The sequence below is a fragment of the [Muricauda] lutisoli (nom. illeg.) genome, assembly GCF_017313105.1.
Taxonomy (GTDB): Bacteria; Bacteroidota; Bacteroidia; order Flavobacteriales; family Flavobacteriaceae; genus Flagellimonas; species Flagellimonas lutisoli.
The window spans coordinates 288,357-345,577 of sequence record NZ_JAFLND010000002.1; the positions used below are offsets into that span (position 1 = coordinate 288,357).

60 protein-coding genes (2 of these 60 cut by a window edge) are annotated in these 57,221 nt (G+C 41.3%); 28 read left to right on the forward strand and 32 right to left on the reverse strand.

Features of this window, described 5'->3' with window-relative positions; genetic code table 11:
• The 3 genes in view from J0X13_RS08580 to J0X13_RS08590 are tightly spaced (at most 6 nt apart) and all read left to right on the forward strand, a layout consistent with a single transcriptional unit that may run on beyond the window.
• Positions 1–1,082, forward strand: the 3' portion of a protein-coding gene (locus J0X13_RS08580; RefSeq protein ID WP_207071040.1) for a glycosyltransferase family 39 protein. Its footprint begins 574 nt before the window's first position; only the last 1,082 of its 1,656 coding nucleotides appear in the window; the start codon falls outside the window, past its left edge; the stop codon is at positions 1,080–1,082.
• Positions 1,082–1,738, forward strand: coding sequence for a DUF4271 domain-containing protein (locus J0X13_RS08585; RefSeq protein WP_207071041.1), 657 nt, complete (start codon positions 1,082–1,084; stop codon positions 1,736–1,738). The genes J0X13_RS08580 and J0X13_RS08585 overlap by 1 nt, the downstream gene beginning before the upstream one ends.
• A gap of 6 nt (positions 1,739–1,744) precedes the next feature.
• Positions 1,745–2,488, forward strand: coding sequence for a uroporphyrinogen-III synthase (locus J0X13_RS08590; RefSeq protein WP_207030223.1), 744 nt, complete (start codon positions 1,745–1,747; stop codon positions 2,486–2,488).
• A gap of 51 nt (positions 2,489–2,539) precedes the next feature.
• Here the strand turns inward: J0X13_RS08590 and pckA are convergent, their stop codons facing one another.
• Complete coding sequence (gene pckA, locus J0X13_RS08595; RefSeq protein ID WP_207071042.1) at positions 2,540–4,156, reverse strand: phosphoenolpyruvate carboxykinase (ATP); 1,617 nt, start codon at positions 4,154–4,156, stop codon at positions 2,540–2,542.
• Positions 4,157–4,219: 63 nt separating this feature from the next.
• Entirely contained in the window at positions 4,220–4,612 is a 393-nt protein-coding gene (locus J0X13_RS08600; protein WP_207071043.1) for a DUF423 domain-containing protein, read from the reverse strand.
• Positions 4,613–4,691: 79 nt separating this feature from the next.
• On the opposite strand from J0X13_RS08600, the gene J0X13_RS08605 reads away from it, so the two are divergent.
• The 4 genes from J0X13_RS08605 to J0X13_RS08620 all read left to right on the forward strand — a co-directional run bounded on the left by J0X13_RS08605 (position 4,692) and on the right by J0X13_RS08620 (position 7,571).
• On the forward strand, positions 4,692–6,065 hold the full coding sequence (locus tag J0X13_RS08605; RefSeq protein ID WP_207071044.1) for a saccharopine dehydrogenase family protein: 1,374 nt from the start codon (positions 4,692–4,694) through the stop codon (positions 6,063–6,065).
• 48 nt (positions 6,066–6,113) lie between these two features.
• A complete protein-coding gene (locus tag J0X13_RS08610) occupies positions 6,114–6,584 on the forward strand; it encodes an Lrp/AsnC ligand binding domain-containing protein (RefSeq protein WP_207071045.1) in 471 nt (156 codons plus the stop codon).
• Between the two features lie 39 nt (positions 6,585–6,623).
• The gene (locus J0X13_RS08615) at positions 6,624–6,944 is read left to right on the forward strand and encodes a hypothetical protein (RefSeq protein WP_207071046.1); all 321 of its coding nucleotides are present in this window, start codon (positions 6,624–6,626) and stop codon (positions 6,942–6,944) included.
• Positions 6,945–7,052: 108 nt separating this feature from the next.
• Positions 7,053–7,571, forward strand: coding sequence for a ferritin (locus J0X13_RS08620; protein ID WP_207071047.1), 519 nt, complete (start codon positions 7,053–7,055; stop codon positions 7,569–7,571).
• 67 nt (positions 7,572–7,638) lie between these two features.
• Here J0X13_RS08620 and J0X13_RS08625 read toward each other — a convergent pair whose 3' ends face one another.
• The 3 genes from J0X13_RS08625 to leuS all read right to left on the reverse strand — a co-directional run bounded on the left by J0X13_RS08625 (position 7,639) and on the right by leuS (position 12,617).
• Complete coding sequence (locus tag J0X13_RS08625) at positions 7,639–8,340, reverse strand: zinc metallopeptidase (protein ID WP_207071048.1); 702 nt, start codon at positions 8,338–8,340, stop codon at positions 7,639–7,641.
• A gap of 92 nt (positions 8,341–8,432) precedes the next feature.
• Positions 8,433–9,533, reverse strand: coding sequence for an alanine dehydrogenase (gene ald / locus J0X13_RS08630; RefSeq protein ID WP_207071049.1), 1,101 nt, complete (start codon positions 9,531–9,533; stop codon positions 8,433–8,435).
• Positions 9,534–9,818: 285 nt separating this feature from the next.
• Complete coding sequence (leuS, locus tag J0X13_RS08635) at positions 9,819–12,617, reverse strand: leucine--tRNA ligase (protein ID WP_207071050.1); 2,799 nt, start codon at positions 12,615–12,617, stop codon at positions 9,819–9,821.
• A gap of 89 nt (positions 12,618–12,706) precedes the next feature.
• Here leuS and J0X13_RS08640 point away from each other — a divergent pair, with 89 nt between their 5' ends.
• The 5 genes from J0X13_RS08640 to J0X13_RS08660 are packed head-to-tail and all read left to right on the forward strand — an operon-like array spanning position 12,707 to position 16,158.
• Complete coding sequence (locus J0X13_RS08640) at positions 12,707–13,585, forward strand: cell division protein FtsX (RefSeq protein ID WP_207071051.1); 879 nt, start codon at positions 12,707–12,709, stop codon at positions 13,583–13,585.
• A gap of 9 nt (positions 13,586–13,594) precedes the next feature.
• Positions 13,595–13,861, forward strand: coding sequence for a DUF3098 domain-containing protein (locus J0X13_RS08645; RefSeq protein WP_207071052.1), 267 nt, complete (start codon positions 13,595–13,597; stop codon positions 13,859–13,861).
• Positions 13,862–14,656, forward strand: coding sequence for an undecaprenyl-diphosphate phosphatase (locus J0X13_RS08650; RefSeq protein ID WP_207071053.1), 795 nt, complete (start codon positions 13,862–13,864; stop codon positions 14,654–14,656). It abuts the gene before it with no gap.
• Positions 14,657–14,686: 30 nt separating this feature from the next.
• Positions 14,687–15,385 carry a tRNA pseudouridine(55) synthase TruB gene (gene truB, locus J0X13_RS08655; RefSeq protein ID WP_207071054.1) on the forward strand — a complete coding sequence of 233 codons (699 nt, stop codon included), beginning with the start codon at positions 14,687–14,689 and terminating at the stop codon, positions 15,383–15,385.
• Positions 15,386–15,438: 53 nt separating this feature from the next.
• Complete coding sequence (locus J0X13_RS08660; RefSeq protein ID WP_207071055.1) at positions 15,439–16,158, forward strand: energy transducer TonB; 720 nt, start codon at positions 15,439–15,441, stop codon at positions 16,156–16,158.
• Here the strand turns inward: J0X13_RS08660 and J0X13_RS08665 are convergent.
• The 5 genes from J0X13_RS08665 to J0X13_RS08685 all read right to left on the reverse strand — a co-directional run bounded on the left by J0X13_RS08665 (position 16,141) and on the right by J0X13_RS08685 (position 21,948).
• Positions 16,141–16,761 (reverse strand): thioredoxin family protein, encoded by a 621-nt coding sequence (locus tag J0X13_RS08665; RefSeq protein ID WP_242535683.1) that lies wholly within the window; start codon positions 16,759–16,761, stop codon positions 16,141–16,143. The two genes, J0X13_RS08660 and J0X13_RS08665, sit on opposite strands and share 18 nt — an antisense overlap.
• 80 nt (positions 16,762–16,841) lie before the next feature.
• The gene (locus J0X13_RS08670) at positions 16,842–18,257 is read right to left on the reverse strand and encodes a TolC family protein (RefSeq protein WP_207071057.1); all 1,416 of its coding nucleotides are present in this window, start codon (positions 18,255–18,257) and stop codon (positions 16,842–16,844) included.
• Positions 18,241–19,596, reverse strand: a complete 1,356-nt coding sequence (locus J0X13_RS08675; RefSeq protein ID WP_207071058.1) for an HlyD family secretion protein — start codon at positions 19,594–19,596, stop codon at positions 18,241–18,243. The genes J0X13_RS08670 and J0X13_RS08675 overlap by 17 nt, the downstream gene beginning before the upstream one ends.
• 5 nt (positions 19,597–19,601) lie before the next feature.
• Complete coding sequence (locus J0X13_RS08680; protein ID WP_207071059.1) at positions 19,602–21,269, reverse strand: peptidase domain-containing ABC transporter; 1,668 nt, start codon at positions 21,267–21,269, stop codon at positions 19,602–19,604.
• Complete coding sequence (locus tag J0X13_RS08685; protein ID WP_207071060.1) at positions 21,262–21,948, reverse strand: TetR/AcrR family transcriptional regulator; 687 nt, start codon at positions 21,946–21,948, stop codon at positions 21,262–21,264. Before J0X13_RS08685 ends, J0X13_RS08680 begins: the two co-directional genes overlap by 8 nt.
• 120 nt (positions 21,949–22,068) lie before the next feature.
• Here J0X13_RS08685 and J0X13_RS08690 point away from each other — a divergent pair, with 120 nt between their 5' ends.
• From J0X13_RS08690 to J0X13_RS08700, 3 genes are read left to right on the forward strand one after another with little or no spacing between them, the layout of a single operon-like run.
• On the forward strand, positions 22,069–22,632 hold the full coding sequence (locus tag J0X13_RS08690) for a DNA-3-methyladenine glycosylase I (protein ID WP_207071061.1): 564 nt from the start codon (positions 22,069–22,071) through the stop codon (positions 22,630–22,632).
• Complete coding sequence (locus tag J0X13_RS08695) at positions 22,622–23,203, forward strand: hypothetical protein (RefSeq protein WP_207071062.1); 582 nt, start codon at positions 22,622–22,624, stop codon at positions 23,201–23,203. Before J0X13_RS08690 ends, J0X13_RS08695 begins: the two co-directional genes overlap by 11 nt.
• Positions 23,190–23,873 (forward strand): DUF2490 domain-containing protein, encoded by a 684-nt coding sequence (locus J0X13_RS08700; protein ID WP_242535684.1) that lies wholly within the window; start codon positions 23,190–23,192, stop codon positions 23,871–23,873. Before J0X13_RS08695 ends, J0X13_RS08700 begins: the two co-directional genes overlap by 14 nt.
• On the opposite strand, the gene aat is transcribed toward J0X13_RS08700, so the two are convergent.
• Positions 23,844–24,476 (reverse strand): leucyl/phenylalanyl-tRNA--protein transferase, encoded by a 633-nt coding sequence (aat, locus tag J0X13_RS08705; RefSeq protein ID WP_242535685.1) that lies wholly within the window; start codon positions 24,474–24,476, stop codon positions 23,844–23,846. The two genes, J0X13_RS08700 and aat, sit on opposite strands and share 30 nt — an antisense overlap.
• A gap of 133 nt (positions 24,477–24,609) precedes the next feature.
• Positions 24,610–24,990, reverse strand: a complete 381-nt coding sequence (locus J0X13_RS08710) for a DUF3127 domain-containing protein (protein WP_207071065.1) — start codon at positions 24,988–24,990, stop codon at positions 24,610–24,612.
• A gap of 123 nt (positions 24,991–25,113) precedes the next feature.
• Between J0X13_RS08710 and J0X13_RS08715 the strand changes: the two genes are divergently transcribed.
• Entirely contained in the window at positions 25,114–26,265 is a 1,152-nt protein-coding gene (locus tag J0X13_RS08715; protein ID WP_207071066.1) for a sensor histidine kinase, read from the forward strand.
• A gap of 3 nt (positions 26,266–26,268) precedes the next feature.
• Entirely contained in the window at positions 26,269–26,613 is a 345-nt protein-coding gene (locus J0X13_RS08720; RefSeq protein ID WP_207071067.1) for a hypothetical protein, read from the forward strand.
• Here J0X13_RS08720 and J0X13_RS08725 read toward each other — a convergent pair.
• Both J0X13_RS08725 and greA read right to left on the reverse strand, forming a co-directional pair.
• The gene (locus tag J0X13_RS08725; protein WP_207071068.1) at positions 26,610–26,999 is read right to left on the reverse strand and encodes an HIT family protein; all 390 of its coding nucleotides are present in this window, start codon (positions 26,997–26,999) and stop codon (positions 26,610–26,612) included. The genes J0X13_RS08720 and J0X13_RS08725 overlap by 4 nt on opposite strands.
• Before the next feature lie 68 nt (positions 27,000–27,067).
• Positions 27,068–27,544 carry a transcription elongation factor GreA gene (gene greA / locus J0X13_RS08730; RefSeq protein ID WP_207028130.1) on the reverse strand — a complete coding sequence of 159 codons (477 nt, stop codon included), beginning with the start codon at positions 27,542–27,544 and terminating at the stop codon, positions 27,068–27,070.
• Positions 27,545–27,731: 187 nt separating this feature from the next.
• On the opposite strand from greA, the gene J0X13_RS08735 reads away from it, so the two are divergent.
• Together J0X13_RS08735 and J0X13_RS08740 are read left to right on the forward strand one after the other, a co-directional pair.
• Positions 27,732–28,166 carry a Rieske (2Fe-2S) protein gene (locus J0X13_RS08735; protein ID WP_207071069.1) on the forward strand — a complete coding sequence of 145 codons (435 nt, stop codon included), beginning with the start codon at positions 27,732–27,734 and terminating at the stop codon, positions 28,164–28,166.
• A 9-nt stretch (positions 28,167–28,175) separates the two neighbouring features.
• Positions 28,176–29,162 (forward strand): aldo/keto reductase, encoded by a 987-nt coding sequence (locus tag J0X13_RS08740; RefSeq protein WP_207071070.1) that lies wholly within the window; start codon positions 28,176–28,178, stop codon positions 29,160–29,162.
• Positions 29,163–29,166: 4 nt separating this feature from the next.
• Here the strand turns inward: J0X13_RS08740 and J0X13_RS08745 are convergent, their stop codons facing one another.
• The 7 genes from J0X13_RS08745 to J0X13_RS08775 form a co-directional block, all read right to left on the reverse strand.
• Positions 29,167–30,168, reverse strand: a complete 1,002-nt coding sequence (locus J0X13_RS08745) for a Gfo/Idh/MocA family protein (protein ID WP_207071071.1) — start codon at positions 30,166–30,168, stop codon at positions 29,167–29,169.
• 100 nt (positions 30,169–30,268) lie between these two features.
• A complete protein-coding gene (locus J0X13_RS08750; RefSeq protein WP_242535686.1) occupies positions 30,269–32,518 on the reverse strand; it encodes a TonB-dependent receptor in 2,250 nt (749 codons plus the stop codon).
• Between the two features lie 707 nt (positions 32,519–33,225).
• Complete coding sequence (locus J0X13_RS08755; protein WP_207071072.1) at positions 33,226–34,761, reverse strand: DUF4301 family protein; 1,536 nt, start codon at positions 34,759–34,761, stop codon at positions 33,226–33,228.
• Positions 34,742–35,323 (reverse strand): AAA family ATPase, encoded by a 582-nt coding sequence (locus J0X13_RS08760; RefSeq protein WP_207071073.1) that lies wholly within the window; start codon positions 35,321–35,323, stop codon positions 34,742–34,744. The genes J0X13_RS08755 and J0X13_RS08760 overlap by 20 nt, the downstream gene beginning before the upstream one ends.
• Positions 35,284–35,919 carry a nicotinamide riboside transporter PnuC gene (gene pnuC, locus J0X13_RS08765; RefSeq protein WP_207028142.1) on the reverse strand — a complete coding sequence of 212 codons (636 nt, stop codon included), beginning with the start codon at positions 35,917–35,919 and terminating at the stop codon, positions 35,284–35,286. Before pnuC ends, J0X13_RS08760 begins: the two co-directional genes overlap by 40 nt.
• Positions 35,903–36,163 carry a YkoF family thiamine/hydroxymethylpyrimidine-binding protein gene (locus tag J0X13_RS08770; protein ID WP_207071074.1) on the reverse strand — a complete coding sequence of 87 codons (261 nt, stop codon included), beginning with the start codon at positions 36,161–36,163 and terminating at the stop codon, positions 35,903–35,905. The genes pnuC and J0X13_RS08770 overlap by 17 nt, the downstream gene beginning before the upstream one ends.
• A 41-nt stretch (positions 36,164–36,204) precedes the next feature.
• A complete protein-coding gene (locus J0X13_RS08775; RefSeq protein WP_207028146.1) occupies positions 36,205–36,846 on the reverse strand; it encodes a 4'-phosphopantetheinyl transferase family protein in 642 nt (213 codons plus the stop codon).
• Between the two features lie 73 nt (positions 36,847–36,919).
• On the opposite strand from J0X13_RS08775, the gene ahcY reads away from it, so the two are divergent.
• Positions 36,920–38,236 (forward strand): adenosylhomocysteinase, encoded by a 1,317-nt coding sequence (ahcY, locus tag J0X13_RS08780; RefSeq protein ID WP_207071075.1) that lies wholly within the window; start codon positions 36,920–36,922, stop codon positions 38,234–38,236.
• Positions 38,237–38,306: 70 nt separating this feature from the next.
• On the opposite strand, the gene J0X13_RS08785 is transcribed toward ahcY, so the two are convergent.
• Positions 38,307–38,885 (reverse strand): DUF3332 domain-containing protein, encoded by a 579-nt coding sequence (locus tag J0X13_RS08785; RefSeq protein ID WP_207071076.1) that lies wholly within the window; start codon positions 38,883–38,885, stop codon positions 38,307–38,309.
• A 114-nt stretch (positions 38,886–38,999) separates the two neighbouring features.
• Between J0X13_RS08785 and J0X13_RS08790 the strand changes: the two genes are divergently transcribed.
• Positions 39,000–40,109, forward strand: a complete 1,110-nt coding sequence (locus J0X13_RS08790) for a D-TA family PLP-dependent enzyme (RefSeq protein WP_207071077.1) — start codon at positions 39,000–39,002, stop codon at positions 40,107–40,109.
• A gap of 126 nt (positions 40,110–40,235) precedes the next feature.
• On the opposite strand, the gene rpmA is transcribed toward J0X13_RS08790, so the two are convergent.
• The 3 genes from rpmA to J0X13_RS08805 all read right to left on the reverse strand — a co-directional run bounded on the left by rpmA (position 40,236) and on the right by J0X13_RS08805 (position 41,611).
• Positions 40,236–40,496, reverse strand: a complete 261-nt coding sequence (rpmA, locus tag J0X13_RS08795; RefSeq protein WP_207071078.1) for a 50S ribosomal protein L27 — start codon at positions 40,494–40,496, stop codon at positions 40,236–40,238.
• Positions 40,497–40,520: 24 nt separating this feature from the next.
• Positions 40,521–41,060 carry a 50S ribosomal protein L21 gene (gene rplU, locus J0X13_RS08800; RefSeq protein WP_207071079.1) on the reverse strand — a complete coding sequence of 180 codons (540 nt, stop codon included), beginning with the start codon at positions 41,058–41,060 and terminating at the stop codon, positions 40,521–40,523.
• Between the two features lie 95 nt (positions 41,061–41,155).
• Positions 41,156–41,611, reverse strand: coding sequence for a DUF4199 domain-containing protein (locus J0X13_RS08805; RefSeq protein ID WP_207071080.1), 456 nt, complete (start codon positions 41,609–41,611; stop codon positions 41,156–41,158).
• Between the two features lie 185 nt (positions 41,612–41,796).
• Here J0X13_RS08805 and J0X13_RS08810 point away from each other — a divergent pair, with 185 nt between their 5' ends.
• On the forward strand, positions 41,797–43,119 hold the full coding sequence (locus J0X13_RS08810; RefSeq protein WP_207071081.1) for a M16 family metallopeptidase: 1,323 nt from the start codon (positions 41,797–41,799) through the stop codon (positions 43,117–43,119).
• 1 nt (position 43,120) lies between these two features.
• On the forward strand, positions 43,121–45,193 hold the full coding sequence (locus tag J0X13_RS08815; RefSeq protein ID WP_207071082.1) for a M16 family metallopeptidase: 2,073 nt from the start codon (positions 43,121–43,123) through the stop codon (positions 45,191–45,193).
• A 65-nt stretch (positions 45,194–45,258) separates the two neighbouring features.
• Here J0X13_RS08815 and J0X13_RS08820 read toward each other — a convergent pair whose 3' ends face one another.
• On the reverse strand, positions 45,259–47,370 hold the full coding sequence (locus tag J0X13_RS08820; RefSeq protein WP_242535687.1) for a TonB-dependent receptor domain-containing protein: 2,112 nt from the start codon (positions 47,368–47,370) through the stop codon (positions 45,259–45,261).
• Between the two features lie 62 nt (positions 47,371–47,432).
• Positions 47,433–47,729 carry a hypothetical protein gene (locus J0X13_RS08825; protein WP_207071083.1) on the reverse strand — a complete coding sequence of 99 codons (297 nt, stop codon included), beginning with the start codon at positions 47,727–47,729 and terminating at the stop codon, positions 47,433–47,435.
• A 279-nt stretch (positions 47,730–48,008) separates the two neighbouring features.
• Here J0X13_RS08825 and J0X13_RS08830 point away from each other — a divergent pair, with 279 nt between their 5' ends.
• Positions 48,009–48,455 carry a hypothetical protein gene (locus J0X13_RS08830; protein WP_207071084.1) on the forward strand — a complete coding sequence of 149 codons (447 nt, stop codon included), beginning with the start codon at positions 48,009–48,011 and terminating at the stop codon, positions 48,453–48,455.
• Here the strand turns inward: J0X13_RS08830 and gldD are convergent, their stop codons facing one another.
• The 4 genes from gldD to mutY are packed head-to-tail and all read right to left on the reverse strand — an operon-like array spanning position 48,456 to position 51,868.
• Positions 48,456–49,013 (reverse strand): gliding motility lipoprotein GldD, encoded by a 558-nt coding sequence (gene gldD / locus J0X13_RS08835; RefSeq protein WP_207071085.1) that lies wholly within the window; start codon positions 49,011–49,013, stop codon positions 48,456–48,458. It abuts the gene before it with no gap.
• A complete protein-coding gene (locus J0X13_RS08840) occupies positions 49,003–50,313 on the reverse strand; it encodes a gliding motility-associated protein GldE (RefSeq protein ID WP_207071086.1) in 1,311 nt (436 codons plus the stop codon). The genes gldD and J0X13_RS08840 overlap by 11 nt, the downstream gene beginning before the upstream one ends.
• 28 nt (positions 50,314–50,341) lie before the next feature.
• Positions 50,342–50,806: a single-stranded DNA-binding protein gene (locus J0X13_RS08845; protein ID WP_207071087.1), complete on the reverse strand. Its 465-nt coding sequence runs from the start codon at positions 50,804–50,806 to the stop codon at positions 50,342–50,344.
• Positions 50,807–50,830: 24 nt separating this feature from the next.
• The gene (gene mutY, locus J0X13_RS08850; protein ID WP_207071088.1) at positions 50,831–51,868 is read right to left on the reverse strand and encodes an A/G-specific adenine glycosylase; all 1,038 of its coding nucleotides are present in this window, start codon (positions 51,866–51,868) and stop codon (positions 50,831–50,833) included.
• Positions 51,869–51,992: 124 nt separating this feature from the next.
• On the opposite strand from mutY, the gene J0X13_RS08855 reads away from it, so the two are divergent.
• From J0X13_RS08855 to J0X13_RS08870, 4 genes are all read left to right on the forward strand, one after another.
• A complete protein-coding gene (locus J0X13_RS08855) occupies positions 51,993–52,283 on the forward strand; it encodes an HU family DNA-binding protein (RefSeq protein ID WP_014032385.1) in 291 nt (96 codons plus the stop codon).
• A 272-nt stretch (positions 52,284–52,555) separates the two neighbouring features.
• Positions 52,556–54,106 (forward strand): Rne/Rng family ribonuclease, encoded by a 1,551-nt coding sequence (locus J0X13_RS08860; RefSeq protein ID WP_207071089.1) that lies wholly within the window; start codon positions 52,556–52,558, stop codon positions 54,104–54,106.
• 89 nt (positions 54,107–54,195) lie between these two features.
• Positions 54,196–56,565, forward strand: coding sequence for an alpha-L-rhamnosidase-related protein (locus J0X13_RS08865; protein WP_207071090.1), 2,370 nt, complete (start codon positions 54,196–54,198; stop codon positions 56,563–56,565).
• A 63-nt stretch (positions 56,566–56,628) separates the two neighbouring features.
• Complete coding sequence (locus J0X13_RS08870) at positions 56,629–57,057, forward strand: regulatory protein RecX (protein ID WP_242535688.1); 429 nt, start codon at positions 56,629–56,631, stop codon at positions 57,055–57,057.
• A 1-nt stretch (position 57,058) separates the two neighbouring features.
• Here J0X13_RS08870 and J0X13_RS08875 read toward each other — a convergent pair whose 3' ends face one another.
• A protein-coding gene (locus tag J0X13_RS08875; protein ID WP_207071092.1) for a cupin-like domain-containing protein crosses the window boundary here: on the reverse strand, positions 57,059–57,221 show its 3' portion. 707 nt of this gene lie beyond the right edge of the window; the window shows 163 of its 870 coding nt (coding positions 708–870); its start codon lies off the right edge, out of view; its stop codon occupies positions 57,059–57,061.

A 57,221-nucleotide genomic window follows, 5' to 3' on the forward strand; every position in this document is an offset into this window, starting at 1 on the left:
CCGTGATTTGCTATATGCCTCATTTTGTATGGCTCTACCAAAACGATTTTGTATCCATTACGTTCCATTTGTACGAGCGCCCGAACCAAGCTTACAAGTTTGATGAGTTTACACTTGGTTTTTTCTTGAACAATATTGTGATCATCGGTCTTTTGTTTTACTGGGTTTATAGTGCCTTTTTTAAATTCAAAGCAACCGATAAATTTTCAAAAGCCTTGATCTATTTGGTTTATGGAATATTAATCTTCTTTTTTATCTCCAGCTTTAACCGCAGGGTCCAAGCACAATGGACCATTGCTATTTCCATTCCATTGGCCATAATCGCATTCAATCACCTTTTACAAAATGCATCCAGTAGAAAATGGATATATCGTATTGGTATAGTAAGCTTGGTACTTTTAATGTACGCTAGGGCATGGATGATCTATCAACCCTTGTTCCCCATGTTCTTTGAAACCCATGGCAACAAGGAATGGACGGAAGAGCTTAAATCAAAGTCTGGCGGCATCCCTGTTATTTTTGAGAATTCCTATAGACGTTCTTCCATGTATGAGTTTTACTCAGGGGTCCCTGCCATCTCCCTGAACAACTTCATGTACCGTAAAAACCAATATTCCATTGATGGTTCGGAAGAGCGGGTACGCGGCGAAAAGGTTTTGTACGTTTCCCAATACAGGAAAAGTGGTGACATCTCCTATATGCATTTGGACAGTACTGTGTTCCATGGCATTTATATCGATGATTTTCAATCTTACCGCAAATTGGAGTGCATTGTGGAAAAACCGGAAACGGGCATTAAGCATTCATTAAAAGTGTACAATCCATATCCGTTCGATGTACCCTTAGAGCAATTGAAATACACCATTTCGTATTCCAACGAGCACAAGCAGGTTAAACAAATGCTTTCGTTAAAGGTTGAGAATACTGCACCTCAACAATCTTTGTTAAAGTCAAAAGACACCATAAGCTACAATTTTGAACTGCCACTATCCACAATGGAAAATCCGTCGTATTTTAGAATAGGGATTTCTGAAAATAATTTACCTCCGGGATTAAACGGAAAACCAATTAAAATCGAGTAATGAACCCTATTGAAAAAACAATCACTTCCTTGGATTGGATGACGATTACGTTGTTCCTGGGCTTGGTTGTTTTAGCGCTGGGAAAATATCTTTACCACAAGAAATTTTTGAACTTTATCATTCTTCCCTTTAATGATAAATACATTTTGCTCCATAATAAAAAAGGGCAGTTTTCCCATTGGTTCCACCTCCTGTTAACACTTTTTCAACTGATCAATCTATCTCTTTTCATTTTCTTGGTTATTCAGGTCTTTGAAATAATTCCAAATGACGAATCAGTCCTCAGCTATTTCATTGTTTTGGGTTTTTTGGCATTGTTCGAGCTGGTAAAATTCTTGCTTCAGATGTTCACAGGCTTTGTTTTTGACAACACAAGCCTCATTGGTGGATTTATTTTCAGTAAAATTTCTTATCTCAATTATAGCAGTATAATTATTTCAATTGCCAACATTTTATTGATTTACATTACAACAAGTTCTAAAACAACAATATATGTAGCTATAATCCTTGTTTTCATCATAAATGGCATTGGTGTTGCAAAGCTGCTGAAGAACCATCAAAAAGCACTGTTCCCGTATTTTATGTATTTTATTTTGTACCTTTGCACACTCGAAATTGCGCCCTTGGTGTTAATTGGAAGCTATTTAAAAGGTTGATAACTTATGAAAGTAAAAACAATTTTGGTTTCCCAACCAGAACCCAAAGTCGAAAACTCACCCTACTCAAGACTGATTGAAAAAGAAAAGGTTAAAGTTGATTTTATCCCTTTCATCCATGTAGAAGGGGTAGAGGCCAAAGATGTTAGGCAGCAAAAAATCGACTTGAACAACTTCACAGCAATCATCCTGACCAGTAGAAATGCTGTAGACCATTTCTTTAGAATTGCTGAAGAAATGCGTTTCAAAGTTCCGGATTCCATGAAATATTTTTGTCAGTCGGAGGCCGTAGCCTACTATCTGCAGAAATATGTGGTATACAGAAAAAGAAAAATTTACGTTGGTAAAAGGACTTTTAACGAGTTGACTCCCCTGATCAAAAAGTACAAGGATGAGAAATTCCTACTGCCATCCTCTGATTCATTGAAACCAGTAGTTCCTCAATTATTGGATGAAGTTGGAGTAAATTGGACTCGTGGCATCTTTTACAAAACGGTGATCAGTGACCTTTCCGACCTACGGAATGTGTATTATGATATTTTGGTATTCTTTAGCCCTTCCGGTATTGAATCCCTTATGAAGAACTTCCCCGATTTTGAACAGAACAATACCAGAATTGCTGTTTTTGGCAATAGTACCGTTAAAGCAGCGACCAATGCAGGTCTAAGAATAGATATTCAGGCTCCAACGCCCGAAACTCCATCCATGACCATGGCATTGCAAAAATACATTACCAGCGTTAACAAATAAAAGCGAACTGGTATTCAAAAAAAAAGCCCCGTCGACTGACGGGGCTTTTTTTTAGAAAGCATACCGTTGTGGTCCTCCCCTTCGAATCTCCTCGCTGGCGTACGACTCAAACTTTTTAAAGTTTTCCCTAAAAGCGTTAGTAAGCTTAAAGGCTGTTTTGTAATAGGCATCGTCGTTGTTCCATGTTGCCCTAGGACTGAGTACTTTTGTGGGAACACCCGGACATTCCCTTGGTTGGGCCACGCCGAATACCGAATGGATATGGTACTTCTCGTAATTGTACAAACCTAATTCCCCACTAAGCGCGGCACTGATCATAGCACGAGTGTATTTTAACTTCATACGGGTACCCACTCCGTAGGGCCCTCCGGTCCATCCAGTGTTCACCAACCAAACATCCACACCGGATTCCTTCATCTTACGGCTCAGCATCTCGGCATATTTTGTAGGGTGAAGCGGCATAAACGGAGCCCCAAAACAGGCCGAAAATGACGGTTGTGGCTCTACAACACCAGCTTCTGTCCCCGCCACCTTAGCGGTATAGCCCGATATAAAATGATAAGCTGCCTGGGCCGGTGTTAATTTGGATATGGGAGGCAATACCCCAAAGGCATCGGCGGTAAGGAAAAAAATGTTCTTTACGTTCTTACCTATGGATGGCTGCTGTATATTCTCTATATGATGAATCGGATAACTTACCCTGGTATTCTGTGTAATGGAAGTGTCGGTGAAATCCACAACCCCATTTTCATCCATTATCACATTCTCTAAAATTGCCCCTTTTTTAATGGCTCCATATATTTCCGGTTCCTTTTCTTCCGATAGGTCTATTACCTTGGCATAACATCCTCCTTCAAAATTGAAAACGGTATTATCGGGGGTCCATCCGTGTTCATCATCACCGATAAGTTTCCTATTGGGGTCGGTGGAAAGCGTAGTCTTCCCTGTTCCTGACAATCCAAAAAATATGGCAGTATCTCCTGATTCCCCAACATTGGCAGAGCAATGCATGGGCAAGGTATTTTTATAAACAGGTAAAATAAAATTAAGTGCGGAGAATATTCCTTTTTTAATCTCGCCCGTATATCCGGTCCCACCTATAAGGGCAATCTTTTTGCTAAAGTTAAGAATGGCAAAGTTATGCTGTCGGGTACCATCCACCTTAGGATCTGCCATAAAACCAGGGGCATTCACCACGGTCCACTCTGGATCAAAGTCATCCAACTCCGCCTCGGTAGGGCGAAGGAACATATTGTAAGCGAACATATTGGACCATGGATATTCGTTGATTACCCGAATATTCAATTTGTAGTTCGGATCGGCACAAGCATACGAGTCCCTCACATAAAGCTCCTTTTCGTTCAGATAGGCAATGACCTTATTATAAAGTGCATCGAACTTGTCGCTATCGAAAGGGATATTGATATTGCCCCACCAGACCTTATCTTTTGTAATATCGTCCTTTACGATAAACCGGTCTTTGGGGGACCTTCCGGTGAACTCGCCAGTATTGACGGCCAAAGCGCCAGAAGAGGCCTCTTTGCCCATACCTTTTTCAATGGTGATGTCCTGAAGTTCTTCCGGGGATAGTTGATAATGGATGTTGTCGTGGTCAATTCCGTAAGCGTTTAACGAAATCGTTTTCGTAACTGAAGCAGAATCCTTCATGGTTTAGTTTTTATGTTGGTACAAAACTAGAAAATATTCAGTTTTTGTCCTTTTAAAACCTGCTTAATTGGTCGCTTTTTGGGTTAAAATGTGATATCCCAAACAAATCCAGGCAGCGATCATCAAAACACCTCCTATTGGTGTTAAAAATCCGATGATTTTAAAATCGAAATCAGTTAACGTATTCAAAGCCAATACGTAAATAGAGCATGAAAACAATATAACCGCTAAAAGCACCAAAATAAAAACGGTTCTCTTCGCCTTGGGGTTGACTCCATTCCATATTCCTAAAAAAAGAAGAAACAACGCATGGTACATCTGGTAACGGACACCTGTTTCAAAAGTAGCGACCGCTTTGGCATCCACCAATTTTTCCAGTCCATGGGCACCAAAAGCACCTAGTACGATCGCCAACATACCCATTATTATTCCGACTAACAAGATTGTTCTGTTCATAACTTTATTGAGCTATTTTTTTAAAAATATAACATTTTAATACCTTAGTGATCGTTCAATTCAAAAGTAAACAAAACACATGGTCCGTACTATTTTAGTTGTAGGAGCAGGTAAATCAACCTCATACCTTTTAGATTATTTCCTAAAAAAATCAGACGAAGAAAACATACACATAAAAATCGGGGATCTTCATCCCGAGAACATCCCGGATGATTTTGCCAAGCATCCCAATTGTACCGTCTTCGAATTGGACATCTTTAATGAAGAGGAAAGAAAAAAGGCTGTTTCGGAAGCATCCATAGTGGTATCCATGCTGCCTGCACGTTTGCATATTAATGTTGCCCGCGATTGTATCGAATTTGAAAAACACTTTATCACTGCTTCTTATGTCAGTGATGAATTAAGGGAACTCGATGCCACGGTTAAAGAAAAAGGCCTTGTTTTTATGAACGAGATAGGCCTAGATCCCGGCATTGATCATATGAGTGCCATGGAGGTTATAGATAGGATCAGGGATGAAGGGGGTAAAATACTTTTGTTCGAATCCTTTACGGGTGGCTTGGTAGCTCCGGAAAGTGATACCAATCTTTGGCACTACAAATTCACATGGAACCCAAGAAATGTAGTCTTGGCAGGTCAAGGTGGAGCAGCAAAATTTATACAAGAAGGAACCTATAAGTATATTCCTTATCAAAAACTTTTTAGAAGAACAGAATTTTTAGAGATAGAGGATTACGGCTCTTTTGAAGTATATGCCAATCGAGATTCGTTAAAATACCGAGAGGCATACGGTTTGCAGGATGCACTGACCCTTTACAGAGGTACCATGCGAAGAGTTGGTTTTTCCAAAGCTTGGCAAATGTTCGTAATTCTGGGCATGACGGACGACAGTTACGCCATCGAAAATTCGGAAGGTATGTCTTATCGTGAATTCGTGAACCTGTTTCTTCCCTATTCACCAACGGATTCGGTGGAATTAAAAATGAGACATTACCTAAAGATAGATCAGGACGATATTATGTGGGGAAAACTACTTGATCTGAACATTTTTGATGCTACCAAGAAAATTCCACTGAAAAATGCATCCCCTGCCCAAATGCTGCAATATATTTTAGAGGATAGCTGGACATTGAAAGAAGATGAGAAAGATATGATCGTGATGTACCACAAGTTTGGCTACGAACTGAACGGTGAGAAAAAACAAATTGATGCCAATATGGTGGTTATCGGAGAAAACAGGACCTACACGGCCATGTCCAAAACGGTAGGGTTACCCGTAGCCATGGCCACATTGCAAATTCTCAACGGGAAAATAACCACCCCAGGGGTTCAAATTCCGATCAATAAAGAAGTTTACAAACCAATTCTGGATGAGTTAAAAAACAATGGTATTCAATTTAAGGAATATGAAAAGCCTTATTTAGGCTATAATCCCGATTCCGTTGCAGGTTAGTTTCTGTTGTATTTTCAATATCTTTAGCTTCAAATCTAAATCCAAGTTGTGAAAAACGATAACAATTCAGTCAAGATTGATGGGATTGACAAGAAAATCCTAAGATATCTTATGGAAGATGCCCGTAAACCAATTCTTGAAATTGCTAGAAATATCGGGATTTCCGGGGCGGCCATCCATCAAAGGCTACGTAAACTGGAAAGTTCCGGTCTTATTGCCGGGTCCAAATTTGTTATCAACCCAAAGGTTTTGGGCTATTCCACTATGGCTTACATTGGTATTTATCTGGATAAGGCAATGGCCAACCCAAGGGCGGTAAAACAGCTTGAGCGTATTCCAGAGGTGTTGGAGTGCCATTACACCACAGGAAATTGGTCCATCCTCATAAAAGTACTTTGTAGGGACAACGAGCATTTGATGCAAGTCCTGAACAAAAAAATACAGCAAATTGAAGGGGTTTCCCGTACCGAAACATTTATTTCCTTAAACCAACAAATTGATCGTCAAATACAGATTTGATATTTGTATTGAATCTAAATAAATATTACATTTGACCTTATGAATGTAATATTCCAATCCACATATTACACATTGTACCAGGCCAATAACGAGCGTTGTTTTTATCTTGATTTTGGTCAGAAAACAGTACGTATGTCCTTGTGCCAATTACTTTCGCTACGACATAAAATAATGGACATCAATATTGAAGACCATTTTGATAGTGATTTGAACAGCCATGGGTTCGAGGTTTTGATGCTCTGTAACAAAGAACATCTCTTTATCCTGAATACACTGGAGATACTGGACCTTAAAAACCTTATTGAAAATGGTTTTATGGTGATAGGCCTTTCCTCTAAATCCAAAGTACTTGGCCAGTAAGCAACCTTACTTTAATCCAGTCTTAGTTGATTTCTAAATTAGAAGGTCTTACATGTTAAACAGATTAAATTCTGTAACTTTATAGTACAATCACACTAGATATATACCATGAAAGATATTGCAAGACAAAGTATGAGCATTAAAGTGGAATCCATGGATTTGCTCAACGGACAGATAAAAATGGAAGCCCATGCCTCTGCCACTTATTTGGCGATGGCCTCTTGGTGCGAACAAAACGGGTTTTTTACCAGTGCCAAGTTTTTCTTTAAACAAGCAGAAGAGGAGCGCGAGCACATGATGAAGATTTTTAATTTTTTGGTGGATACCGGGGGTAACCCGATTTCACCAGAAGTAACGGATATCAACCACGATTACTCCTCTATCACCGATATTTTTGAATCCACTTTGGAACACGAGGTAAAAGTGACAAAATCCATTCACAATATTGTGAAAAAAGCCAGGGAATCGGGTGATATCGCAACCGAACGTTTCTTGGACTGGTTTGTTATGGAGCAGGTTGAGGAAGAAAACACCATAAGGGATATTCTGGATATGATCGAAGTAACGGGTACCGAAGGGGTTGGCCTTCAAATGATAGACAACCAAGTTGCCAATTGGATTGAATAAGTTCGGTACATGACATAAATAAGAAAAGGGGCCAAATGGCCCCTTTTTATATCGTGTCAAAAAAATCTTAGTCTCTACCTCCAAAAACTTGAACCGCCCAATACAATAGGGAGGCCAATGCACCCAAGGCTGCCACCAAATAGGTTCTTGCGGCCCATTTCAGTGCATCTTCCGCACCGGCATATTCTTGTTGGGTTACCATGTTCTTTTGTTTTAACCAAACCAACGCTCTCTTACTGGCATCGTATTCCACGGGCAGGGTAATAAAACTGAACAAGGTAGCAAAGCCCATCATGATCAATCCAGCCACAGCGATGTAAAAACCAATACCACCTACCGCTCCGGTGGCCGCCATAAGCATGATACCACCGAATACTACCCAGGTGGACATTCCAGAGGTAACACTTACCACAGGAACCAATTTAGAACGCATGGTCAACCATTCATAAGCCTGCGCGTGTTGTACCGCATGTCCGCATTCGTGGGCTGCCACCGCAGCTGCCGAGGCATTTCGTTGGTTGTAGACCCCTTCACTAAGGTTTACGGTTTTATTTTTAGGGTTATAATGGTCCGTTAGCATCCCAGGGGTCGAAATTACCTTAACATCCCTAATTCCATGGTCATCAAGCATTTTCTGGGCAATTTCTGCACCGCTCATACCATTTCTTAAATGGACCTTTGAATATTTTTTGAATTTACTCTTCAATCGGTTGCTCACCATCCAGCTGATCAGGGCAATTCCACCGATTAATATATAATATGTCATCATAGCATTATCTCTTTAATATAAATATACCACATAAAAGCAAAAACCCCGCCAAATTATGGCAGGGTCCCTTTACTGTCAAAATGTTAGTGTTTTTAGACCAGTACTGGATCTAGCTTAAAGGTTTCAGCGATTTCTTTGTAAACTATTTCACCTTCAACCACGTTCAATCCCTTTTCCAGGGATCTATCCAATTTGCAGGCGCTACGCCATCCCATGTTGGCCAATTTTAGCACATAGGGCAGTGTTACATTCGTCAAGGCAACAGTAGAAGTATAAGGCACTGCCCCTGGCATATTGGCTACACAGTAATGGACCACGTCATCAATAATGTAAATGGGGTCCTCATGGGTTGTTGGCTTGGTGGTTTCCACGCATCCTCCTTGATCCACCGCCACATCGACTATAACAGTTCCCGGATGCATGTCCTTGAGCATGTCCCGAGTGATCAAGTTAGGTGCTTTTGCTCCTTTAAGCAGGACACCACCAATAATCAAATCATTTGTTTTTATATGCTTTCTGATATTGAACTCATTCGAAAAACCTGTCACCACATGGCTTGGCATAATGTCGTTCACATATCTGAGCCGTTTCATGTTTACATCCAAAATGGTTACTTGGGCACCCAGCCCTGCTGCCATTTTAGCAGCCTGAATACCCACGGTGCCAGCGCCAAGTACCAAAACCCTACCTGGTGACACTCCCGGAACCCCGCCCAAAAGCACTCCTTTTCCCTTCACAGGTTTCTCCAAGTATTTAGCACCTTGTTGAATCGCCATTCTACCAGCCACTTCGGACATTGGTGTTAACAAGGGAAGTGTACCATCTTCATCCTCCACGGTTTCATAGGCGATACAAATCGCCTTGCTTTTGATCATGGCGTTCGTCAAAGCTTCACTGGAGGCAAAATGGAAGTACGTAAAGACAATTTGCCCTTCCTGTATCAAATTATATTCCTCTGCTATGGGCTCCTTAACCTTTACGATCATATCGCTCATGGCATACACCTGACCAATCGTATCCAAAATAGTAGCCCCGGCCTGTTGGTAATCCTGATTAAAAAATCCACTTCCCTCACCTGCGCCGGATTGCACATATACGGTGTGGTTGTTCTTTACCAATTCAAATACCCCGGCTGGAGTCATGCCCACCCGGCTCTCGTTGTTTTTGATTTCTTTAGGTATACCAACAGTCATAATGTTGTGTTTTTTGGTTTCTGGGGTCAAAGTTGAGCAAAAAAATTAGATTAAAACACAAAAACTCGATAAAAAACAGGGGTGTATGGTCAAAATATTTTTTTTTAATATTTATACCCCTATTTAAACAGGGTTTAAATTTTTTTTAATGCTTTTTTAAATACATACCCCTATGTTTTTGGGGGTTACTCTGTGTAAAAACAAAAAAGCATGCCGTTTGGCATGCTTTTTAGGGCTGTTTCTATAAAATTCATAAATAATTCGGTTTATAATCCTGTTTTGAGACTATCCTACAATATTCACGATCTTTCCAGGCACTACAATGACCTTTTTGGGTGTTCTCCCCTCCAATTGGGCCTGTGTTTTTTCGTGGGCCAGAACAGCGGCTTCAATATCATCCTTGCTCATATCCAAAGGTAATTCCAATTTAAAGCGCATTTTACCATTAAAAGATATCGGATATTCCTTACTGCTTTCCACCAAGTACTTTTCCTCAAACTTTGGGAATGGTGCTTCGGCAATGGACTCTGAATGACCCAAACGACTCCAAAGCTCTTCGGCAATGTGAGGGGCATAAGGTGAAACCAAGATCGCCAAGGGTTCCAAAATAGCTTTGCTTATACATTTTTGTGATGTCAACTCATTCACACAAATCATAAAAGTGGAAACAGAAGTATTGAACGAGAAGTTCTCGATGTCCTCCTCTACCTTTTTAATGGTCTTGTGCAAAGTCTTCAAATTATCGGCAGTCGGCTCCTTATCCTCAATGGTTGTATACAACTTCCAAAGTTTCTTCAGGAAAGAATGTACACCGGTAATCCCTGCCGTGTTCCAAGGCTTGGATTGCTCCAGTGGTCCGAGGAACATTTCGTACAAACGAAGGGAATCTGCCCCGTACTCCTCACAAATGGCATCAGGGTTAACGACATTGTATTTGGATTTGGACATTTTTTCGACTTCACGGCCAACAATGTATTCTCCATCTTCAAGAATGAATTCTGCATCCTTATATTCTGGCTGCCATTCTTTAAAAGCTTCGACATCCAACTCATCCGATGCATTTACCAAAGAAACATCCGCATGGATAGGAACAACATTCTTATCCTTTATTAGACCTTTTGAATACACTTTATTGGAATCCAGTTCTCGATATACAAAAGCACTCGTCCCGGTAATCATCCCTTGATTGATCAACTTTTGAGCAAATTCATCTTTGGGCACATACCCCATATCGAACATAAACTTTTGCCAAAATCGGGAATACAACAAGTGGCCCGTAGCGTGCTCGCTGCCTCCTATATAAAGGTCTACATCTTGCCAGTAGTTGATGGCTTCAGGAGAGAAAATAGTGTCATCATTGCGTGGGTCCATATACCTATTAAAGTATTGGGAACTTCCCGCCCAACCGGGCATCGTGTTCAACTCCAAAGGAAATACATTTTCATTATCGATGAGCTCATTGCTAACTACTTCCGCCTTGAGGCGGTCCCAAGCCCAAGTAGTGGCGTTGCCCAATGGTGGCTCGCCCGTTTCCGTAGGAAGGTATTTCTCCACTTCGGGCAGTTCTAATGGCAAATGCTCCAAATCGATCATTTGCGGCATACCATCAACATAATACACTGGAAAGGGTTCACCCCAGTACCGCTGACGACTAAATACGGCATCGCGTAAACGGTAATTCACCTTGCCTTCACCGTGCCCGATTTTTTCCAATTCGTCAATGATTTTCTTCATCGCATCTTTATAAGGTAGACCGTTCAGAAAATCGGAATTGGCAATTACCGTGGTTTCCTTATCTGCAAATGCCTCTTCGGAAATATCCACTCCTTCAAAAATATTGGGGATAGCTATATTGTAATGTTTTGCAAAATCGTAATCGCGTTGGTCACCACAGGGCACCGCCATTACGGCTCCCGTTCCGTAACTGGCCAAAACATAGTCCCCGATCCAAATGGGAATGGGTTCTTTAGTGAACGGATGCTCTGCATAAGCTCCAGTAAATACACCAGAAATGGTTTTCACATCGGCCATACGGTCACGCTCAGAACGTTTTGCCGTAGCTTCCACGTAAGCTTCTACTTCTGCTTTTTGCTCTGGAGTTGTGATTTTTGCCACCAATTCGTGCTCTGGTGCCAAGGTCATAAAACTTACCCCGAAAATGGTATCAGGTCGGGTAGTGAAGACTTCAATGGTATCATCTACGCCCTTCACATTAAAAGTAACCGATGCACCAACAGAACGTCCAATCCAGTTGGTTTGGGAATCTTTTAGTGGCTGTGGCCAATCAATTTTGTCCAATCCGTCCAACAAACGCTGTGCATATGCGGTAATGCGCATACTCCATTGCGTCATTTTTTTACGGACCACGGGATGACCTCCACGCTCGGAAACACCGTTCACGATTTCATCATTGGCCAAAACAGTCCCTAAAGCGGGACACCAATTTACTTCGGTATCCGCTAAATAGGTCAACCTATATTTTAAAAGAATTTCTTGCTTTTCCTTATCGGAGTAACCATTCCAATCATCAGCACTAAAACTTGGGGTATCATCATCACAAGTAGCTTCTACATTGGTATTTCCTTCTTTTTCAAAAATGGAAACCAAACTGGAAATATTTTCCGCTTTATTGGAATTATTGTTGTACCACGCATTGAACAATTGGATAAAGATCCATTGTGTCCATTTGTAATATTGCGGGTTAGAGGTACGTACTTCGCGGCTCCAATCAAAAGAAAAACCAAGCTGGTCCAATTGCTCGCGGTACCTGTTGATGTTGTTTTCCGTGGTAATGGCCGGATGCTGCCCCGTTTGGATCGCATATTGCTCCGCAGGCAATCCGAAGGAATCGTAGCCCATGGGATGCAATACATTGAATCCTTTATGTCTTTTGTAACGCGAATAGATGTCCGTGGCAATATAACCCAGCGGATGCCCTACGTGCAAGCCTGCCCCAGATGGGTAAGGAAACATCGACAATGCATAAAATTTAGGTTTATCGGAATCGTTGGATGCCTTAAAAGTTTCATTTTCTGCCCAATACTTCTGCCATTTGGCCTCAATCTCGCGGAAATCGTAATTCATTGTTAATCTTGTTCAATTTCGTGTGCAAAAATAGGTTTAATCCCCTAAATACAATTTACTTTTCTATTTTTACGTACTGATTCTACTATATGAGCCAATATATTGAACGATATCAGCGTCGAAAACTGATTTCCTCCTACTTTTCCGTGGCTTTGAGCATTGCCTTGGTACTGTTTCTTTTAGGCGTTTTGGGCCTTTTGGTGCTCAATACCAAAAAATTGGCAGATCACTTTAAGGAGCAGATCACCATTTCAGTATTTTTAAAGGACAGTGCAAAACCAGTGGAAATAGATCAGTTGCAGAAAAGCTTGGCCCTAGCGGAGTACACCAAGTCGGCCGAATATATTTCCAAAGAAGATGCAGCAGAACAATACAGTGAGGATATTGGTGAAAATTTTGAAGAGTTTTTGGGCTACAACCCCCTAAAAAATTCCATTGATGTGAATTTGAAGGCCGATTTTGTCTCTTCCCAACAAATTGATGATATTGCGGAAGAACTGGCGGCCAAGGCATACGTGGACGAAGTAAGCTATGATAAACCCCTGATTTCGTTACTCAACAACAATGCCCGGAAAATCAGTTTGTGGATATTGGTGGCCAGTGCCATTTTTACGGTAATCGCCGTTTTGCTGATCAACAGTTCCATACGTCTGTCCATTTACTCCAAAAGGTTTATCATTAAGACCATGCAGATGGTGGGTGCCACCAAAACTTTTATCCGAAGGCCCTTTATTTGGACGAACATAAAACTAGGCATGGTCGGAGCAGTAGTGGCCTTGATAGGACTTGGCGTTTTAGTGTACTATATCGATAAAAATTTCCCCGAATTGAATCTTTTGCAAGATTATATTGTTCTCATCATTTTATTCGTTAGTGTATTTGGTTTGGGTGTCATTATTTCGTGGGCCAGTACCCATTTTGCGACACAACGCTTTTTAAACCTGAGAACGGATGATCTTTATTATTAACTTTGCAGCATGAGCAAGAAAAACAACAACGGTAAAAAACCTGCCAAGGAGTTTGTTTTCCAAAAGAAAAACTACCTCTTTCTATTTATAGGTATTGCCTTTATTGCCCTCGGGTTTATTTTGATGAGCGGCGGCGGAAGCGACGACCCTGAAGTATTCAACCCCGAGATATACAATTTTAGAAGAATCCGTCTTGCGCCGACCTTGATTCTTATCGGTCTTGGCATTCAGGTTTACGCCATATTGTTGAATCCTCACAAGAAAAAGAAGGAATAATTGGAATTGATTGACGCCATAATCCTTGGAATCATTCAGGGATTGACCGAATTTTTACCTGTTTCCTCCAGCGGTCACTTAGAATTGGGAAAAGCAATTTTGGGAGCGCAGGCCGTTCCCGAAGAGAGTTTATTGTTCACGGTAGTGCTCCATTTCGCGACCGCGTTAAGTACCTTGGTGGTATTCCGAAAAGATGTTTATGACATTCTGAAAGGCTTATTTCAGTTTAAATGGAACGAGGAAACCCAATTTTCTTTAAAAATCATCATCTCCATGATTCCTGCCGCTTTGGTGGGTCTTTTTTTGAATGACTTTATAGAAGTGTTTTTTGATGGTGCCATTGTGATTGTTGGAATTATGTTGGTCATCACAGCATTTTTGCTGTATTTGGCAGATTTGGCCAAGACCACCGATAAAAACGTATCGTTTCGCAGTGCTTTTGCCATTGGAATGGCTCAGGCTGTTGCCATATTGCCCGGTATTTCCCGAAGTGGGGCAACCATTTCTGCTGCGGTACTTTTAGGGGTCGACAAGACAAAGTCGGCCCGTTTCTCCTTTTTGATGGTGGTTCCGCTTATCTTGGGCAAAGTGGCCAAAGATTTGATGGGTGGGGAGATTTCTTTTCAAGGGGACCAGGCTGTGGCCATGGGCGCAGGATTTGCTGCTGCCTTTATCGCTGGACTCGCTGCCTGTACCTGGATGATCAAACTGGTACGCCAAAGCAAGCTTACCTATTTTGCCATTTACTGTGCAATCGTGGGCCTCATCGCCCTTGCGTGGAGCATTTGGGGATAGATCAGTATATTTGCCCCAAACCCCAAGTTTTTGAATACCAAAGAAGATTTTTTAAACGGTCAAATTCTGTTAATTGACAAACCGCTGGAATGGACTTCGTTCCAAGCGGTGAACGCACTTAAATGGGCCATTCGTAAAAAATTTGACCTTAGAAAGATAAAAATCGGCCATGCAGGTACATTGGACCCCTTGGCCACAGGTCTGTTGATTATCTGTACGGGAAAATTCACTAAAAAAATCCCAGAACTTCAAGGACAAGTAAAAGAATACACGGGCACCTTCACACTAGGCGCCACTACACCTTCCTACGATTTGGAGACCGAAGTGAACGAAACCTTTCCAACTGAACATATCACGGATGCCTCCATCAAAGAAGCCACAACGAAATTCTTGGGTGAAATTGATCAAGTACCTCCTATTTTTTCAGCCTTAAAAAAAGATGGGAAGCGGTTGTACGAACTTGCCCGTGAAGGCAAACAAGTCGAAATAAAATCAAGAAAAATAGAAATCCTGGAATTTGAGATTACCCGGATCGAACTCCCCAAAGTGGGTTTTCGGGTCGTGTGCAGTAAAGGGACCTACATCCGTTCCTTGGCGCACGATTTTGGGAAAGCTTTGGGCACTGGAGCCTATTTATCCGAGCTCCGAAGAACCAAAATAGGGGATTTCAACGTAAATAATGCCACAAGCCCCAATGTTTTCAAGGAAAAGCTTGAAGTAAATGCTTGAACCTAAATGGTTGGTATAAAATATTTTTACAAAAAAGCGGTTATAGTAAAACCATGAACTTAAATAAGAGCCAGTTATCACTTTTGATCACTTTCTTCTCTATGTCCATAGTGATGTTATTGTTGTTCAATATTCACTTAGGGGGCATACAAGAGGATGAGTACGTCATTGAAATGAGCCTGGCCGATGAAGATATTGAAAAACTTCTAGAAGAGGAAGAGGAACGACTGGAAGAAATGGAGGCTGCCAACGACCCTATTAAGAGCCACATGGCCGTGAATCAAACAGCCAAACCGAGTGTTGGAAATCCCGAACCTTTAAAAACTTTGGAAGAGCTCATGGAAGAAAGGGCCATGAGCAGTGAAACAGGTGAATATGCTGACAACTCCGCTTTTGAAGAACAATTGAAGCAATTACGGGCCCAACGTGATGAGAAAAAGGAAAAACTGGGCGAACGCGATGCCCAAAAAGAAGAGTTTACCGACTATTTAAAAGACAGGCGCACTAGCATTTCCTATTCCTTGGTGGATAGAAATGCTTATTATTTGCCACCTCCCATCTACACTTGTATAGAAGGTGGTAAGGTTGTTGTCAATATTTCCGTGGACGATAATGGTTATGTGACCGAAGCAAGCTTTAACGACAAAAGTTCGGGAACTGACAACGGTTGTTTGGTGGACAATGCAATCGCCTATGCTTTAAAGGCACGTTTTAGCCCAGATTCCAAGGCATCGCAAATTGGAACGATCACCTATCTATTCCAGAGCAAGTAATTTTAGGATATCCTCCAGAATATTTTGCCCTTTGTTTTTATTGTACCAAACTTGAAGTTCTTGTTTGAACTCATCGGTCAATTTACCGTGTTCCCTTTTACAATCTTCCACCATTTGAGTGGCAATACTTGATCTTGGGCCCCACTCGCCGATAATTTCATCATCAGCTTTGTCCAAAACAATTAATTTGGGAATGGAACGGGCACCATTGGTAAGGAAAGCATCCATCAAATCGAGACTTTCATCCCGCAGAACAACTTTTAGGGTTATGTTCGGGCTTGCTTCTGCAATTTTGTTCATGATGGGCAAACTTGCCGCCGCATCCCCACACCAACTTTCGGTGAGCACCAAGAACACGAGCTCACTGTCCAAGGAATCCAACTTTTGTTGTACCTCATCGTTGATTTTAAACGTTTTTTCCCAACGCACCATTCGGCGGTCACCAAGCTTGGTATAATTGACCATAGCTTCAGATTGGTTTGAACCCGTGGACTTACCCATTATCGCCAGTTGACGAACCAATTCAAGGTATCTCGGATAATCCATTGCCTTAGTTATGTACTCCTGTACCAATTCCAACCTGTTGCTCTCCAATACTTCCATAAAATTGTTTTTGCAAAAGTACCCAGGGCAATCTGCCCAATAGGTGACTTTTATCATTGGTAGTTTTTACAAGATATTCCTTACAGTGCTTTTGGGTTTATGGCCAAGCTCTTGAACAACATGGCCTTGGTGTAGAAAAATTTATTCTGCATTTCGTTTTGTTTCAGGTAAGCATCGATGAGCTTGCTCTCCCGAGAATTTATCAAAAACAGGGAACTCTCCCCAAAACTGAACTTTCTTTCCTCAGCTTCCAACATAGTGGTATAATCCTTTACAATATTGGTTATCAATTGGTTTTGTTCGGTAAAGGAATCCAATTCATTATAAATGGCGATGACCTTATTCTGTATTTCTATCTGCGCGTTGTCCCTTTCGTATTCGGCATCCCTGAGTTTAAACTTGGCCAATTTTAAATCTCCTCGCTCTTTTCTAAGGAAAATGGGCATCTGCAGGCTTAACCCTGCTTTGTAGTTCTCGGTTACAAAAGAGTTGATGTATTCTGGCGTTTCTGTGATAAAATTATATTCGGCCTCCAATTTTGGAAGCAGTTTGTTGGCCTTAAGTCGCTTGTCAACGGTAAGCCCTTCAATTTTATAGTCCAAGGATATGAGTTTGGGATGTGTTTCCAAATTGAAACTATCCAAAGGCACTCCTTCTATCTCCAAGGTCGAGTTGATGTCCATTTCCGGCTCTAAATTAGGGCTTACACCAGGCTGAAGCTCAACGGGCACATCCTCGATCCACAAAAAATTACTGAGTTCCAATGATTTTTTCATCAATTTCACCTTTGCCTGCTGATATCCCAAATCTCTGTTTCGAACGGCAATTTTTGCCTCTACGGTATCAATCATGGCAATATCCCCTGCCAAGGCGCTCTCCTTTATCCCCTGAAAACGAATTTCCGCATTTTCCAAAAAATCTTTATACACTTCAGCATCTCGATAAGCCTTCAACCAATCAAAATAGGCCAATGATGCATTGTACAGCACTTGGTTTACCTGCAGGTCTTGATCGGCTTTGGTCTGCTCCCTGAACAATTTGGCTTTTCGTAGAGTGGCCATGCGCTCGTTGATCCAAAATCCTTGTAAAACGGACATGGAAACCCCTGCGCTGTACAAACCATCTTGAGGCAAGGTTTCGTCCGGGTTAATGAAAGTTCCCTCATCTTGCTGAAAATTCCCCTTGAACTCTATACCGAACCAGGTCGGAACCTTGAAAGTGGCATTTAATCGGTCCCAATATTGGGTTCCCTTAAACTCCTTTCTATCAAAATCCACTTCAACCTTTGGGTCAAAACCTCCCCTGGCCCTCATAAGTTCCGCCTGCCCTATGGCAATGTTCAACTGGGCCTGTTTGGCAACGGGGTGATACTTTTTTACATAACCCAAGTACTCCTTAAACCCAAGCACAGAGGAATCTTGCTGAGCGTAAAAAAGGCTTACAGTAAAGAAAAAGAGGGTACAAAATAAAAGTGATCTTCTATTTCTTTGCGCCATCTGCACTATTGTTTTGAGGTTGATAATAATTTGGTGGAAAGCCGTTCAACTGTCTCCACAACTCGTACCAAATAGGAACATCTTCCAAAAGGGCCATTGTACTTGCGCCCGAACCGACTCTAATATCCTTGGGCCATGGTGCTTCTTCCTCGTCGGGGGCCAACAGTACCCTGTATTTACCATTTGGACTGATAAAGTTTTCAATTGCGACCACTTTACCGCCAAAAGTTCCATAGGAAACGTTTGGCCATCCACTAAATATGATAGCAGGCCAGCCATCAAATTGAATACGCACCTTCTCATCTACATGAATCAATGGAAGATCAATGGGGTCCACATAAGTTTCAACTGCTATATCGTAGTCCGAAGGCATTATCCCCACTAATTGAGCTCCTTCTTTAAAAGTTTCCCCAATTCCGGATTGGATGGCCTTTGTGATATAGCCATTCTGAGGGGCTCGTATATAGAGCATATTATTTCTAATTTCGTAGTTGGTGTACTGATTTTCCAACTTGGTCACCTGAGCCTCAGAATCGAACTGATTGGATTGCGCCGTATATAAGTCACTTTGCGCCTTAGAAATCTTATCGGTGTACTCGGCCTGTACCCTATTGATTTCAACTTGTGCATTGATCACATCATTTTTACTGGCCAATAATTTATTTTCCTGACTTATTAGTTTTGCCTGTGTTTCTTGAAGTTTTAGGCGTTTTGCTTCTAAATCGGTTACCGCCTTTAAACCTTCTTCCTGGAGTTTTTCGGTACGATCGTACTGCCGTTGTGCAATGGTGATATTGGTCTTGGCAGCTTCCAAATCTATACTATCGCTCTTGACCTTCAGCTTCGACTGCATTAACTTGTTCTTGGCTTGCTCCAGTTTTAAACCAAGTTCTTGGTTAAGGGCTTTGATTTGCTGGTTCAAGGCCTTTACCTTTTCTTGATATGATGTTACGGACATGGTCTTAGCCTTTATCTGTTGCCCGGTACGTTCTATAAGATTGGGGTCAAAATATTCGCTCTTTACCTCGGATATAAATAAGATGGTATCTCCCTTTTCTACGTAATCCCCTTCTCTTACATACCACTTTTCAATTCTTCCCGGTATTGGGGACTGAATCGTTTGTGGTCGTTGATCTGGGGTTAGAGTTGTTAAGTAACCCCTACCAGAAATATTCTGGGTCCAAGGTAAAAACATCATAAAAAGTACAATGATGGAAAAGGCGGCCAAAAAGCGGTTAAATTGCTTATAGTGCCTTTTATGAAAGACCTTCTTACCTGCTTCATAACCGGTAAGGTCTACCTTAGCGTTCAATTTATTATTTGAAGAAATATTTAGCATGAACTTTATTTTACATTGATCAATCTACCTTTTTCCATTCGGATTGTCTGGTTACAGCGACTTGCCCATTTCGGGTTCTCACTTACAACAACCAGAGCCCATCCATTTGCCGGGTCGGCCAAGAAATCCATCATTCTTTCTGTTCCCTCCTCATCGTATTGCTCCAAAGGATCTTTGAGAATCATAAGTTTAGGTCGTGTCACAACACTCCTGGCCAATACAATCTTTCGGGATATAAAGTCCGGAATCTTTTTCCCTTCTGGATATAAAATGGTGTTTAGGCCATGGGGCTGCTCTTTTACAAACTCGGTTAAACTCACTTTTTCCAAGGCCCAGTACACGTCTTCTATTGGAATATCTTTATTGCCGAAGGTAATGTTGTCCAACAAAGTCCCTTCAAAAGGGTACTCTTCGGTAAGAGAGTGTCCTAAATAAGATCGGTACTGACTTAATTTTATTCCCTGCAGTGCTACATTGTTGACATAGATTTTACCCGAGTCAGGTTCCAAGATTCCCGCGATCATCCGTAAAAGGGTGGATCTTCCGGAGCCGCTCTTACCTTGAACCAACAATCTAGTGCCAGGGTGGATGGCCAGTGATACATGATCTATAATCTTTTTATCCAAACCTGGGACTTTATAAACGACATCTTCAAGCTCCACTTTTAAGCCTTCACCTTCCTTAAAAGGAGTTTCCCCAGATTGTGGCTCGAGTTTTTTGTCCACAACTTGCCCCATTTTCTCCAAAGATGTCAAGAGGTCATAAAAAGTTTCAAGACCTAAAATCATTTTCTCGACAGAGCTGATCACCAATAAAATAATGATTTCCGCAGCTACAAACTGACCAATGTTCATTTGTTGATCCAAAACCAGCAATCCACCGATCAACAACAATCCGGCAGTCACCAGAACTTTAAAGCCTATCATTTGAATAAACTGAAGTACCAATATTCTAAAATGGCTTTCCCTGGCCTCCAAATATTCTTCTACCAATTTATCGTTCTTTTCCAATGCATGGGATGTTTTGCCAGAAAGTTTAAAACTAACAATGGAGCGGGCAATTTCTTGCACCCAATGAGCAACCCTATACTTGATCTTTGACTCTTCCAAACTGGTATCCAACCCCTTTTGAGCGGTGAACTTGAACACAATGTAAATAAGCAAGAGCAACAACAGCCCGTAGATGATAAAAAATGGGTGATAAAAGGAAAGCAACAATAACCCAAAAACTATTTGCAGCAATGCAGCTGGGAAATCGATAAGTATTTTGGAAAGGGATTTTTGAACTGTAAGGGTATCAAAAAATCGGTTGGCCAACTCCGGCGGATAGTAATACCTGAGCTCACTCATTTTGATTTTTGGAAAACGATATGCAAACTCAAAAGATGACCTGGTAAAAATTTTCTGCTGAAGGTTTTCAATAATACGTATTTGCATTAACTGAAGAACACCGACAAATGCAACTCCCAAAGTAACCAAGACCACGAGAACGATCCAAGAGGTACTCACCCTTGCTCCTTGTATAAGGTTGATAATGGCCTGTATTCCCAATGGAAGGGAAAGATTTACCAAACCAGCAAAAATAGCGTAGTAAAATATTTGAAAGATGTCTTTTTTGTCCAAGGTCAACAGACCCATTAAACGTTGCCACGCGGTTAGTATGTTTTTAGCCATTAGGTTTATGGTTTAATGTTCGGAATATTAAGTCCGTAAAAAATTGGGTTGGTGTAATTTTTTGATTGCAATCGGTAAGTTTTGGAAAGTGCTCTGCCAGAAAATATTGGTGCAGTGTACCTTCCAAGATAGTACTGGCCAAACTCAATGGATAAGGATAACTGCCATCCACTTCCTGAATCATTTTACTGATACGACTCACAATTCTCTTACTGATCGTAAAGTAACCATCCTTGTTTTCTTGATCAACCTCCTTTACCAAGTAGGATTTGGAATACTCATTGATTATCAATCTATTTAGAACCACTTCGTTCACATGTGAAAAGGAACTGTCTTCCTCCACATTTTGTGTTAGCACTTCTATTGCTTTTTTAAGTTTTTTCTCCGGATTGGAAATGCCATTGGTAGCAAAAACCATTCGATACTCCATCCAACCCCAATACCATGAGGCCAAATAGAGCAACAACTTATGCTTGTTCTCAAAATATCGATAAATAGAGCTCTCATTGGATTGAATGCGAACCCCTAACTTTTTAAACGTAAAGCATTCAAATCCGATTTCATCGATAAGCAGTATACTCTGCTCTACTATTTTCTTTCCCAAATCTGAAGATTCAGGGTCCTTTACATAGAGCTTTCCATTCATTTCCAATTTTACGGACTTCATCAAAATATCCATTCCATCCAATTTTTAAAACAGATTCTCGCGAATATAATAGTATTACTATCAATATTTAATACTTTAACTTTCAATTAACGATTTCTTATTTTACTGTACTTTTGATAAAAACGGACAGCAATGGACAAAGACAGATGTGGTTGGTGTGTTGGCGACAGCCTTTATGAATCCTATCATGACACCGAATGGGGCGTTCCCGTAAAGGACGACGAAACCTTGTTCGAATTCCTGATATTGGAGACCTTTCAGGCAGGTTTGAGTTGGATCACGGTATTAAGAAAACGTGAAAATTTTAGAAGGGCTTTTGACCATTTTAACTACGAAAAGATAGCAAACTACGACCAAAACAAGATTGACACCCTCCTGCAAGACCCTGGAATCATAAGAAATAAATTGAAAGTGAACGCTACGGTTTCCAATGCAAGGGCATTTATGGAGGTTCAAAAAGAATTTGGTAGTTTCAGTAGCTATATTTGGGATTTTGTGGATGACAAACCGATAAAAAATGCGTGGAAAAACTACAAGAATGCCCCTGCGACCACCGAATTATCGGACACCATTAGCAAAGATTTGAAAAAACGTGGATTCAAGTTTGTAGGGAGTACTGTGATTTATGCCCACATGCAGGCCACGGGCATGGTGAACGACCACGAAGTAAACTGTTTTAGATACCATGAAGTTTAAATACATCTTCTTTTTAATGCTTGGAATCGCACAAATAACAATTGCGCAAAACAAGTACGAACAAGAATCCAGAATTGACAAAGATGATTTCCCACGTAATTCCTATCTCTTGATCGAAGATTATTTGGAAGATGCCAAACGTGTTCGATTTTATCAAGAGTCGGACAGTACCAAGAAAAGCTACGAAGCCAAGTTTAAAAAAAGGCGATTGCACTACAGTGTCGAGTTCGACCAAGAAGGAAAACTGGAAGATGTAGAATTCAAAATAAAGGAAAGGGACATCCCGAACGATAGTTGGGAAACCATACAGTTTTATCTAGAAAAAAACCATAAAAAGTACAGGGTAAAGAAAATTCAGCAGCAATACCCTACTCGCAAGGGACAGTCCCTTGAGGAGACCTTGCACAATGCCTTCCAAAACTTGATATTGCCCGAAGTAAATTACGAACTGGTCTTTTCTGCCAAAGAAAGTGATGGTTTTCAGGAATACGAGGCGCTATTTGATTCCGAAGGAGAACTAAAACGAATCCGTAAATCTTTTCCACAAAGCTATGACCATGTCCTCTACTAAATGGTTTTTACTCGTTTCGTTTTTATTGTTTATGAGCTCTGCTCTGAGTCAAGAAAACCTGACAGGATATTGGCAGCCGCAATTTGCCGTGAACTATCAAGTTGCAAGGGGTTATTCCCATAATTTTTCCATAGCCAACCGAAACTACATTTTTGATGCTGAAGAATTAACCTTAAAGGCGAGACAATTGGATATTGCTCATTTTTCCAAATGGAATATCAGGGACAATCAAAGTATCGCTTTGGGCGTTCAATATAGATTCCGAAACAACTTTGAGGACAAAGAGAACGAACTTCGACTTACCCAGCAGTACAATATTACCACTAAGCCGTTTGCCATTCGATTTGGACATAGGATCCGGACCGAGCAACGTATCACAAACGCATTGACCACCCACAGGTTCCGGTACCGATTTGCGCTTGATTTTCCTTTGGTTGGTGAAAAATTGGACCCTGGAGAACCTTATTTTGTAGGGAGCTTCGAAAACCTTTTGAGTGTAACCAAACATAACGCCCCGCAATATGATACGCGTTTAGCGGGACAAGTAGGCTGGCAATTGAATGGCAGTATTAAATTTCAGGTGGGTGTGGAGTACCGAATGGAAGACTTTAGCTCGAGTATGCCACAGAACATTTTCCTTTTACTTACGAACGCCCAATTGGCCTTGTAGAATTTTCACAAATTCCTTTCTGGGAATCAGCTCGGCGCCCAAGCTTTCCAAATGATCGGTATGTACTTGACAATCTATAAGCTGATAACCTTTTTCCGCGAGCTCCTTTGCCATTTGTATAAACGCAAATTTTGAGGCATTGGCCCGTAAACTGAACATACTCTCCCCACAAAACACATGGCCAAGGTCTACCCCATACAAACCACCGACCAAATCCCCTTCTTCCCAAACCTCATAGGATTTGGCATACCCTTTTTTATAGAGGTTCATGTAGGCGGTCTTCATTTCGGGAGTGATCCAGGTACCGTCTTGGCCTTTGCGCTCAATTTGGGCACAATAGTCCATCACCTGCTCAAAACAGGTGTTTTGGGTAAGGGTAAAAGAGCCATCACGTATTACCTTACGCATGCTTTTGGACACTTTTACCTTTTGTGGAAAAAGCACCATTCGGGGATCGGGGGTCCACCACAAAATCAAGGAATCGTCATTGAACCATGGGAAAATTCCATTTTTATATGCCAACAACAATCGTTCTGGGGATAGATCGCCACCAACGGCAAGCAGTCCATCTTCACTAGCGTTTTCAACCGGAGGAAACTCCAACCTCTTGTTTAAGAAATGTAAGGGCGTATTTTCCAAGCGCAATTTTTTCTAAAAATACAAATCGGCCCAAAAACAAGAAAATCTGGACCCAAGGTCCAGATTTTCCAGTTGATTTTATTGAACAGCTTTTCGTTTAGAACGGTAAATCATCGTGGTCTTCCTCGTTGAGGTCATCCGCAGGTTCAAAAGCCTCCATCGGTGGAACAGGGGGCATATTGTCCGAACCAGGCTGTTCAGGCTGAAGGTTTTCGATTCTCCATCCCTGGATCGAGTTAAAATATTTCGTTTCTCCTTGAGGGTTAACCCACTCTCTTCCTCTCAGGTTGATGCTGACCTTCACCATTTGCCCAACGCTGTAGTTGTTAAGCAAATCGCATTTGTCCTGCACAAATTCGACCAATATATGTTGTGGATATTGCTCTTCAGTCGTCACGACCATCTCCCTTTTTCTGAAACCATTGTTGCCATACGTTTTGGTCTCATCTATCAATTTGATTCTTCCCTGAACTTCCATGCAATGTTAATTTTTGTTGAAAATTCAAAAGTACATAAAATGAATTCCATGGACAGGCGTTATTTCAACTAACTATCAACATGTTTTCCAATTACCTATCTTTAAAACAGAATTCGACCACCAATGAACTTTAGCACCAAACGGAAAACCTCCAATATCATCCTACTGATATCCGCATTCATCATTGTGAGTCTTATTTTATGGAACACCAATAGTTTTTTTAAAAAATTTAAGGAAGAGGAGCGTTTAAAAATGGAAATATGGGCCACCGCCCAATTGGAGCTCATCCAATCCTCCGTAGATCAAGAACTGGGCAACCTCACCCTAAAAGTGCTTGGAAACAACACCTCTACGCCAATGATCTTGGTGAATGAAGAGGGGTCATATAAAACGCACAACATCCCAGAAGACAAGGTTGCGGATAGTGCTTACATCCAAAAAAAGATAGCTCAATTCAAAAGTGAGAACCAGCCCATAGAAATTATCCAGGAAGATGAATTACTGGAAACACTTTACTACGGCAACTCCGAGGTTTTGAATAAATTAAAGTATTACCCCTTGGCATTGTTGCTGATCATTTTCCTGTTTGGAGCGGTAATCTTCTTTTTCTTCCGGACCAACAAAGCATCGGAACAGAACAAGCTTTGGGCGGGCATGGCCAAGGAAACGGCACATCAAATAGGTACACCTCTTACCTCGCTCCTGGGTTGGAACGAATTATTGAAGTCAGAGGATATCAATCCAGAGGTAACCCAAGAAATTGCAAAGGACATTGACCGATTGGAGACCATCACCGAACGTTTTTCCAAGATTGGTTCCGTGCCCGAATTACGGGAACATGATATTGTTTCCGAAACCAAAAAAGCCTATGATTACCTAAAGCAACGTAGCTCCAAATTGGTACATTTTTCTTTCAGCTCCAATGTGGATGAAGCCAAAGTGCTCATGAATCCACCCTTGTACAACTGGAGCATCGAAAACTTGGTGAAAAACGGCATCGATGCCATGAAGGGCAAGGGAAATATTGCCATCCAAATTGAAAAGAAGGGGCAAAACATCCATATTTTGGTATCGGATACCGGTCATGGCATACCAAAAAGCGATTTCCAGACCATTTTTAATCCAGGGGTGACTTCCAAACAAAGAGGCTGGGGATTAGGCCTTTCATTGGTAAAAAGAATCGTGGAAGAATACCATAAAGGAAAAATTAAAGTATTTTCGTCAAGTAAAGAAGGAACTATCATGCAAATTTCCCTACGCGCACTAGAAAATTAAATTATGGCCAAGGAAAAACAACTTGTAATCCAAGAAGCTGATATTACCAACAACTGCCCCAAATGTTTTAATCAGGAACTTAAGATTACGTTCTATCAAAAACACACTTTTAACGCACTTTACCACAGGACAACCGGTGTTGTTACCAACGAGATAAAATGTAAAAAATGTGACTCGGTAATTTATCCCGTGGATTGGACTCCCGATATTGAGCGCGTTTATGAATACTACAACAAACTGGTCAAACCGGACAGGCCTGCCGTTCGGTTCACCATGCTATTCTTTATTATTTTAATTTTAATGTTGTGCTTGGCAGCAGCGGGAGTATACTTTTATCTAGAAAGTTAAAGGTTGGATTTTATGGCTTCGGCAACTTTTTCAAACTCTTCTGGCGTTAGGCTTTCCTTTTGCTGAAAAGTAGCGTTCGCCATAGTGTTCAATGGAATAAGATGCACATGCACATGCGGCACTTCGAGTCCGATTACCGACATTCCCACACGTTTGCAAGGAACAGCTTTTTCGATGGCAAGACCAACCTTTCTGGAAAACGCCATCAATTTCATATAGGATTCCTCATCAAGGTCCATGATCTTGTCCACTTCTTTCTTCGGCACGCACAAGGTATGGCCTTTGGAGTTAGGGTTGATGTCCAAAAATGCATAGTTGTCATCATCCTCCGCGATTTTATAGGAGGGTATTTCCCCATTTATGATCTTTGTGAAGATACTGGCCATTTTGATTCGGTTTTAAAATAAAAAATCCCGTTGTTCAACGGGATTAAATATAACCAATTTAGCTGCTATTACTCTCGGGTAATCTCTAAAATTTCAAATTTAAGGGTACCGTTCGGGACCTTGATCTCTGCCACGTCACCCACCTTTTTGCCCAACAATCCTTTTCCTATCGGGGATGTCACGGAAATCTTGCCTGTCTTCAGGTCCGCTTCGCTTTCCGCCACCAAGGTGTACTTCATTTCCATTCCGTTGGCCTGGTTTTTAAGTTTTACGGTGGAAAGCACCAATATTTTTGATGTGTCCAGTTGCGATTCATCTATCAAACGGGCATTGGCCAAGGTTTCTTCCATTTTGGAAATCTTCATTTCCAAAAGGCCTTGGGCTTCTTTGGCAGCATCATATTCTGCGTTCTCGGAAAGATCGCCTTTATCCCTTGCTTCGGCAATGGCCTGAGATGCTTTAGGACGTTCCACATCTTTTAAGTGGTTCAATTCGTCCCTCAACTTCTTCAATCCTTCAGGTGTATAGTATGAAACTTTGCTCATATCGTTGATTTTTAATGCAAAGAGGCACTGAAGAAAATCAAAAAAATTTCCCCAATGAACTCTTCTCTACAAATACAAAAAATCCTCAACGATACCTATGACCTGCATGGTATTTTTGCGAGGATTTAACGCAAATATAGGCAAATTTTCATCAACTTTGTTCATGAATCATTTTCAAACATTGACCATGAAGCACTTCTGGGCCATTGTAATTCTGGCACTTATTTTATCCTGCAGCTCGGATACTTCCAACCGAAATCCGTATTTACAGGAAGTACGATTTCGATTTGAATTGAACCTTAACCTCCCATTGTACAATAACCTACAAAATATTGGAAATCCTGTTTATGTGGGCAACAATGGAGTAGGCACAAGAGGTGCTTTTGTTATAAATGCAGGGTCCAGTTTTATGGCATGGGAAGCCAGTTGCCCCAATCATGTTCCCAATGAATGTTCCACCATGACAATTGATGGGCAGAATGCAGTTTGTAGCTGTGAGGGTTATACCTATAATCTATTTACGGGGCAACAATTGGACAGGCCCGATGATGGAAACCGATATTACGATCTTCTATTCTACAGGGCCACACAAAGCGGTAATGTTGTAATTATATCCAATTAATATTTTTTAATGAAGTATAGAAAACTCGGAAGAACGGGAATAAAAGTATCGGAAATCTCATTGGGCACTTGGCAAGTTGGTGGAAAATGGGGTTCCGGTTTTGACGATGGTCTTGCAGAACATATTATCAATGAGGCTATAGATGAGGGTGTAAACTTTATAGATACCGCCGATGTTTACGAAGCTGGAGCAAGTGAAGCAGCTGTAGGCCGAGTAGTAAAATCCAGATCGGAAGAGGTTTTTGTGGCTACGAAATGTGGCAGACAGATCAGTCCACATGTGAATGAAGGGTATACGGTGGAAGTACTGCGAAAATATGTGGAGGACAGCTTAAAAAATACTGGGTTGGATTGTTTGGATTTGATTCAATTGCACTGCCCACCTACCGAAGTTTATTACAGACCCGAAATTTTTGAATTGTTTGACCGATTAAAAGATGAAGGCAAAATAAAGAACCTCGGGGTGAGCGTGGAAAAAGTGGAAGAAGGCTTAAAGGCAATCGAATATCCGAATGTGAACACGGTTCAAATTATATTCAACATGTTTAGGCAACGCCCTTCGGAACTGTTTTTTGAACAGGTACAGAAAAAAGATATTGGTGTAATTGTGCGAGTACCACTGGCCAGTGGATTGCTTACCGGAAAATTTACAAAAGACTCCACTTTTGAAAAAGACGATCATAGATTCTTTAACAGGGAAGGTGCAGCTTTTGATAAGGGCGAGACCTTTAGCGGCGTTCCTTTTGATATAGGTCTGCAAGCCGTGGATGAACTTAAAAAAGTGTTCCCAAACAGAGAAAACCTTGCACCAATAGCGCTTCGTTGGATATTGGATTTCCCAGAAGTCAGTTGCATTATTCCAGGAGCATCCAAAGTAATACATCTAAAAAGTAATCTTGAAGCTGTGGAATTACCATCGCTTACCGAAGAAGAAAAAGCGGCTGTAAAGCAAATTTATGACAAGCATATAAAAAAGCACGTGCACCAACTTTGGTAAAAGATCATAGCGACCCCAAAATTTTATCCATTACCCAACTGGTATGTAGCCCTTTTTTTCCTGTGGATGGATGTTCCCCATTTCCCATTAAGTGGTTTTTGATATTCTCCACATGAAACTCCTGAATATGCTCGGGATGTGGAATTTCAAGCACTTGATGTCCAGATGCACTTTCAAGTTCAATTGGGGCCTCGTCCAAAACCGCAAATCGGATGCTACCCTCGGAACCGAATATCTCAACCTTGTCCGTTCGATGAAAGGTGCCAAAATTCCAATTTCCTGTTCCCGTAGCACCTCCGTTGTGTATCCAATTGGCCGAAACTGAATCAAAAGCAGAATATAGCCCCAGTTGGTTGGCCGCAAAACCTTTCGCCTCAACTATATCGCCTAAAAGAAAGTTGAACAGGTCCAATCCATGACTGGCCAAATCATCAAAATAACCCCCTTTGGCAATGGCTGCATCGGTGCGCCAATTGTATTGTTTGCTCAAATCGATTTCGTTTGGGGCCTTGGTCTTTTGCCAATGTATATGCCTAACCTCGCCTATCCGACCATTATCCAGCCATTGTTTTATTTGCAAAAAGCGGGGCAAAGAACGGCGGTAGTATGCGATAAACAACGGAATTCCCTTTGCTTCAAATGCTTCGAAAATGGCCAAACTGTCAGCATAATTGGGCGCCATTGGCTTTTCCACACAGCAAGGCTTTCCTGCTGCCGCAACCTTTAGTGCATAGAGCTTATGGGTGTCCGGAGGTGTAGCTAGGTAAACGGCATCGATATTGGGGTTGTTGATTACTTCATCAGCATTGGTCACCCATTCTTGTATATGGTGCCTTTTGGCATAATCCTCGGCCTTTTCGGAGTTGCGTCTCATTACCATATCCACACGGAACCCAGAAGTGTTCTTGTATGCGGGCACGCTCTTTTTTTCAGCTACGCTGCCACAACCGATCACACCCCACCGGAGGGGTAGCTCTTCAGAAAAATGAAAACGGGATTCTGCCATTGCGTTAAATGTACAGAATCCCGTTAAAAGTTATAGGACTTAAAACACGGTTCCCTATGCAAAACCCTTCTGGATTTTCCTCGAACTGATGCTTTTCCCTTTAAAAATTAATTGTTGCTCCTAACAAGAAGTTGATTCCTGCTTGAGGATAATATCCAGTACCTTCAATAGTTGTGATGGTTCCAGGATTGGAGTAGTCATCATCAAAAGTGTAGAAATATCCGTTGGAAACAATGTCGGCGTCAAAAATGTTGTTCACCAAACCAGATAGTACAATACTTTTTACAAATGAATTGGTGTTGATGGTATACTGCACATTGAAATCCGTTTGTGTGTAACTGTCCAAAACGGAAGTCTCGGAATCGATGTTGCCCATATATTGCTTGCCAACAAACTTTGACAACAATGAGACTTGAAAGTTCTCCTTGGGCATATAAGAAATAACATTGCCAGCAATTAGTTGCGGTGAATAAGCAATATGTGTATTCCCCAAATTTTGAAGTTCTCCATCACGCTCAAAAAAGAAATCAATGTTTCTGTTATCACTCAAGGCAATGTTAGGCCTCCATTGGAACGAATTGGATATGTTCAAATTAGCCTCGATTTCGAGACCCAAGCGATAACTGTCGCCCACATTGGACCTTAACGGAGCACCAACATCGTTTAATTCCCCTGTCAGCACCAATTGATCTTTATAACGCATGTAGTACACGTTGGTGTTCAATTGAAAACTTGGTGAAACATATCTCCAACCCAGCTCAAAATCGTTGAGTTTTTCCGGTTTTGGACTTCCACTCTCATAATCGTTGCGATTAGGCTCGCGATTGGCCCTTGCATAAGAGAAATAGAAATTGTTGTTACGGTTCAAATCAAAGGTGATTCCGGCCTTTGGATTAAAAAAGTTGAACGAATCATCTACCAATCCTGTATCATCACCATTGGCCTGGTAAGTAACCCCACGATATTGGACATCCCCGAACAAAGACCATTGATCTGTTAACTTAAAGTTGGCCTTGGTATACACGTTGAAATCCGTTTTGGTGGAAGTATCATCGTAATACCTGTCCCTGATTTCGCTATTGCCGGCATACTCGGCCCAAATAATTTCACCAAAATGATCTCCCTTATACTCGTTATAACCGCCTCCCAAAATCAGTTCCAGATTGTCACTGTTGTAGGTTGCTGAAAAAATGGTTCCGTAAAAATCATTGTCCAACCATCGGCGACGTATCAAATCTGTGGTTTCCACCAACTCACCGTTTACCGTAATCGGTTCCAAACCATAGGTGGCAAAATCATCGTCCTCCCTATATTGCTCAAAAAAGCCTCTACCTCGGGTGTAGTGCACCGCCAAATGGGTGTCCCAAGCAGGGTTCCAAGTTTCGTACCAATGCAGTTGAAAATGGTCTTGCTTGTAGTTGTCTACTTCATTGTCGTAAAATTGTGTATTACCGTTATCATCGGTGTACGCCCCTGCCGAATTATAGGTACGATCGTTTTCCAACTGATCTGCTGTTATACCGTTCCACGCTTGATAGGTGATCTCGTGCCCTCCAAAAAGCAAAGCTTTAACCAAAGTGTTGTCATCATTATAAACACCTTGAAGAAAATAGCCGTCCAATTCTGAAGATGCCCTGTCCACATAACCATCGGAAGTTACCCGCGACAATCGCCCGGAAAACTCAAAGTGGTCGTTCAACAAACCTGTACTGAACTTTATATTGTTCCGTAACGTATTAAAACTGCCCACAGAAGACGAAATTGTGGCATAAGCCTCTTCTGAAAAGGCATCCGTTAGCATGTTTAAGCTTGCCCCGAAGGCTCCTGCCCCATTTGTGGAAGTCCCTACACCACGCTGTAACTGCAAACTTTGTGTAGAGGAGGCAAAATCGGGCATGTTCACCCAAAAGGTTCCCTGCGATTCGGCATCGTTGTAAGGCACACCATTGATGGTCACATTTACCCTTGTGGCATCGCTTCCACGAACCCTAATACTTGTGTAGCCCACTCCTGCACCGGCATCGGAAGTAGTCACTACAGCTGGCATAAAGTTCATCAAGATAGGTATGTCCTGACCTAGGTTCCGTGGTGCCAGCTCTACCTTGTCCAAATCGGAAAAAGTGATCGGAAAATCCTTGGTTACCCTAACGGCTTGTACCAATACTTCATCAAGTACCACTTTTTGGCCTTCAAGACTGTCAATGGGTTCTTCTTGTGCGCTGGCAGTCAATGCCACGCCAATAAAGGCCATTGTTGTGCATAAGTTTTTAATGTAATTACGATGGTTGTTTTGCGTCGGTCGCAATGAGCCCGAAAAGGCTCTTTTTTGAATAATTGAATAGAGTTTCATCCGTAAAAAGGTTACGAATAAAAGGGGTCATTATTCTTTGTTAGTAATTGATTGTTGTTTCTAAAAGAAACATAGAAATTCCAAGATGCGGCTTGCGCATTCCCTTGGCAGCATTACCCGCCCAGGTTCATTGGGTATAATCTCAGCCTTTTTGGTAAAAAGCACCCCTTTGAGATGCGACAAATGTAAGGTGCGCTAATTGATTTTCATAAAAAAATCAGCTAAAAAAAGAGAGGCTGCCAAAGCAGCCTCTCATTATTGCCAATAAATGGTCACAAGGAAAAAAGACCATGGTACAGATTGGCAGAAATGGATAATACGTGGTTAGTGTTTACATAGCATTATCCTGATTTTTTATATTCTTGTTCCTGTTTCTGTTTCTGTTTCTGTTTCTCAAGTATGATATTAAAATATAAAGTGCCAACACCAGCGATAACAGATTGAAAAACAGGACTATTTTATAAAACATATTTATGCTGTTGCCTATAGTTTTCGGACCTTACGAAAAGAAAGCCGTACAAAATGCACGGCCTCTTACCAAATCAACCAACCTAGTTGAGACAACCCGCAAGGATCATCAAAATTTAATCATGTCATCGAAAACAATTTCGAATATACTTGTAAGACACACTTTTTATTAACAGGTCACATTTGGCAATAAAAAAACCCACTTATGAAAGTGGGTTCAATTTATTGTTTCTTGGTTTTTAAGCTTGATGCGTTGGTTTTAAAAGGTCGTTAACCGTTTTTACCGGGTTAAAGGTGACCAAGGGCACTTCCACAAAAATGGTATTCCAAAAAGCCATGGCACCGTTCCACAAACCTGGTAGCTCCAATGCTTTCAGTTCCTTTCCTTCTTTGGTTTTCCCGGTGATGAAACCTTGCTTTGGATCTACATAATCCAAAAGATTGAACTTTTCCCCTTTGTGGTTTCGAACGCCACATACCAAGTCTACTGGATTGAAATGTGTCGCATTTTGCATAATTGCAGCTTGTTCCTTATCATCCATATCAATCTGGGCGGACTCAATTATTTGAAGGGAAATGTTGCCATCGGCATCTTTGATCCAAAAAGGACCTCCTCCAGGCTCTCCTTCGTTCTTTACCATTCCACAAATGCGAATCGGCCGATCAATGCTGTCCTTCAAAACCGATTTTTGCTCATCTACACTTAAACCATCATAATTATTGGGCATGCGCACATTGAGGTCTTTTTCTAAAAATGCCTTTATCTCATCAGCCTTTTCTATAGACACATCGCCCTCTAAAAGCTTGGCATATGCAAAGGCTTTATCCTGGACTTTTTTAAGAACGCCCGCCAACATTTTTTTACTGTTGGACACGGTCTCCAAATTTTTATCGATCACCACATTGTCTATATTCTTGATGAAGATGATATCAGCATCCTGATCGTTCAGGTTTTCAATCAGTGCCCCATGTCCCCCGGGACGGAACAAAATGGAACCATCGCTGTTTTTGAAGGGCTTGTTGTCCATATCCACCGCAATGGTATCGGTGGAAGGTTTTTGATTGGAGTAAGATATGTCGAACTTGGTATCTGTTTTCTTCGATACTTTTGGACCTACCAATGCTTCTTCTTTGGCAAACATCTCATCGTGCTGTTCCGATACGGTAAAATGAAGATTGGCTTTACCCTTTGTTTTGGCATAGAGAGCTGCTTCTTTTAAATGTTCCTCGAACGGGGTTGCCGTACCTGTATCATATTTATGGAATGGCAAAAGGCCTTTGGGATAAAATCCGTAGTTAAGACCGCTCTCCATCAACATTTCCTTTACAAAAAGATAGGCTTCTTCATCCTTGCTGGAGGCTTTGCCCTCTATTCTGGACATGATCAAATCATAAAAGGGAAAATCGGAAAGATTTTCAGTAAACTTTTTCGCATCGGTATCACCCGTGCGTTCTAGGTATTCGGATAGTTTTTCTTTTGATGGGTCATAGCTGTCCAGGAAATTGAACATCGCCTTGAACATCCTGGATGCCGCTCCTGAAGCGGGTACAAACTTTAATAAATCAAGGTTTCCCCTGTGGTCTTCAAAATATTGGAGAAGATCCAGCTGCTCCTTTTCCGAGAACCGAAGTATCCCGTTGCCAACCACTGCGGCCTGCGAGAGGGTCACAAAAGGGATACCTTCTTTGAATGTTTGTATTTGATTTTCTACTTTTTCTTTTGAAATTCCTTTGGAATCCAGTTGTTCCAAGTCTTTAGGACTTAATTCGATCATGTTTTTGGAGAAGTTTATCTATGTGTTCTATTGCTGTGGAAAGCCTTGACGCTTTATCCCCCCTTAAATTAATGAATTTCCTGTTATTTTTCTCCAATGCATCCTTGAAATGCGCAAACATTCGTTCTCTTTCGTCCGGTTTGTCGCGTAAATCGTCCGCGACCCAAGGCGTATCAATGTACGTTAAGAAGTATAGGTCGTAGGTGTTTTGTAGGGCATATTTTTCTATAAGCGGATCACAGGTACTGTCATAATATGCTTCGGAGTACACCTTGGTCTCCAAAAGATCGGTATCACAGATAAGCACTTTATTGGCTTTTTTTGCCAATTGGTTCTCCAACCGCATTTGTCCATAAGCAATGGGCAACAAATCGTGTGGCTCGCAGGTTTTTTGCTCCCTATCCCATTTATCCTGAAGATATTCACGGGCATATTCGGGCACCCATTCGGTCCGGTAATGTTCCGCCAATTGTTTGGACAATGTTGTCTTGCCCGTTGATTCCGGTCCAAAAAGGACGACTTTTATGAGGTTTGTGGGCTGTTGGCCAAGTTTTTCTTCCATGCTAGATATCCCTGTATAGCTAGAACAGTAAAAATGAGGTATTGTAAAGAGAACATTCCCCATCCCCTATAGGCATACAAAGGTACGGTTATTAAATCACCCAAAATCCAAAGCGTCCAGTTTTCCAATTTTTTATTGGCCATATACCACATCGCGGTAAAGAAAACGCCCGAGGTAAAAATATCCACATAATTGGTAGGACCGATTTCTGCACCAAATGCTTTGTACACTCCGTAGGTAACCAACATCGTAAGCAGAAAAAAGCCCAAGCCCACCCATTTTTCCTTGGTACTGGTTCTCGAAACATGGACTATATGCTCCCTATTGTCTTTTCTTCTAGCCCAATTCCACCATCCGTAAATACTCATGATGGAATAGTAGAAGTTCATCATCATATCGCCGTAAAGGCGGTCTACAAGAAATATATAGGTGGTTATCACCGTAGCGACCAAACCTGTTGGATATACTAAAATATCTTCCCTTTTGGCGTAGACCACACTGGCTATCCCGAAGAAAAAAGCCGTGGCCTCAAGAATGATCAGGGATAGTTCCCGGTCTTCGTAGGGACCGAGGAAAAAATCAAAAATGGGGTTCATATTCGCTTCGGTCGGATTTTACCACTTTCATGGTGAGTACCACATGGTCCAAATTCTCAAAACTTTCTTTGATCTCGGAATTGAGCAATTCCATCACCTTATCATAATCACCAAAAACCTGCGTGCTCAAGGGGTTTTCCAAAATGGCAAGTCCAGAATCGCGCAACTTTTTGATAAAGTCAATGATTGGCGCTTCAAAATCGTCCTGAAGGGGAGACAAAGTAAGTTCAACGGATATTTTCATGGTCAGTTATAATTTCAGGGTAAAACTACGAAAAGGAATCATCATCCTCCCATCATTTTTAAGGCATACACACAAGTAAATCCTTCAAACTCCATGAATTGAACTTCGTAATGCGATTTTTTTCCTTGATACATGATTTCTGCCACTGTTCGCGTATCCTCGAAAGAGAAATCGATAACATTGATATGCCTTAGAAAACTCAACCCTCGTTGTGCATAAATCTTGTACAGGGACTCCTTGGCTCCCCAAACAATGGTCAATTTTCGCATCAAGGCCTCGGTATTGGCCAGGGTTTTGTATTCTTGAATCGGCGTAAATTTGTGGGCGATCCTAAGAATTTTATCTCGCTGCATCTCAATATCGATGCCTACCTCATCGGTTTCGCTTATAATTATGCCCGTAAAGTTGTGCGAATGTGTAATGGAAATATATTTCCCATCTTTAAGGTGCGGTTTTCCAAAGTCATCATAATACAGGTCGTGATCTACATAACCCGCCTCCGCCATAAGATGACGGATACTTAAAAAAGCCCTTCGGTGTGCTTCCGATTTCATCCCGTCCATACGGTTTTGGCAGTGCTCCGTAAGCTCCACATCCTTAGCAAGTTCAATCTCTGGCTCAGTCACCTTCCAGATATAAACGGAAGTGGTCGGGGAAACTGTTATTGTTTTGTAAACGGGCATCAACAAAAGTTAAGTGAATTCGTATCTTTGTGCACTGTTTAAGCGAAGCTACAAAAGTAAATTTATAAAAAGTATGAGCACAAAGACAATTCCGTATGTTCCTTACAAGGTTAAGGATATCTCACTTGCAGATTGGGGAAGGAAAGAAATTGAGCTTGCCGAGGCTGAAATGCCAGGGCTTATGGCCTTACGTGAAGAATACGGTAGCCAACAACCTTTAAAAGGTGCCAGGATTGCCGGTTGTCTTCACATGACCATTCAAACTGCAGTCTTGATCGAGACGTTGGTAGCCCTTGGAGCCGAAGTAACTTGGAGCTCCTGTAATATCTTTTCCACTCAAGACCATGCCGCAGCCGCAATCGCAGCAGCTGGTATCCCAGTCTACGCATGGAAAGGCATGAACGAGGAGGAATTTGATTGGTGTATTGAGCAAACCTTGTTCTTTGGAGAGGACAGAAAGCCATTGAACATGATCTTGGACGATGGAGGTGACCTTACCAATATGGTTTTGGACCAGTACCCAGAATTGGCAACGGGCATTAAAGGACTTTCCGAGGAAACCACTACGGGAGTACACCGCTTGTACGAAAGAATGAAGAAAGGAACATTGCCCATGCCGGCCATTAACGTGAACGATTCCGTGACCAAATCCAAGTTTGACAACAAATATGGATGTCGTGAAAGTGCCGTGGATGCCATTCGAAGGGCAACCGACACTATGTTGGCAGGTAAGCGTGTGGTGGTTGCAGGTTATGGGGATGTTGGAAAAGGTACCGCAGCATCATTCCGTGGAGCAGGGGCCATTGTTACCGTTACGGAAATTGATCCTATTTGTGCCCTACAAGCCTGTATGGACGGTTTTGAAGTTAAAAAGCTGGAAACCGTGATATCCAATGCGGATATCGTAATCACTTCAACAGGGAATAAGGACATTATCCGTGAAGAACATTTCCGAGCCTTGAAGGACAAAGCCATTGTTTGTAACATCGGTCATTTTGATAATGAAATAGATATGGCTTGGTTGAACGGGAATTATGGCGACACCAAAGACGAAATTAAGCCACAAGTTGATAAATATACCATTGATGGCAAAGACGTAGTGATCTTGGCAGAAGGTAGATTGGTAAACCTTGGTTGTGCTACAGGACACCCAAGTTTTGTAATGAGCAACTCCTTCACCAACCAGACCTTGGCCCAAATAGAGCTTTGGAACCACAACGAAAAATATGCCAATGAGGTGTATATGTTGCCCAAACATTTGGATGAAAAAGTAGCCAAATTGCACTTGTCGCGTTTAGGTGCGGAGTTGACCGAACTTAAGCAAGAGCAAGCAGACTATATCGGTGTTAATGTAGAAGGTCCCTTTAAACCTGAATACTATCGATACTAAGCACAAAGGCTTTATAAAACAAAAAACCCATGGTCAAAACCATGGGTTTTTTTATTGGACATTAGTTGTATTAGTCGGCCAATAAGGTCTCGCCATAGAAGCAAGTCTTGCTTTCTTCCAACAAAGCCAATCCTTCTTCCCTTGTACTCATTGGGTCTATTTTTACTTCTTCACCGTTTGGCATGTAAACAATGTAGAACCCTTCTTCAAAAGAGGATAGCTTTATAATTTCTCCATTAGGGCGAACTGCATTCCAGGATTTTTCATCTGGTTTGTATACCAAATCAATCTTCTTACCTTTTTTAGGTCCTTCTACTACAGTTACCTGCATTCTGTTCTTGGTAGCAATCATCTCAAAAGTATTGCCATCATGTTCCACCATTTGCGTTTCAGACTCACCATCCTTCATGGCAATTGGGTTAGATCCAGACCAGAACTCAATTACGTTGAAGATAATGGTGTCTCCCAAGAAAAATAATCCATAAACAGGAACAATGTTAAGCCCCCAAAAAATAAGGTTGTCCAAAAATCTGCTATTCGTAAGCCCTTGGTTCCAATCCTTCAAGCTATTGAACGCGCTAAAAGATCCCAAACAGCTTGAAAACAGGATAGAACAAGCCAACAACGAAGAAATAATGATTTTTTTCATGATAAAAGATTTATAGTTAGTGTTTTTAAAGCTACGAAAAAATCCGGTTGCAACTATTTTCATACTTTTTCCGCTTTGATCACTACCTTTATTCCCGCTTGAATCCGAATAGACATGAAAAACTGGTACGAAATACAAAATATAGAAACGGTTGACTCCCCATCAATTGCTTTATATAAGGAACATTTATCCTTTAATATCCAAAAGATGATTTCCTTGGTAGATGGCCAAACCAAACGCCTGATGCCCCACATCAAAACGAACAAAATGCCCAAGGTAATGGAGCTGTTATTGGCTTTGGGCATCTCAAATTTTAAGGCCTCCACCATTGCTGAAGCAGAGATTGCCGCAGAAGTTGGGGCCAAATCCGTTTTGATCGCCCACCAATTGGTCGGTCCAAAAGTAGAACGTTTCCTCGCTCTTGTGAAGCACTATCCCAGAACCCAATTTTCAACTATTTTGGACAATGTAGACAGTGCTGAACTTTTAAATCAAAAAGCAGCGGAACTGGGACTTACCGTTGACGTTTATATTGATATAAACAACGGGATGAACCGTTCGGGCATTGAAATAGGCCCTGGGCTCGACGAATTAGTGGCGTATTTAAAAATATGCAAGTCTTTGCATTTTAAAGGGTTACATGCTTATGACGGACATTTAAGAGATAAAGATTTTACAACGAGGCAAGAAAAGATAGAAAAAGGGGTGAAAGATGTTGAAACCTATTTTGCGGCGCTAAGAGTGGATTATCCTGCGGTGGAATTGATATGTGGAGGAACACCTTCCTTTACTTCGCATGCTTTACAAGAAAAAAGGATTACCAGCCCGGGCACCTGTGTACTTTGGGATTGGGGTTATGGAGAAAAGTTAACGGAGCAGGACTTTAAGCACGCCGCCCTTTTGGTTACCCGAATTATTTCGAAACCTACGGAAGGAATCATTACCGTTGATTTAGGACATAAATCGGTAGCAGCGGAAAACCCGATTGACAAAAGGGTCAAATTCTTGAACCTTGAAGGCTACGAACTGGTTTCGCAAAGTGAAGAACATGGGGTCATCAAAATAAAAGAATGGGGCAAATGCAAGGTTGGAGATGTCCTATATGGCATTCCGTATCACATTTGTCCCACTATAAACCTTCACGATGAAGTTTCGGTAATCGAGAACGGTAAGAAAGTAGATACTTGGGAGATTACCGCCCGAAAACGAAAGCTTACATTCTAGACCAAGTCCTAGAAAACTATCATCACTCCTCCCAATACCCACATTTATTTATGAAACCATTAAAAATGATTGCAAACAAAAGAGGCCCCGCAATGCGGGGCCTCTTTTAACTATTATCGTTACTTATTAAGCTTCGAAAGGTTCGATGGAAACATAGGATTTACCACCAACTTTCTTTTCAAACTTAACAATACCATCTACCTTGGCGTGCAAGGTATGGTCTTTTCCTGCGTATACATTGTCGCCAGGATTGTGCTTGGTACCACGTTGTCTTACAATAATGTTACCAGCAGTTGCTGCCTGACCACCAAAAATCTTAACACCTAAGCGTTTCGATTCTGATTCTCTACCGTTTTTTGAACTACCTACACCTTTCTTGTGAGCCATGATATATAAATTTTAGTTCTTTTCTTATTTGCTTAACGCTTCGATCAACTCGGCTTTCTTCATGGAAGAATAACCGGTAATTTCTTTGGCCTTTGCCATTTCCTTCAACTCGGCAACCGTTTTGGAACTCAAATCCTCAGTTGCTTTTGGAGCTTCTTTTTTAGGAGTTGCCGCTTTTTTCTCTGCTTTTTTAGGTTCTGCAGCAGGCTTATCCTCAGCTTTAGCTTTTGCAGGAGCCGCTTTCTTGGCACCTTTTGCTACAATACCTTCAACAACAATCTCGGTCAAATATTGTCTGTGACCATTTTTCTTACGGTAACCTTTACGTCTTTTCTTTTTAAAGACGATTACCTTATCTCCTTTAAGGTGTTTTACTACTTTGGCTTCAACAGCCGCACCTTCTATGACCGGGGCGCCAATGGTTACGTTACCACCGTCTTCCAAAAGAAGAACTTTGTCGAAAGTAACTTTCTTACCTTCATCTTCCTGCAAACGGTGAACGTACACTTTTTGGTCTTTTGCAACTTTAAATTGCTGCCCTGCCATCTCTACAATTGCGTACATAATGCGTTAATTAGATTAAAATTACTGCGCTTTATCAAAATTAGCGGGTGCAAATATACTGCTAAATCCTTAATCTACAAGTATTCCTCCTCGATTTAACCCATTATTTTTTTAGAGTTGTTGCTCGTTTTAAAAAGTTGCATAAAGGATAGGGTCAAAACCAAGGTGGTTGCAAACCCCATAATGGCCACAGTAAAAAAGACAATGCCCTGGAAGTTTTTATAATCACTCGACCATGCGCTGGAAAGTTTATCTAAAAAAGTGGTGTCCAATTCTGTCGCGTAAAAGGCAAAGAAAATGGTGAACAGCAATGTAGCGACAAAGCCAGTAGTGATACCTGCCGTAAACCCCTTTCCATAATTAAAGTCCTTTCCTTGTTTTATCTTGGTATACTTAATGGTCTCGTATATCCCAAACCCGGTAATTACACCATTAAATAAGCTGTAGAACACATTGGTATGTTTTCCCATCAAGGCCAAAATCAAAAAATACGCTATCAGTACAGCACTGGTGACTATACCGAAACGGATAGGAAGGGTTAAATTTTTCATATTCTCTTTTTTTTGGTTTCATTGTATAATTTACTGAATGTTTGTGAATTATCCCATACTTTAATTCTAAAGACTTTTTTAAAATTTACATCTCGTAGGAAAATATTCTATATTTAGCGTAACATCAATCGTTAAATCGATACCAACCTCTTAGCAACATCAATTTTTAAATACTGACTATTAACATGAAAAAACATTTGTTTTCTGCATTTGCAATGCTCTTCGGAATAACGCTGCTTTCGGCACAGGAGGTAGTTTATGAAGAGTATGATCTGGACAATGGGCTGCACGTGATCCTACACCAGGACAACTCGGCCCCAGTAGTAACCACTTCGGTAATGTACCATGTGGGATCTAAGGACGAAGACCCTGAGAAAACGGGTTTTGCCCACTTTTTTGAACATTTACTGTTCGAGGGGACCAAAAACATTGAGCGTGGTGAGTGGGACCAAATTGTAGCTTCCAACGGAGGAAGGCACAATGCCAATACCTTTTTGGACCGCACGTATTATTATGAGGTATTCCCATCCAATAGCTTGGAAGTTGGACTTTGGTTGGAATCCGAACGTTTGATGCACCCCATAATCGGACAAGTAGGGGTGGACACCCAAAAAGAGGTGGTGCAAGAGGAAAAGAGACTTCGGGTAGATAACTCTCCCTACGGTGCCTTTTTTAATGAGATCCTGAAAAATCTATATACCAACCACCCATATCGCTGGGGGGTTATCGGATCTTTTGATCATTTGGCCAGTGCCACTTTGGACGATTTTAAAAAATTCAACCAAACGTTTTACGTGCCCAACAACGCTGTTCTGGTGGTAGCGGGAGACTTTGAAACCGATGAAACCAAGAAAATGATCGAGGATTATTTTGGGCCGATCCCAAGAGGTGCCGAAATAAAAAGACCCAATGTGGAGGAAGAGCCGATCACCAAAACCAAGTTTGCGAAATATTACGATCCCAACATCCAAATTCCTGCAATCCTGTTGGCATACAGAACGCCTGGGCAAGGCCAGCGAGATGCTTATGTCATCAATATGATTTCCACCTATTTGAGCAGTGGTGAAAGCTCCAAACTTTACAAAAAATTGGTGGACGAGAAAAAAATGGCCCTGCAGATACTTTCTGTGCCCATCGATGCTGAAGATTACAGCTCTTACATTGTTGGGGGGCTCCCCGTTGGTGACAATTCCATTCAGGACATCAAAAAAGAGATTGACGAAGAAATTTTGAAGCTTCAAATGGAACTGATTTCCGAAAAAGATTACCAAAAGCTTCAAAACAAATTCGAAAACCAATTTGTGAACGCCAATAGCAGTGTGGAGGGTATCGCCAATTCTTTGGCTGAAAACTATATGCTAAAGGATGATACTGACCTCATAAATTCAGAAATAGACATTTACCGTTCCATTACCCGTGAAGAAATCATGGAAGTGGCCAAAAAATATTTGAAGGTGAACCAACGTATCGAATTGGAGTATTTACCAGAACAAAAAGACGCTAATTAAGATGAAAAAGTATTTAATTTTAGCAGCGCTGTCTTTATTTATGACAGCCACATTTGCACAAATAGACCGGAGTACACCGCCAGAACCAGGACCGGCTCCCAAAATCAACTTAAAAGAGCCCGCCCGTTTTGAACTTAAAAACGGTTTGAAAGTACTCGTGGTGGAAAACCACAAATTGCCAAGGGTCCGTATTCAGCTTTCCATTGACAACCCACCTATTTTGGAGGGCGACAAAGCCGGGGTATCCGCCCTTACCGGAAGTATGTTGGGCAAAGGGTCCAAAAACATTCCAAAGGATGAATTTTACGAGGAAGTAGATTTTCTGGGTGCCAACATCTACATTGGGGAACAAAGTGCTTTTGCCAGTTCTCTGTCCAAATATTTCCCTAGAATTTTAGAGTTAATGGCCGATGCCGCACTTAACCCTGACTTTCTGCAAGAAGAATTTGAAAAGGAAAAAGAAAAGCTGATCACAGGAATCAAATCCGAAGAGAAAGACGTTTCCGCCATTGCCAATAGAGTTCAGGCAGCCCTGGCCTACGGTAAAAACCACCCTTATGGCGAATTTATGACCGAGGAAACCGTAAACAATGTTTCCCTGGTTGATGTAGAGCAGTTCTACCGCTCTTATTTTGTACCTGCCAATGCTTATTTGGTGGTAATCGGTGATGTTGATTTTGAAACTGTGAAAGAGTTGGTCACCGAAGCCTTTACGCCATGGTCCAAGGCAGTGCCTCCATCTCTTTCCTACTCCGACCCGAAAGATGTACAGTATACTCAAATCAACTTTGTTGATGTGCCAAACGCTGTGCAATCGGAAGTTGCCGTGGAAAACATAACCAACTTAAAAATGAAGGATGAGGACTACCTGGATGCTCTTTTGGCCAACAGAATCCTAGGCGGTGGCGGACAGGCTCGCTTATTTCAAAATTTAAGAGAAGATAAAGGATATACCTATGGGTCTTATTCCGGAATCAGGGCGAACAAATACAGCCCCATGCGATTTAACGCTTATGCACAGGTAAGAAACGCTGTTACCGATAGCTCTGTGGTGGAAATTTTGAAAGAAATACAAAAAATCACTTCCGAGCCGGTTTCCGATGAAGAATTGGCAAACGCCAAGGCAAAATACGCAGGAAGCTTTGTAATGGCTCTGGAAAAACCCGAAACAGTGGCAAATTATGCCTTAAACATAGAAACGGAAGGCCTTCCAAAAGATTTTTATGAAACGTATTTGGAGCGATTGGATGCCATAACCAAAGAAGACGTACAAAAGGCCGCCGAAAAACACTTTTCCACTACCAATGCCCGTGTGGTGGTAACAGGAAAAGGTAGTGACGTTTTGGAAAACTTGGAAAAGGTCAGTTTCAATGGAAAAGATGTTCCTGTACTTTACTATGACAAGTATGCGAACAAAACGGAAAAACCCGATTATAATGCTGCCGTACCCGAAGGTGTAGACGCAACATCCGTATTGGAAAAGTATATTGAGGCCATTGGAGGCAAATCGAAACTTGAAGGTGTGGATTCTTATTCCATGATGGCCGAAGCTGAAATGCAGGGCATGAAGTTAGAGCTTGAAATGAAGAAAACGTCTCAAGATCAGTTTATGCAAGACGTAAAAGTAATGGGCAACTCCATGCAAAAACAAGTACTGGATGGCGACTCGGGCTATATGGTAGTTCAAGGCCAGCGCAAGGATCTTTCTCCTGAAGAGATTGCAAAAATCAAGGAAGAATCTGCCGCTTTCCCGGAACTCAACTACTTGGCCGCAGGAGATATTGCACTTGAAGGCATTGAGCCTGTGGGTGATAAAAAAGCCTATAAGTTGAAAATAAGTGATAGCAAAACCGCATTCTACGATGTGGAAACCGGACTCAAGGTACAGGAAATAAACACCCAAGAAGTTCAAGGCCAACAAATGACCAGCACTTTGGGGTATGGTGACTATCAAGAAGTATCCGGAATTAAATTTCCTTTCAAGTTAATGCAGACCATGGGACCTCAGAACATGGAGTTTATTGTAAAAGAAATCAAGGTTAACGAAGGAGTTGAAGCCTCTGATTTTAAATAATACCATTCTTTTTAAAGCAAAAAAGGCGCTCTAAACGAGCGCCTTTTTTATTGTTCTCGAAATTACTAAAAACTGTATTGTATAAATGCCGATAGATTTCTTCCTGGATCGTTAATGGGCACTCTACCATAATCCGCTTGGTTCACAAAAGAAAAATTCAAGTGGTTGTTGTAGGTCACATCAAAAATATTGGATGCCGCAACACCAAGCGTCAAATGTTCAAAGGGCTTTGCTCCAAAACGCAAATCCATTACCCCATAGCCATCCGTTGTTTGTTCCCCAAAAGAAAGCGCAATATCCGATTGTTCAGAGGTAATGGTGTAGGTAGCTCTGGCCCATATTTTCTCTTTTTCAAAACTGAGGTTAAAACGCGTTACCAAAGGAGGGGTCAAAGGAAGGGATTCATCTAAATCCTGATTTTTTGCATACACATAGGACAACTCTGTTTTAAAGGCAAAATCTTCCAAAAAGGCCAATTCCCCGAATACTTCAAAACCAGTTTTGTAGGCTTCATTTAGGTTTGTGAACCTTTTTACATCGGTAGGTTCGGCCATGGGCATGTACTTTTTATCCAATGACGGATCTATCACGGCAACAATGTAATTGTCGTAAATGGAATAATAAATCGATGCTCCATAATCCAGTCCGTTGATTGCATAGCCATCAAAATCCACGTTTGCCTTTACCCCCAACTCAAATTGATTGTTCACTTCGGCATCCAAATAAGGGTTGCCCACATATTCGTAGGGGTCCTGACCCACTGTAAAATGGTTAATGAATCTTTCTATCATGTTGGCAGATCGCACACCTCTACCATAAGCCAATTCAAACAAAAGATTGGATGAAGCCATATATTTTATGGATGCCGTTGTACTAAAATTGTGCTCTGTACGATTATCCAAATCGGGATATTCGGCCACAAAATCATCGGCTGGCGCATCAATTTTTGAATGTACCAGATCGTACCTTGCACCCACGTTCAACAAAAACTTTTGCGATAAGGGGTATTTACCCTCCACAAATGCTCCATAATCATCAATTTGGGAATCTTGCCATACCTCATCCACAAATTCCATTGGGGCAGGCAATAGATCACCGTTCATGTTTCTTTTTACCAGACGTGTTCTATTTCCCGTTCTTCCCACCAAAAATGCATCAATCCCAGTATAGAGTTTTAAATCTTCAATAGGTCTCCACTCGAGTTCGACCCTACCACCAACAGTAAGGGCATCAACTTCTGATACCGCCTCTGTCATCATAAAAGACGGTCTTAGTTCATTCGTCATTACATGGTCTACCTTGGAACGATAAACCTTTGCGCTCAAGGTTTTTAATCCATCAGAAATATTATCCAGCTTATAATCGACAGAAAGTACGTTACTGTTATCTTCCTCTGTATCCATGGGCAAACCAGCATGCAGTACATCACGACCAAAAGATTGCCTAAACCCTATCTGGATTCTTTGGTTATCTGTTGGATCATATCCTAACCGAACCCCATAATCGGTGCTTTTAAACGATGACGGTACCTCGTTTCCATCACCATCTTCGTAGTTGCCAAAATCCCGGAATCCGAAATTGAGATTGGCATCAAAATCTTCACCAACATATGTAAGGTTGGCAAAACTGGTAATGGCATTACCGTTGTTCTCACCGCCAAAGTTGACTTTGCCATGATACCCCTTTTCTTGTTTCTCCACTTCTTGGGTCACCAAATTCACAATGCCACCAAAGGTGGGCCCATATCTAAAGGTATATGGCCCTTTAACTACTTCTACCCGTTCTATCTCCTCGGGGGTCACATGGGTGGTTATGGGGTCCATACGGTTGGGGCATGCATGCATTACTTTGGTTCCTCCATTGAACTGGACATTTAACTGTTCATATTGCGAAGCGCGGAACGAAGGGTCCATGGCGTAGTTGCCCCGTTTGATCAGGTTAAAGCCATTAATGTCCTTAAAAAGGTCGGCTACATTTTTGGATTGAACGATTTTCTTCTCCGGTTCACTTTTAAAAGTGGAAAAAACCGGGTCCGATTTACTTTTCCCTTCCACCAGTACCCCATCCAATTGTACCGGTTTTTTTGATAGGGAATCTTGCGCATTCGAAACCTGCGCGAAGGACACAGTGGTCCCAAAAAGCAAAACACAAAGTTTTGCCATTGCACTTTTATTCATTTTTGATGTTATGTTTAAGATTATACTTTAGGCCATGGGTATTGGCCGCTTTCGTGTCAATCTTAAATCATCGGAGGTTTGATAAGGGTATTGCTAAAGCTATAGGAATAAGAGTCTTTATAGTAGAAAGTATTGGCAGTTGCCCCAGTATCCTTGGGCAGGTTATAATCGGGCAAATCCATGAAAAACACCAACACCTCTTCCCAGCCTATCACGGGTATTGGCTCATCGTCCTCCTCTTGTGCACGGAGCATTTGCATTAACATACACTTACCATTACAATTTAGCTCAGGTTTGTCCTTGTTTTCGCAAAGTTGTTCTATAAACCCCTCCCTATCCAAACTGTAATATACATACATAGACGAAAAACGGAGATTGCTCACCAGTATCAAAATGATGAACAACAAAGAAAATCCTATTTGTCTATGTAAAGTATTTGAAAGGTTTTTCAATGTAATACTACTTCTAAATTAAATCAACCATCAAATTTAAGGCAGCCAAAATTATTGCTTTGTGACCAAAGTCACTTAAAAACCTTCCCTATCGCAATATATTTGACTTTCCATTAATACTTATTAAAGTTCCATTATTGTTCAACTAAACTTTTCCTGTTTATTTTTGTTTTCAAATTAATGATCATGCGAAAAATATTTTCCATATTACTTTGTACGGTTTTGTTCCTAAGTTTTTCTTGTAAACAGAAACAAGTGGACAAAGCAACCTCTACAGAATCCACTGCCCAAATGGATAAAGTCATGGCAATTCATGACGAGGTGATGCCCAAAATGGGCACTATCGGTAAATTGGTGGGAGAACTAAAGCCTAAGGTAGATTCCACAGAAATGGGACGGCAATATGAAGTGGCGATGAAAGATCTACAGGACGCCAACACAGCGATGATGGATTGGATGAAAGACTTTGGAGACCGATTCAATCACGAAGAAATTTTGGAAGGTAAAGCACTTTCCGAAGAAAAACAGCAGTGGCTGGACGAAGAGGAAGAGAAAGTGAAAGTGGTGAAGGAAAAAATCAATGGCAGTATTGCACGTGCCGAGGCACTGCTTGCCAAGGACACTGTACAATAATTACTTTTTCCATCGTAAACTTTCCATAATTCTTCTAATATCGTTCTGCAAGTACATGGCCGCAGGAAGAATGGAATCGTAATTGGGTTTAGCATAGAAATATAAAGAACCCGTCACAAAGTGATCAATGCTATCGGTTACATAAAATTGCGATTGTGATGCTGCATTTCCGCTAACTTCGTAGAACATTCCGTAAACACCGTCTTCTTTATTAATAAAAGGCTGCTCCACAATATTATCGGCTTTCACCACATGTTCGTAGGATAGTTTTTGGGCATCCACTAGCAGTGTGTCCAAATTACCTTGGACAGGTTTGTAGGTAAGGTATATGGAACCGTTCATCATCGGGTAATCCAATACCATGGAACAATCGTTGTTTTCTTTGATATTGGATAGTGTGTTCTTGTCAAAAGTATACACGCAGTCTGCCCCGGATTGCACGTACTCCGCTGTAGGATAATCCAATCGCAGCATGGCCTTGGGCTTGGGCAAAACTTCATCTTTACAGCTTACTAAAACTACCGCTACAGCTACAAAAAATACAATCCTATGCTTCATGGGGCAATGTTACTTTTATGCGTTTCAATCTTTTCTTATCCATGCTTTCCACAATAAATTGGTAGTCCTTGAACAATACTTTCTCTCCTATTTTTGGAAAACTGCCTGAAATTTCCAGAACAAATCCCGCAATGGTCTCCGATTCTCCTTTTTGGCTTTCAAACTCGTCCTCTTGTTCAATCTTCACCACACGATAGAAATCCTTTAGCGCGGTTTTACCGTCAAATACATAATTGTGGTCGTCCAATTTGGAGAAGACCAGGTCTTCGTCGTCAAACTCATCACTAATATCACCAACAATTTCTTCTATAATGTCTTCTAAAGTGACTATTCCCGAGGTACCTCCGTACTCATCCACAACAACGGCCAGGTGATTCTTCTTGTCCTGAAACTCCAACAGCAAATCATCCAACTTCTTGTTTTCCGGCACAAAGTAAGGCTCACGGATGAGCGACATCCAATTAAAACTCTTTCTGTCTATATAAGGTAAAAGGTCTTTCACGTAGAGAACGCCCAAAACGTTGTCCATATTTTCAGAAAAAACAGGAATTCGGGAATATCCATTCTTTTTTATGTCCTGCAACACCTCTGGGAACTTCATTTTTTCGTTTACCGCGAAAATATCTATCCGGGGCCGCATCACTTGTTTGGTATCCGTGTTTCCAAAGGTTACGATACCTTCTAGAATTTTTTGTTCTTCCTTGGTGGTATCCCCTTCAGAGGCCAGTTCAAGAGCTTGTGAAAGGTGGTTTATGCTCAAGTTGGATTTTTTCTTCCCCAATTTATCCTCCATAAAAAGCGTTACGGCACGCATCGGCGAACTTAAAGGGGAAAACAAATAGTTCAATGCTTTTAGTGGAACTGCCATAAAATGCGAAAACTGTACTCGGTTGCGATTGGCGTATATCTTGGGCAAAATTTCCCCGAACATCAAGATCAAAAAGGTGGCGACCACTACTTCCAATAAAAAGCGGAAAGTTCCATCGACCCCTTCAAAAATGGTATTGCCGATTGAACTGAACAAAAGCACGATTCCAATATTGATGGCGTTGTTCGTAATTAGAATGGTTGCCAGCAATTTCTGGGGCTTATCCAGTAATTCCACAATCAACTTGCTACGCGAAGAATTGTTCTCGTTCATTTCGTTCACGTCGGTCTGTGAAAGGCCAAAAAGAGCCACTTCTGCAGCTGAAATCAGTGCAGAGCAAGCCAGAAGAAGCACTAGCACAACAATTTTTAAAGTGAAGATTCCACTAAAAGTGGTAAGATAAAATACCAAACAATGGGGCTCGGGATCCAATTTAATATTGCTTTTTTAGTCTTTTTATTTAGAATGGTAGGTCGTCATCCTCTTCCTCCGAATTATCGGTAGGAGCTGCGGGGCTCTCGGCCTTGGGTGGTTCTTGGTAATTGGCGGGCGATGACCCCGACGATTGCGCATTAGCCATACTTTCCTTCTTGGTCGTCAAAAAGGTAAAATCCTGCACGTGCACTTCGGTGGTATACCGCATATTGCCATCCTCACCTTGCCATTGCCTGTTTTTTAAACGGCCCTCCACATAAACCTTATCTCCTTTACTGAGGTATTTTTCACAAATTTCAGCGGCCTTGTTTCGCACTACAATATTGTGCCAATCCGTATTGGTCACCCTTTCACCCGTTTGCCTGTTGGTATAGGTCTCATTGGTTGCCAAAGGGAATCTACCGATACAATTACCGCCCTCAAAATAGTGCATTTTCACTTCGTCTCCCAAATGCCCGATCAGCATTACCTTGTTCAATGTTCCGCTCATATCTCTCTTAATTAATCAAAAGTACTAAATTTTCAATGTCCTGATAAAATCTGCTATCAAAACTGGTACGGGAAAACCACCGATTTCTTTCCATGGTATTCCTTTTTCCAATATATCAGAAGTTTTTAGGATCCAAAATTGTGTGTGCAAATGTTGGTGCGACAGTTTGTGCACAATGGGTTCATTATTATATAATGACATGGACTCTGTTTTGGGAACAACATCTTTTTTCTGGATCAAGTGCCCCAATTCTTCGACCTGAAGCTTCTTTTCCGACTCAATAAGTGGAAACTGATATAAATTCCGCCAAATGCCTTTGCCCGTTCGCTGTTCCAAAACGGTATTGCCATCATCGTCCAGCAATACTATATAATTAAAGTATCGGTTCCGCACCTTGGTCTTGTTCAATTTTACAGGAAGTCGGTCTACCTTGTTCTCTTGTAGCGCCACACAACTTTCTTGGAGCGGGCATAACAAACAATATGGTTTTTTAGGTGCACATTGCACAGCCCCGAACTCCATTATTCCCTGATTGTAGTCTCTAATGTTCGCAGGATCCATCACTTCGCGGGCAAGTTCCTTAAAATATTTGATGCCCTGAGTGCTATTGATAGGTGTATCGACCCCAAAATAACGCGACAAAACACGATATACATTCCCGTCCACAACGGGTTCCGGAACATCAAAACAGAAAGATGCGATGGCACTTGCGGTATAATCGCCCACCCCTTTTAAGGTTTTAAGCTCTTTATATGTCTTTGGAAATTTCCCGTTGAAATCTTCCACCACCATTTTGGCCGTGGCGTGCAAATTGCGTGCTCGGGAATAATAGCCTAGTCCCTGCCACAACTTGAGCACTTGTTCCTCGGGCGCATCGGCCAAATCATAAACTGTGGGAAAAGCTTCCACAAACCTTAAATAATACGGCATTCCCTGGGCAACACGGGTCTGTTGCAGAATAATCTCCGACAGCCAAACTTTGTAGGGATCTCGTGTTTCCCTCCAGGGGAGTTTACGCTGATGTTCATGGTACCAATTCAGGATTTTAGGGGCAAAATTCATTAAAGAAAGTAATAAAGGTCAAATGTATCAGTTTATATACTTAAAATTAAAGGGTTAAAGGGAAAGATTAATTATAATGTTTATATTTGCAAGCCGAAAAAAATTAGAAAATTAATAAGACGAAATGACGAAAGCAGATATTGTAACTAGGATCTCAGAAAAACTAGGTATCGAAAAAGGAGATGTGCAAGCGACAGTTGAATCCTTTATGGAAGAGGTGAAATCATCCTTGGAGAATGGTGATAATGTTTATTTAAGAGGTTTTGGTAGTTTTATCATCAAGACCAGAGCGGAAAAAACAGGTAGAAACATCTCTAAGAACACTACCATCAAAATTCCTGCACACAATATTCCTGCATTTAAGCCAGCCAAAGTTTTTGTGGAAGGCGTAAAAACCAATGTACAAGTAAAATAATATAATTAACAACACTAAAGCAAGAGCCATATGCCGAGTGGAAAGAAAAGAAAAAGACACAAGGTAGCTACGCACAAGCGCAAGAAGCGCAGAAGAGCTAACCGACACAAGAAAAAGTAGTTGTTTCAACTACTTTTTCGTTTTACCCTATTACGTTCTTTGACATAGAGATTCAAGAAACGAATTTCAATCGGTTCGAAAAATAACCGATTCTATATATTGTTTAATCATTTATCCCAAAATTCATGTGGGATAAATAAAAATCGATTCAGGTGAATAGAGAATTAATCGTAAGATCTACTCCTGATGCAGTCGATTTTGCCTTACTAAAGGATGGAAAATTAGTAGAATTACACAAGGAAGAGGACAACAACAACTTTTCCGTAGGGGATATCTTCCTAGCCAAGATAAGAAAACCCGTTACAGGCCTAAATGCAGCATTTGTCAATGTAGGTTATGAAAAAGATGCGTTCCTGCATTATCATGACCTCGGCCCGCAACTGTCCTCCATGTTGAAATTCATTAAAAAAGCTAGAACAGGGAAGCTTAAAGATTATTCCCTGAGAAATTTTCCATTTGAAAAAGACATTGACAAGAATGGCAGCATCAATGATGTACTAAAAGCCAATCAGTCACTACTGGTACAAATAGTAAAAGAACCCATATCAACAAAGGGACCAAGAATCAGCTCCGAGCTTTCCATAGCCGGCCGCTTTCTGGTCATGGTACCTTTTTCCGATAGAGTCTCGGTATCCCAAAAAATAGCGAGCAAAGAGGAAAAGGACAGACTTATTAGACTTGTAAAAAGTATTAAGCCCAAGGGATTTGGAGTAATCATTCGTACCGTAGCAGAAGGCAAAAAGGTTGCAGAGCTGGACAAAGATCTTCAGAACTTGTTTTCCAAATGGACAAACATGTGCAAGAAATTGCAAAGGGCGTCGCATCCATCCAAAGTTTTGGTGGAACTGAACAGGGCGTCATCCATCCTTAGGGATGTTTTCAACGATTCCTTTACTGGAATCCATGTTGATGAAGAAACTTTATACAACCAAATCAAGGATTATTTGCACGAGATTGCACCAGAAAAAGAATCCATTGTAAAGTTGTACACCGGTTCGGCCCCAATTTTTGAGAAATTCGGGATAGAGCGTCAAATCAAGACCTCTTTTGGCCGAACAGCATCCATGAGCCGTGGGGCCTACCTTGTGATTGAACATACCGAAGCTTTACACGTTATTGATGTAAACAGTGGTAACCGTTCCAACAAGGCAAAAAACCAAGAAGATACCGCTCTCGAAGTCAACCTTTTAGCTGCTACCGAAATTGCACGGCAATTACGGTTACGCGATATGGGAGGAATCATTGTGGTAGATTTTATTGATATGACCAAAGGTGACCACAGACGTAAATTATTTGATCACCTTAGGGATGAAATGAAGGACGACCGAGCAAAACACAAAATTTTGCCCCCCAGTAAATTTGGACTTGTCCAAATTACCAGACAACGTGTTCGTCCCGAAATGAATATCAAAACCAGCGAGGAAAACCCGAATGTATCGGGTGCCGAAGTAGAAGCTCCCATTGTCTTGATCGACAAGATTCAGGCAGATTTGGAGCGAATCCTTAAACCAGGGCGCAAAAACAACGGTATTGTATTGAACATACACCCGTTTATTGCGGCCTACCTTACCAAGGGATTCCCTTCCATTCGTTCCAAGTGGTTCAAGACCTATAAAAAATGGGTCAAAATACAACCTAGGGATGCCTACAAATACCTTGAATATCGCTTTAAGGACAAAGATGGCAAAACAATACGACCATAATAAAAAGCGACCTCGGAAACGGGGTCGCTTTTTTTGTTTTTACCAGTTTGGTACAAAGCAGTATTTTTGATTGGCAAGCACCATAAATAATGAAAACGACCACTCTCTTCCTAATCTGTATTTTAATCCTTGCATGTTCCTCACAAGTGGAGAAACCTTTATCCAGTCTATTGGAAAAATCCCCAAAAATCAGTGGAAAGGAAACCTACTTGAACTCTCCCTATGTCACTGCTGGAAACAGAGTATATATGGTTGGTCATCAGAATGGAACCTTTCCAGAGCTTGGATGGCACATTAAGGGTGAAATGGGAGGAGTTTGGAACCATCCCATAAAACTTATGGACGGTTTTGAAGCAAAAGTAGCGGTCAATGGCCAAGTTTTACCATTGGACAAGGCCTCCAAGTTTGTAAACTATCCATATGCAAATAAGCATATATTCGAATTTAAAAAAGAAGGTCTCACCATTGAACGGATTCAATTTGTTCCGGATCATGCCCAAGGTGTTTTTGTACAGTTTCTAATCAAAAACAACACCCAAGAAAACATTGAAAGTAGCGTGGATTTTGTGGGTCATGCCAACTTGCGACCAACATGGTTGGGGGAGCGTTCAGACATGATAGACTCCAAGGATTCAGCTACATTCGAAGAAAAGTATTGGATAGCCAAGGATAGTTTAAATTCTTGGTACACTGTTTTTGGATCCGACCAAACACCTATTTCCTCCGAAGCGATAAAAGGGTCGGACAATAAAAAAGGTACATCCAACGCACTTAAATACCTTGTTGAAATCCCCGCCAATTCAGAGAAAACTCTAAATTTTGCCCTAGCCGGTTCATATATTTCCCGTGAAAATGCGCTTAATGCATACCATAACATTTTAGAGGACCCAGTAAAGTTGGCCAAAGCAAAAAAAGACCGTTACGAACAACTTGCCAACCAGTCCAAACTAACTATTCCCGACAAGCACTTACAAGAAACATTTGAATGGTTAAAATATAATTGCGATTGGCTTGTACGAACCGTACCCGAGATAGGAACAGGCATTGGCGCCGGTATACCGGACTACCCCTGGTGGTTTGGCGTGGACAGCGAATATGCCCTTAAAGGATACATGGCCGTTGGCCAGGAGAGTATTGTAATGAATACCATAAAACTTTTGGACAGTGTTTCTACAGCTGTCAATGGTAATGGTAGGATACTTCATGAAATGTCCACCAATGGTGTTGTTTTTAATAAAGGGAACATCAATGAAACACCTCAATTTGCATCGTTGATATGGGAAATTTATAAGTGGAACGGCAATAAAGAATTTCTTGAAACATATTTTCCAACGGTCAAAAAAGGCTTAAAATGGCTTTTGGAACAGAATGATGACAACCAAAATCTATTCCCAGATGGTTTTGGCATGATGGAGATACACGGCCTTGATAGTGAAATGATAGATGTTGCCTCCTATACGCAACGAGCATTTGCCGATGCCGCTCTTATGGCAGCTGAGCTGGACGAATTTGAATTGGCGCAGGGGTATCAAGAATTGGCTGATGAGCTTGGACAAAAAATAAATACTGAATTTTGGTCCGATACTTTTGAATCCTATGCCGACTTTATTGGTTCTGATGAACAAGCACTGCATTTAATAGAAGACGCCTTGGTAAGGGCAGATACGTTGAACAAACCTTGGGCCATTGAGGAACTTACAACCACAAAACAGCAAATTTTACGAAATCCGTCCGATGAACCTAAGCCTTTTGTACTATATCATAACTGGGTGGTGAATACCCCGATGGAAATGGGCATAGCGGATTCAACGAAAGCAATTTTGGGCTTGGATAAAGCAAAGAAATTTACAAATCCTTTTGGGGTGTTCGTAACGGGAATTGATCGCGACGAGACAGCCGGTCAAGAAGACGGAACTTTTAAGGGAAGTAAAGTGTTTTCTTATACCGGTGCTGTAATGACATTGCCCACTGGAGTGCAGGCAGTCGCAGAAAATAATTATGGACGCCCTGACCAAGCACTTGATTATTTAAAAAGAATGTCACGTTCTTTTAGTTACGCACTACCCGGAAGTATGTACGAGGTTTCCCCGGACTATGGGATGATGACGCAGGCTTGGAATATTTATGCCTTTGCGGTTCCCATTGTAAACCAGTTTTTTGGTATCCAACCATTGGCCCATGAGAAAACAGTGGTTATTGAACCTCAAATGCCCACTGAGTGGAACAATGCTTCGTTGGAAAACGTAAGGGTAGGAGATAACGAGATTTCGATATGGCATACAATATCCAAGGAATCCGATCAAATTAAAATACAACAACGAAAAACTGACTGGAAAATTAAACTTATTTTACCCGAAGGCGAATATAAAGTGACAGAAGGTAATGCAGAAACTGTAACGGAAAACGGAAAAACCATGCTCACTTTTTCAAGTAACGCACTTATGGTAACAAAAGAATAAACATAGATGGAATCCCAGTTTTCTTCCCAAAAATTTTACTCTGTCCAAGAGGCTACCAAAAAGATGGAACGCTACTGTGCCTACCAGGAACGATGCCACAAGGAAGTCACGGAAAAATTAAGGGCCATGAACATGATTCCAGAGGCCATCGATCAAATCGTGGGACATCTGATCCAAGAGAATTTCCTTAACGAAGAACGTTTTGCAAAGGCCTTTGCACGAGGCAAATTCAATATTAAAAAGTGGGGGAGCAATAGAATTACCAGGGAATTAAAGTTTCGTGGTATCTCCACTTACAATATTAAAAGTGCTTTGGCGGAAATACAGAATGATGATTACCTAAAAACTTTTGACGAACTCGCCAAAAAGAGATTAGGTCAAATAAAAGAGACGAATCCCTTCAAGAAAAAAAAGAAACTGTCCGATTACCTGCTATACCGGGGTTGGGAAAGTCATTTGGTCTACGAAAAAGCAAATGAACTTATCAAATAACTCAATCTTGCAGTAATAGTTTCTGCGTTCGTTCCACAGCCTCTTCGTTTTTCCAATCAATCCATTCTTGGCCTCTGAGTTTTCGCATCAGGTTATCAAAATGGCGCATCACAAAAATGTTGTAGACTGCCTTCCCCAGATTTTTGGGTTTTCTGGCAATGGCC

Bases quoted from the DNA above. Each gene is read 5' to 3' on its own strand.
- J0X13_RS08670 (WP_207071057.1), bottom strand. From the start codon at position 18,257: ATGGCGCAAAGAAATAGAAGATCACTTTTATTTTGTACCCTCTTTTTC.
- J0X13_RS08690 (WP_207071061.1), top strand. From the start codon at position 22,069: ATGGACAAAGACAGATGTGGTTGGTGTGTTGGCGACAGCCTTTATGAA.
- J0X13_RS08805 (WP_207071080.1), bottom strand. From the start codon at position 41,611: ATGAAAAATTTAACCCTTCCTATCCGTTTCGGTATAGTCACCAGTGCT.
- J0X13_RS08810 (WP_207071081.1), top strand. From the start codon at position 41,797: ATGAAAAAACATTTGTTTTCTGCATTTGCAATGCTCTTCGGAATAACG.
- J0X13_RS08855 (WP_014032385.1), top strand. From the start codon at position 51,993: ATGACGAAAGCAGATATTGTAACTAGGATCTCAGAAAAACTAGGTATC.
- ahcY (WP_207071075.1), top strand. From the start codon at position 36,920: ATGAGCACAAAGACAATTCCGTATGTTCCTTACAAGGTTAAGGATATC.
- J0X13_RS08585 (WP_207071041.1), top strand. From the start codon at position 1,082: ATGAACCCTATTGAAAAAACAATCACTTCCTTGGATTGGATGACGATT.
- J0X13_RS08740 (WP_207071070.1), top strand. From the start codon at position 28,176: ATGAAGTATAGAAAACTCGGAAGAACGGGAATAAAAGTATCGGAAATC.
- J0X13_RS08715 (WP_207071066.1), top strand. From the start codon at position 25,114: ATGAACTTTAGCACCAAACGGAAAACCTCCAATATCATCCTACTGATA.
- J0X13_RS08790 (WP_207071077.1), top strand. From the start codon at position 39,000: ATGAAAAACTGGTACGAAATACAAAATATAGAAACGGTTGACTCCCCA.
- pckA (WP_207071042.1), bottom strand. From the start codon at position 4,156: ATGAAGGATTCTGCTTCAGTTACGAAAACGATTTCGTTAAACGCTTAC.
- mutY (WP_207071088.1), bottom strand. From the start codon at position 51,868: ATGAATTTTGCCCCTAAAATCCTGAATTGGTACCATGAACATCAGCGT.
- J0X13_RS08750 (WP_242535686.1), bottom strand. From the start codon at position 32,518: ATGAAACTCTATTCAATTATTCAAAAAAGAGCCTTTTCGGGCTCATTG.
- J0X13_RS08600 (WP_207071043.1), bottom strand. From the start codon at position 4,612: ATGAACAGAACAATCTTGTTAGTCGGAATAATAATGGGTATGTTGGCG.
- J0X13_RS08825 (WP_207071083.1), bottom strand. From the start codon at position 47,729: ATGTATGTATATTACAGTTTGGATAGGGAGGGGTTTATAGAACAACTT.
- J0X13_RS08680 (WP_207071059.1), bottom strand. From the start codon at position 21,269: ATGGCTAAAAACATACTAACCGCGTGGCAACGTTTAATGGGTCTGTTG.
- J0X13_RS08830 (WP_207071084.1), top strand. From the start codon at position 48,009: ATGCGAAAAATATTTTCCATATTACTTTGTACGGTTTTGTTCCTAAGT.
- J0X13_RS08720 (WP_207071067.1), top strand. From the start codon at position 26,269: ATGGCCAAGGAAAAACAACTTGTAATCCAAGAAGCTGATATTACCAAC.
- J0X13_RS08665 (WP_242535683.1), bottom strand. From the start codon at position 16,761: ATGGAAGTATTGGAGAGCAACAGGTTGGAATTGGTACAGGAGTACATA.
- J0X13_RS08710 (WP_207071065.1), bottom strand. From the start codon at position 24,990: ATGGAAGTTCAGGGAAGAATCAAATTGATAGATGAGACCAAAACGTAT.
- J0X13_RS08725 (WP_207071068.1), bottom strand. From the start codon at position 26,999: ATGGCCAGTATCTTCACAAAGATCATAAATGGGGAAATACCCTCCTAT.
- J0X13_RS08685 (WP_207071060.1), bottom strand. From the start codon at position 21,948: ATGGATATTTTGATGAAGTCCGTAAAATTGGAAATGAATGGAAAGCTC.
- ald (WP_207071049.1), bottom strand. From the start codon at position 9,533: ATGACTGTTGGTATACCTAAAGAAATCAAAAACAACGAGAGCCGGGTG.
- J0X13_RS08745 (WP_207071071.1), bottom strand. From the start codon at position 30,168: ATGGCAGAATCCCGTTTTCATTTTTCTGAAGAGCTACCCCTCCGGTGG.
- J0X13_RS08660 (WP_207071055.1), top strand. From the start codon at position 15,439: ATGAACTTAAATAAGAGCCAGTTATCACTTTTGATCACTTTCTTCTCT.
- J0X13_RS08735 (WP_207071069.1), top strand. From the start codon at position 27,732: ATGAAGCACTTCTGGGCCATTGTAATTCTGGCACTTATTTTATCCTGC.
- J0X13_RS08760 (WP_207071073.1), bottom strand. From the start codon at position 35,323: ATGGAAGAAAAACTTGGCCAACAGCCCACAAACCTCATAAAAGTCGTC.
- J0X13_RS08845 (WP_207071087.1), bottom strand. From the start codon at position 50,806: ATGAGCGGAACATTGAACAAGGTAATGCTGATCGGGCATTTGGGAGAC.
- J0X13_RS08615 (WP_207071046.1), top strand. From the start codon at position 6,624: ATGAATGTAATATTCCAATCCACATATTACACATTGTACCAGGCCAAT.
- greA (WP_207028130.1), bottom strand. From the start codon at position 27,544: ATGAGCAAAGTTTCATACTATACACCTGAAGGATTGAAGAAGTTGAGG.
- J0X13_RS08820 (WP_242535687.1), bottom strand. From the start codon at position 47,370: ATGAATAAAAGTGCAATGGCAAAACTTTGTGTTTTGCTTTTTGGGACC.
- J0X13_RS08815 (WP_207071082.1), top strand. From the start codon at position 43,121: ATGAAAAAGTATTTAATTTTAGCAGCGCTGTCTTTATTTATGACAGCC.
- J0X13_RS08770 (WP_207071074.1), bottom strand. From the start codon at position 36,163: ATGAAAATATCCGTTGAACTTACTTTGTCTCCCCTTCAGGACGATTTT.
- J0X13_RS08700 (WP_242535684.1), top strand. From the start codon at position 23,190: ATGTCCTCTACTAAATGGTTTTTACTCGTTTCGTTTTTATTGTTTATG.
- J0X13_RS08625 (WP_207071048.1), bottom strand. From the start codon at position 8,340: ATGATGACATATTATATATTAATCGGTGGAATTGCCCTGATCAGCTGG.
- rplU (WP_207071079.1), bottom strand. From the start codon at position 41,060: ATGTACGCAATTGTAGAGATGGCAGGGCAGCAATTTAAAGTTGCAAAA.
- J0X13_RS08645 (WP_207071052.1), top strand. From the start codon at position 13,595: ATGAGCAAGAAAAACAACAACGGTAAAAAACCTGCCAAGGAGTTTGTT.
- J0X13_RS08605 (WP_207071044.1), top strand. From the start codon at position 4,692: ATGGTCCGTACTATTTTAGTTGTAGGAGCAGGTAAATCAACCTCATAC.
- J0X13_RS08755 (WP_207071072.1), bottom strand. From the start codon at position 34,761: ATGATCGAATTAAGTCCTAAAGACTTGGAACAACTGGATTCCAAAGGA.
- J0X13_RS08785 (WP_207071076.1), bottom strand. From the start codon at position 38,885: ATGAAAAAAATCATTATTTCTTCGTTGTTGGCTTGTTCTATCCTGTTT.
- J0X13_RS08675 (WP_207071058.1), bottom strand. From the start codon at position 19,596: ATGCTAAATATTTCTTCAAATAATAAATTGAACGCTAAGGTAGACCTT.
- rpmA (WP_207071078.1), bottom strand. From the start codon at position 40,496: ATGGCTCACAAGAAAGGTGTAGGTAGTTCAAAAAACGGTAGAGAATCA.
- J0X13_RS08590 (WP_207030223.1), top strand. From the start codon at position 1,745: ATGAAAGTAAAAACAATTTTGGTTTCCCAACCAGAACCCAAAGTCGAA.
- J0X13_RS08620 (WP_207071047.1), top strand. From the start codon at position 7,053: ATGAAAGATATTGCAAGACAAAGTATGAGCATTAAAGTGGAATCCATG.
- J0X13_RS08865 (WP_207071090.1), top strand. From the start codon at position 54,196: ATGAAAACGACCACTCTCTTCCTAATCTGTATTTTAATCCTTGCATGT.
- gldD (WP_207071085.1), bottom strand. From the start codon at position 49,013: ATGAAGCATAGGATTGTATTTTTTGTAGCTGTAGCGGTAGTTTTAGTA.
- J0X13_RS08870 (WP_242535688.1), top strand. From the start codon at position 56,629: ATGGAACGCTACTGTGCCTACCAGGAACGATGCCACAAGGAAGTCACG.
- pnuC (WP_207028142.1), bottom strand. From the start codon at position 35,919: ATGAACCCCATTTTTGATTTTTTCCTCGGTCCCTACGAAGACCGGGAA.
- J0X13_RS08640 (WP_207071051.1), top strand. From the start codon at position 12,707: ATGAGCCAATATATTGAACGATATCAGCGTCGAAAACTGATTTCCTCC.
- J0X13_RS08695 (WP_207071062.1), top strand. From the start codon at position 22,622: ATGAAGTTTAAATACATCTTCTTTTTAATGCTTGGAATCGCACAAATA.
- leuS (WP_207071050.1), bottom strand. From the start codon at position 12,617: ATGAATTACGATTTCCGCGAGATTGAGGCCAAATGGCAGAAGTATTGG.
- J0X13_RS08775 (WP_207028146.1), bottom strand. From the start codon at position 36,846: ATGCCCGTTTACAAAACAATAACAGTTTCCCCGACCACTTCCGTTTAT.